This window comes from Acinetobacter sp. Ac_5812, assembly GCF_013072695.1.
Lineage (GTDB): Bacteria > Pseudomonadota > Gammaproteobacteria > Pseudomonadales > Moraxellaceae > Acinetobacter.
The window spans coordinates 112,058-169,728 of the sequence record NZ_LXUK01000025.1 but is presented as its reverse complement, the minus strand read 5'-3'; the positions used below and the strand labels follow the sequence as shown (position 1 = coordinate 169,728).

The window sequence follows — 57,671 nt, the reverse complement described above, 5'->3', positions numbered from 1 at the left end:
ATATTTTTGAAGTTGCTGTTAAGGCTGTCGATGAAAATGGTCAGCCGATTAATGGCCGCAAAATTAATCTTACTCTATCCGATATTGCTAAAAATAATGGGGTACAAATTGTTACAGCACCAGCAAAAGTGACTGAGAATGGTGAGGCGAAATTTACCATTCAGCTCAAAGCCCCAAATACAGATGCAGTCAATGCGTTGGTTGCCGCAGGGGTATTGGTCACGGCAACGGCTCAGCAAAATAGTGGGGCAAGTATTTCTCAAACAGCAAAAGTGATGGTGGTGGCTTCAGCGCAGGGAACAGTTGATGTTGCTTATCTTGCGATTGAGCAACTTGATGCAATTAATGTGGCTAATAATGCAGAAAGAAGCGTAACCGTCAGAGCATATAACAGTAGCGGTAGCGTTATTGCGAATAAGGATATTGGCTTGAGCTTCGCTCAATCTTATCCTGGTATTCGTATTAAGGAAGGTTCGGTTCTGACCACCAATAGTGCAGGTGAGGTGAAGTTTACGGTAGTCTATGATGCTGTAAATACCACAGAAGCAGACAAGAACAAGCTATTAAATGATGGGTTAGAGCTTAGTGCGAGCTATGGCAATATTTTACAAACGATCAAATTGTCTTATTTTGAAGCAGCTAAAAATATTCAGCGTATGGATTTAACCGTTGATGAGCCTGTTCTTGTAGTTGCCCAAAAGGTATTACAGAAGGTTAAGGCAAAGGTTACATTAATAGATGATGCTGGTAAACCAATTGCTGGACGTCAGGTAACTTTAGCCATTAATTCTCAAGAGTTGCAAAATGGTGTTGCTATTGAGGGTGCACTGCCAGAATCAGGGACATTTACCGTATCGACCAATGTAGATGGTCAATATGAATTTACTTTGTTGGTTAATCCTAAGGACAGTTCTGCTGTCTCTGCATTAGTTGCTTCAGGAATTAATATTACGGCTTCTGCTGTTCAAGCGGATGGCTCAAATAAGACTCAAAGTACGAAAGTTAATATTTTATCTCAAGCTGTTGTGAACGAAGTTGGTTATCTCACTGTAAAAAATTCAAATGACATTAAAACAACGGGCGGCGAATCAACGATTGCAGTCAGTGCATTTAATAGTAATGGGGTGGCTTTAAGTGGCAAAACTATTAACCTGGCATTAAAGAATGTCCCAACCGGTTTGGATATTCAGCTTGATGCTGTGGCCCATACGACAGATGCCAAAGGAATTGCAAATTTTGTTATAACGTATAAGGCACCTAAAGTTTTAACCCCTGAACAGATCAAAGGGCTGTTAGCGGGTATTCAGGTTGTTGCGACTTATACAAATAGTGCAGGAGTGGATACAACACAAAACCTGACTCAACAATTTGTTGTTGATCAAGTGAATATCCAACGTATGGACTTAGTCGTTAATCAACCGAGTTTGATCTTAGATACGATCAATCTTAATACGGTATTGACCACGGTTACACTGAAGGATAAAGATGGTCAATTGATTAAAAATCGCCAAGTGACTTTAGCGATTGATAACTGGTCTGTAGACAATAAAATCATTAAAAATAGTGTTAATTTTAAAGGTGTTATTGGTGGTTCTACCGTTGTTAAAACCAATAATCTGGGACAGGCTCAAGTTTCCTTGGAAGTAAAGGCAACGAGTAAAGAAGCGGTCGATGCTTTGGTTGCTTCTGGAATTAGCCTGAGTGCTTCAGCGGTACAAGGTGACGGAACTGGAGTCATTACCCAGAAAACCCAAATTACCATTAGCTCGGCTGCAACTTTAAATGAGATTAGTTATTTAACTGCGGAAAATACGCAAGGTGCCTTAACAACAACAGGTAGTTCCTCAACCAATATTATTGTCAAGGCCTTTAATAATAAGGGGAAAGCCATTGCTGGGAAGCTGATTCAACTGGCTTTAAGCAATGTGCCTGCGGGTTTAAATATCAAAGTGACGCCATCAAGCCAAGTGACGGTAGCCGATGGTTCAGTAAACTTTGCGATTAGTTATACTGCCCCAGCCAATTTAACGGCTGAACAAATCAAAGGCTTATTAGCTGGGATTCAAGCCACTGCAACCTATACATCTGAAGCGGGTACAAATATCACGCAAAGTACCGTATTACAATTTGTGGCTGATGATGCTGAGATTGCAAAAGATGCACAACGTATTGAGTTAGTCACATCAAAAGGGATTGTGTTTGCGGATAATGATACGTTTACCTTTACCACGAAAGTCTTTGACAAAGATGGTAATCCACTCAAGGATAAATTAGTTGGCTTTGGCTTGAATGCAGCAGCTGTTGCCAATGGGGTTACTTTTGTTGGTGCAGCAAGTAAAAAGACCAATGCCAATGGCGAGGTTACTTTTATAGTTAATGTAAAAGCAGCCAATGACCAGATGATTGAAAACTTGGTTGCCAACGGGATTACACTTGCAGCATCTGTAGTGCAAGCTGATGGTTCTAAACTCAGTCAAACAACACAAGTGATGGTAAAAGCACCTGTAGCGAAAGATGTTGAAGCGTTAACAACATCACTTTCTCAGCCATCGATTTCTGTATTAGGTGGCACAACTGTTGTTGCCGTTAAAGCGACTGATGCCAAGGGTGGTGTTTTAGCAAATAAAGAAATTAATTTTGGCCTAGCAGCAGGTTTAAGTTCACGAGTCAAAGTGGATAAGACCAGTGCGACAACCAATGCGAATGGTATCGCTTATTTTACTGTGACGGTAGAGAATGGTGATAACATTGATCAGCTGTTGGTTGAAAAAGGCATTACCTATGCGGTTTCAACCTATAACAATAACAGTACGTCACAACCTGTTGTTACACAGATTGGTAAAGTGAATATCTCTGTGCCAACAGAAGCAATGAACCTCACCATGAATGCATCCAAGGATGATTTATTGGCAACAGGGGATACCGCAGATGTTTTTGCCAAATTGATTGATAACACTGCAACAGGGATCAAGAGTTATCCGGTAACTTTTACTGTGATTGATTCTGCATTAAATGGTGTGACGATCAATGGTCAAGAAACATCCGTTATTACAACTGATACCAGTGGTAATGCAAAAGCGAGTTTGAAACTGACTAAAGTTACAGGTAAACAATACACGGATTTATTGGCAAATGGTGTCACCGTGCGTGCTTCAATTACCTTGCCAAATGGTGTTGTCCGTACCCAAACAGTTCATTTTAATGTGAATGAGGTTTTCAGTAAGTATCATCTAGCTTTTAGCAATGTGAGCAAATCACAAATGGATGTCAATGGAGATAAATCCATTGTGACGGTGGCACTTTTAGATCAAAATAACCAGCCAGTGCGTAATCAAGATGTTACCCTTGCGGCGAACAATTCTGCTGGGCTTATTATCGGAAACCCGGGTAGTAGTGCGCCAAGTAATACAAGCGGTACTCCCCAAACAGTAAAAACAGACTCGAATGGTAATGCTTTCTTCTCTGTTGCGATTGATGGTACAACGGTCGATAAACAATTACTGTTGGCAAGTGGTATTGAGCTGACTGCCAGTCATACAGATGAAAATAGTGCTAAAGCTACACAAGTTTATCGTATTAGCACGGTTGATAATTCAAGTACACCAACCTTACAACCTGCTCGTTATAGCTTACGTTTAGCTTCATCTAAGCCAACCATGAATGTACGTGACGATACCGCTGATGTCACCATCACTTTGGTTGATGCGAATGGCGGCGGTGTTGCAGGCCAATATGTGAGCTTGAGTATTGATGATCTGGCTCGCAATGGCGCCATTATTGTTGGCCCATCAGGACTCACAACAGATGCGAACGGCCAAGCTATCTTTAAACTTAAAGTTGATGAAACAACGCGTCGTAATTATACAGCGGCTGATTTCGTCAATGATGATCTGCATTTGACCGCTCACTTCAATGAAACTGGACGTGTGGAAGCAACGCAGATTTTTGCAATTGATATTGTGCCAGCGGTTGTACAAACTCCGAAAGCCTCGATTGTGATTGGTGTTAACCCAACGGAAGTTGCTTCATCAAGTGATGGTGTGTATTACACCAAAAACTTGTCTGTCAGCGTGGTTGATTTTGATGGTAAGCCATTGGCAAATCAAACAGTGACATTGGATGTAACTCCGTTGACATATATCAAAGGCCGTAATTTATGGGCATTAGCGCCAGTTCCAGGTGCTGCACCAACGAAGAAATGGGTATTTGCAAATGAGCAGTACTTTGATCTCAGTTCTCCAAATATTTATTTGGATGCGACAGGTAAGCCAATGAATAACATGGGTACACCAACTGACTTTACGGATGATATTGCTGCGAGTGCCACCATAAATAATGTACATGCGTGTGTTGCAGATCCAAGTGGGACCGCTGTTGGTGCAAATAATACACCGGTTAAAGTTGTGACATTTATAAGTCAATCTGGCAATACTCAGAATACATTTACCACCGATGCAAATGGTAAGTTTGACTTTGCAATGCGTTATCCAAAAATTTACGCACAATGGCTCAATGTACAGATTGGGGCATCTTCTACAGTGGCATCATTGCCGAATAGAACCACTTACAATTTAGGTTTAGCACCTTTATCGAGTGACTATTCAACGGATGGTACTTATTCTCCAAATGAGCTTAGCCCGTATGGAACCTTATTCACTTGCCCATAAGGTCTAGTGAAAAAAGGAAGCTTTCGAGCTTCCTTTTATACTCCAGCAATTTTTTTGCATGGGAAATAAGAGGCTAAGAAATTTCTTAAGCTCTTAAGCAAGTTTATAAAAAAACAGCACTTCGGTGCTGTTTTTTTATAAACTTGTACCTACACTCACTGTCGCTGTCGGGCGAACTTGGAAAGAACTACAAGCTGAGATAGAGAGAATACATAACAGGACAATGGCGAGTTTTGACATGGTTCTTGATCTATTGAAAAAGAACCATCATCTTATAAATACAAAGGTTTAACTATTTGGATCAGGTAATAAAATGTAATGAATTTAATCGTCCAGTAAATCCATTTGTTTAGCAATCTGATATAAATTATTTGAACGGTTACCAGTACGGCAGAACATTAAAATTGGTTTTGGCAGTTCATTATAATGATTGGCGAATGTACGGACATCGAGTTCAGTGATTTGCCCGGCAACAACGGGTTGATAGACATAGTCTAGACCTGCACTGCGCGCAGATTCTTCGATTTGGGCACTTGTAGGTTGTTCAGGACCACCTTCCAGATCTGGACGGTTATTAATAATCGATTTAAATCCTTTTTCAACCACTTGCTCAACATGCTCAGGGCCAATTTGACCTGCAAAACCAACATTCTCTGTCATCTTGTCACTCCAAAAACAAACAAAACATTTTATGCTCTATCATAGCATTAAGCTCGATCTTGAGTTTAAATGTCTATAGTAAATAAGTGATGATAATTAAAAGATAAGGCAATGGAGCGCGCATGCATACCTATACCGTTGAGCCGTTGTATGTTGCAAGTGGTGATGAAACCATCGCTGCGGATTTCTATCTACCCAAAACTAATATTAAACCTGCCGTGATTATCATGGCGCATGGCTTTGCGGGTTTGCGTCAATTTAAACTGGTTCAATATGCGCAGCGTTTTGCTCAAGCAGGTTATGCGGTGATTTTATTTGATTATCGCTATTGGGGTGGTAGTACAGGGAAACCACGTGAATTGGTTTCACTCAGTGCTCAGCTTGATGACTGGAAAACCATTGTTCAATATGCTTCGAATTGCAAACTGATTGATAGTCGACGGATTATTTTATGGGGAACTTCACTCAGTGGTGGATATGCCTTAAGTCTAGCAACAGACCTGAAAAACATTCAGGCGGTCATGGTGCAAGTCCCCTATGTTGATGGGGCTGAGACGGCCAAGCTTTACCCTCTACAACGTTATCCTGAAGCATTAAAGCGTTCCAGTCAGGATTATATGGGCTCTAAGATGGGCTTGGTACCTAAAACCTTACCTGTCGTCGATCAATATCGGCTGTGTTTCTTACCCACCTCAGACAGTTACTACGGATATCACTCGATTGTAAATCCAGATTATTACTGGAGTGGGGAAGTTCCTGCGCGAGTCTTCTTTAATTTAATGCGTTATCGACCAATCCAGTTTGTACGGAAAATTAATATCCCTGTTTTATTTATTGCAGCAAAGCATGACACGTTGATTCCAATCGCATCGAGTCGGGAAGCTGCGACCAATATTGCGCCATTTGTGAGCTATCATGAGTGGGAAATGAAACATTTTGATGTTTATCATGGTTCTTGGTTTGAAAAAGCAGTCACAACCCAATTAGAATTTTTACATCAACATATTGGAGTGATGTAGATGATTATTGTCTGTGCATCATGTGGTGCAAAAAATCGTGTACCCGAAGAAAAGTTAGCGGTTCATCCAAATTGTGGGCAATGTCATAAAGCGTTATTGCTATTAGAACCGATTGAATTAAATGAACAAAATTTCAGTAACTTCATCAGCAATTCAGATCTGCCGGTACTGATCGATCTATGGGCAGAATGGTGTGGTCCTTGTAAAATGATGGCACCTCACTTTGCTCAGGTCGCTAAGCAAAATCCATATGTGGTTTTTGCCAAAATTGATACCGAAGCCAATCCGCGTTTAAGTGCTGCTTTTAATGTGCGCAGTATTCCGACTTTGGTCTTGATGAATAAGACCACCGAATTGGCGAGAATCAGTGGGGCATTACGTGCACCCGAATTACAGCAATGGTTAGACCAGCAATTACAGCAACACCAAGGACATTAACATGAGCGAACGCCCAACTCATCCAGAAGGGACTTTATCACTACAAAACATTGCCATGCCAGCAGATACCAATTGGAGTGGTGATGTTTTTGGCGGCTGGATTGTCTCTCAGATGGATCTCGCAGGAGCGATTCATGTGGAGCGTTTTAGTAAAGGTCGTTGTGCGACGATTGCGATTAATCAGATGACCTTTCTGGTACCTGTTAAGGTTGGGAATGTGATTAGCTGTTATACCAAAATTTTGAAAGTTGGCAGTAGTTCAGTACAAGTCCAAATTGAGGTATGGAACAGTCATGATGATTCTCGTGAGCCAGTGCGTATTACCGAAGGTGTATTTACCTTTGTTGCGGTGGATGTGAATGGCAAGAAACGTTTGATCTCAGAAGAGATTAAACAGGCATTTGCCGCAACACTATAACTGAGTATCTCTAAGCATGGCAGAAGAATTAGTTTTACAGCAAGGTCATAAAATTGAGCAATATCAAAGTATCCTTCCTCAGATTCAGGCAATTGTTGAAGATGAAAGTGATGTGATTGCCAATCTCGCCAATATCTGCGCGGCGTTAAAACAGCAATTTGGCTGGTTTTGGATTGGTTTTTATCTAGTCAAAGAGAATGAATTGGTGTTAGGCCCATTCCAAGGCCCAATTGCCTGTACCCGTATTGGCAAAGGTCGTGGCGTGTGTGGCGCAGCTTGGCAACAGCAGCAAGTGATCGTGGTACCTGATGTGGATCAGTTTCCAGGGCATATTGCTTGCAGTTCTGCATCAAGATCGGAGATTGTCTTGCCAATCATGAAAAATGGTCAGTGTGTTGGTGTGTTGGATGTCGATAGTGATGAGCTGAATCAGTTTGATCAGATTGATGCGGAATATTTGCAGCAGCTGATGCTGATCATTGAAAAATTTATTTAAGTATTTAAAAAAATAAAGCTCAAATCAGTTTGGGCTTTATTTTTTTGTGTGCTGTTTAAAACATGCTGTTGGAATTCTGGCTCTTTTCAGGGATATTTTGTATGACATCCCAATGCTCTACAATTTTTCCATTTTTTACACGGAATATATCAATAATCGCTCGGCCTCGATCGCTGTCATTCTCTGTAGAATGTACATGTAGGACGACTAAATCTCCTTCAGCTATTGCTTTTTTGATGACATTCTTTGCCTGAGGGTTAGTGCTAAATTTTTGGCTAAAGAAGTTTACAAAAGGTGCCTTACCGTCAGGTACATTTGGATTATGTTGAATATATTGATCCCCAATATAACGATCGGCATATTGTTTTACTTGGTGTTTCAAGAAAACACCTTCATAAAAATCAGTGACAATTTTCTTGTTTTGTTCAGCGAAAGAATTGATCTGTTTTGAGTGCGTTGGAGTTGAAGAATCAGCGGCGAGCACTTGACTAGAATATGTTGCTAGATTGAGTGCGATAAAAAAATGAGAAAGGAAGAGTATTTTTTTCATTTTTATCATCAGAATACAAAGAGTGATCTTTGCATCCTGATGATAATACGGTCACTAGAGTAGCCTAGATCGGTTATTATTTTTTACGTTTTGGTAACCAAGCCCACAGCATTTGGCATTGGATCGGTTCATTACCTGAATCATCAATCACGGTCACTGGCACCAATAATTCACCTTTATCATTATCTGCAATAAACTTTTGTTGATCTGCTGATAATGTTGCAGTTGCTGTTAAACCGCCTTGAGCAACTTTTAAATAGTCAACATGCAATGATTTGATCAACAGAATTCGATCGTCTGGTACATGTAAACCGGTTAAAAAGCCCGTTGCTGTTTCAGACAATAAAGCCATCGCTGCGGCATGAACACCTTTAATATGATTCTGCATATTGCGTTGGTTTTCAATGCGAACAGTGACGTGGTCTTTATCCACTTCTAAATAGCGAATATTTGCTGTTCCAACCATTGGAACCACACGACCAAAAGCTTTGCTCCAGAGCGTGCTACGGATGCCTTTTGGAAATTTAGACGTGGTTTTAACCAGCTTATAAAGGCGGTTATCTTTTGCCATAGTGAACCTATTGCTTAATCTTTGAAATTATTAAATTGCAGTGGCAGACCAAATTGTTGTTCACGTAAAAAGTTCATGACTTGTTGCAAAGTATCGCGCTTTTTATCCGTGACACGGATTTTGTCTCCTTGGATAGAAGATTGCGCTTTGATGCCGCTTTCTTTAATGGCTTTATTAATTTTTTTTGCGGTATCTGAGTCAAGTCCATCTTTTAACTTGATCACTTGCACGACATTTTTACCCGAAGCAGTCGCTTTTTGTGGATCTAAAGCTTGTACATCAATTTTGCGTTTATAGAAGTGATTTTCAAGCATGGTATAAACTTGCTCACATTGGAAATCGCTTTCAGTTGAGATTTTGATTTCTTTATTTTTCTCATTTAACTCAATTGAAACGTCTTGTCCACGAAAGTCAAAACGTGTTGCGATCTCTTTTTCTGTATTTTGTACAGCGTGATTAACTTCAAATAACTCTAATTCAGAAACAATATCAAAAGAAGGCATGGTTAGACCTTTACAAAGGGAAAGAATATTTGAGATGCTAAGGGGGTTTTCTTCATTTGCCAAGTGTTGTTTACATCAAAGGAGTGCACAATGATCCGTAAACAAGAAATTACAACATTTGAGTTCCCAGAAGGCGCTGTCATCTGGGATGTCCGAGATACCAAAGCGTATACAGAGGCTCATGTTAAAGGGGCGGTGAATCGTCCAATTACTGATATCACTGCGGATAGTTTGACTCAAGTTGCAGCGGATCAGCCGATTTATATTTTATGTGGTGGCGGAAGTAAAGCACCGCGTGCAGCAGAGCTGTTAGACGGTATGGATGGTTCTCGTGAATATGTTGTGTTAATGGGTGGCACACGCGCAGCGCGTGATGCAGGCTTGCCTTTAGAACAAGGCGCTTAAAGCACTCAAAAGATTGGCCAAAATACAGCTGTATTTTGGCCAATTCAAAATTTTAGATTTTAGTTATTTTAAAATTAAAAAATATTTAACCAGAATAATACGGTTTCTTTGCCTTAATCTTCTTTTGAAAACGCTGTGGATTGAGTTTATCCAATAATGATTGCGGAATTGGACAAAGTTCTCCGAGTACTAAAGCCGCTAATACTTCGCTACACAAGGGCGCAAACAAGAATCCTTTTGAACCTAAACCTGCAAAAGTATAGATTTGCTGGTGATTTTGCATTTTTCCCAGCAACGGAAAGTAATCCAGACTTTGTGCACGCACAGACGCACGGCCTTGCCATGTTTCAGTGGATGCTAACTGTTGTGCATATTCAGGGAAGACACTGTGGATAAGTTCGTAGTTATGCACATGGTCTTCTGCTAATACTTCAACATCCTCTCGATTGGGATAAAAAGATGCACCTAAGATCAGTTGCGCGGCATCCAGTTGCATACAATAACCGCCATAACTATAGGCTTGATCTAAAGCTAAAGCTTGCTCGCGATTTTCAACCCAACTGACTTGTCCACGAATTGGTTTTAACACGGGGTAGTTTTCAAATAGCTCAGCACTTTGCTTGGCACAACACACAATCACATCATCGACTGTTGCGATGAGTTGTTGTTTTTGCCAAAGCTCAGTTTGCTTGTCTACGTTATTTAAGCGAGAAATTTTTGCCTTTTCGATTTTGATATTCGGATGTAGCAAAATTTCATCACGTAGTTGCTGTGGAGAAACAGCCCCTGCCTGATGTAGCGTCAAGCTTGGATAGCCTGTTTCAGGTGTTACATCCTGCTGATCTTGAGTTGTTAACACCGCGACAGGATACTGATCCGCTAAGCCGAGTAATTCATCCGCATTTTTTAAAGCTATTTGTTGGACTTGAATGGGTCTAAATGCTTTGAATTTAGGATAAAAATTCAATGCATGTTGCCAGCTCAAGGTCATCAAGTGTTCATGTGCTTGTTCAATTGGACACAGCTTCGGATTGAGTAGAGCAAGGGGATTGCCTGATGCGCCTGAGAGAGGCTCATTTTGCTCGTAAACGGTGACTTGATGGCCACGCTGGGCAAATGCCCATGCTGCGCTTAAACCAGCAATTCCCGCGCCAATAATCGCAATCTGGCGTGGTATTGTTTTCAATACAGCTTGCGAGCTTGCATGATTTTGTTCTGAATCAGTTTGGTCAGATGTTGTGGATGACGTATCTAACCAAATGGCTTTCAACATTTCACGTTTATGACCGAAACCTCGTGGGCGGCTAATGTGTACGCCATGTTGTTTCAGCCCACGTTTCAGCACACCAGCAACACTAAAGGACGCAAAGGTCGTTCCAAACTCAGATAAACGCACCATGTGATTGAGTACATTTTCCTGCCACATATCGGGATTACATGAAGGCGCAAAACCATCGAGAAACCACGCATTCACGGCTTGGGTTTTCGGGATACTTGGAAAAATATCCTGTGCATCACCCAACCATAAATCAATGCTAAAGCGTTCTTCTGGAAAACTTAAGCGATGGCAGCCTGCAATAGGCAGGGGATATTGCTGAATCAACTGTTCTGCAAGTGGCTTAAGTTCAGGCCAGACATTCAGTGCACGGATCAGATCGACTTTGCTCAGCGGAAACTTTTCAACACTGATGGCATGTAAGTGGCTGTTATTATCTGGACGAACCTGCTGCCACAGCTGCCACAAGGTTAGAATATTTAAACCTGTGCCAAAGCCAGTTTCGCCGACACAAAAGTATTGAAAATCTTTTAGTTCTGATAGGCGTTCAGTTAGGTCATTACCATTTAAAAACACATGGCGTGTTTCAAGTAAACCGTTATCTTTGGAAAAGTAGACATCGCCAAACTGTTTAGAAATGGGAACTTCGATGCCATCGACCAGTTCCCAGTCTAATTCGGCTGTTTGTAATTTTGCAGATTGAGACATAAATAAAATGTTGGGATTTACCACTGACGACGACGTTTAGTGTGAACATAACTGGCAATTAAGAAGCCGAGAATGACGCCCACAGCAATGGTCATTGCGCCATATAAAAACATTTGCGCACTGCGTTCACTTTGTAACACTTGAACTTGTACAGTCAGGTTGTCATTTTTTAACTGTAATTCTTGGTTCTGTGAAAGTGCTTCTAAATTGGCATGTTCCAGTTGTTTCAAGCGGCTAGCTTGATCTTGAATCATGGCTTTGACTTTTGCATCTTGCTGCTGTTTGGCTTTGGCAATTTGTTCAGCGGTCAACGGTTTGGCTACTGCGGTAGTTGCATTGGCTGGTGCAGTGGTTGTGGCATTGGGTTGCACTGGGGTTGTGTTGGCTGCTGGAGCCGCAGGTGTTGCTGGCTCAACTGCCCATGCAGGAGAACTAAATAAACATAAAGCCAATACGCTTTTTAAGACAACTTGCATGATTTACCCTTTTGGAAAAGCTTTGTTGAAAGGTTTTACCTCAATATTTGAGTAAATCCCTTCTTTTAAAAATGGCTCTTCCTGAATCCAAGCATCTAAGGATTCACGACTATCAAACTCGACAATTATAGTACTGCCAAAAAAACCAGCTTGTGGATCATTTGGATCTTTCGGATGTGCACCTGCCGCAATTAAACGTCCCTCATCATCTAACTTTTGCAGACGTTGAATATGTTGTGGGCGGGTGGCTAAACGTTTTTCCAAAGTACCTTCGCGATCAGTACAAGTCAGCACAAAATATGGCATGGCAGTAGCTCGATGATTTAAAATCTATTCAGTGGTTTTAAAATGCTTTCTTAAGAAAAACAGTATAGCAGCTAGGTAACTGATAGAAACGATAATATCGCCGAAAGCGGTGAATTCGCCCCAATATTTTCCTTGCATGTAGACAAAACCAAAGAAGAAATGCAAAGCTGCAAGCAAAAAGAATTGTCCACACCACGCCCAGTTCAATTTGATCCAACCTCTTGGGCTAAGTTCTAATAACGAGCCTAAAAGTTTTTGGATAATTGGCATACGTTCTTTATTAAATAATGGCGTCACCAAGAAGCCTAATCCAATGCCGATATTGATAATGATGGCTTTCATTTTGATGTAGGTCACATCGCTGAAAATCAGTGTGATTCCACCAAAAACGACCGACATGACGACAATAAACCACTGCATTTTTTCCAATTTAAATTTTTGGAAAAAGAACAGGCAGCCATACACCACAAGCGTCGAGATCAGTAATGCACAAGTTGCAACAAGAATGTGATTTTGATCGAGATTTCCTGAACTACCCACCAACTGTAGCAGAGGATGATGACTATCTTTAGGATCGGTGGTTTTATAAAAATAAAAGAAGATAATAATCGGTAGATAGTCGAGCAACGCTTTCATGTTACAGTACGATGATGAAATAGGTCAGATAGCATAATACAAACCATGTTCGGTGTCGATTTACACACACATACACTCATTTCCGATGGTACCTTCTCTCCAGAGCAACTGGTACAGACGGCTGTCGACTTAAAAATTCATACTCTTGCCATCACAGACCATGACACCATGGATGGCTTGCTGCGAGCACAAGACTATGCACAAGCACATGATATTCAAATTATTTCTGGGGTAGAAGTTTCCAGCCAGTGGTCTCGACCGAATACCAAAAAGAGTTATGGGGTGCATATTGTTGCCTTGAATATGCAAGATGACGCGCCGATCAAAGCCATGCTGGAACAGCAGAAAAAAGTCCGTGCTGAACGGGCAAAAGTGATTTGTCAGCTCTTAGAAAAATGTATTGATTTTGATATTTATCCTGATGTGATTGCCCAAGTCGATGGGGAGGCAGATCGAATCACTCGAACCCATATTGCCAAAGCCTTAGTCGAAAAAAATATTGTCAGTCGCCCGCAACAGGCCTTTGACCGTTTTCTGAAAGAAGGCAAAAAAGCCTTTGTGAAATTTGAAGGTATGGGCCTTAAAGAAACCATTGATGTGATTCATGCCAGTCAGGGTTTCGCCGTGCTTGCCCATCCGACCCGTTATGACCTGTCAGCGACCAATATCCGTTATTTGATTGAGCTCTTTGCTGAATCAGGTGGTGATGCGGTGGAACTACCACCGAGTATCGAACCAGCTTCGACACGTCAAATGGTGGATCGGATGATTCAACAGTTTGATTTAGCTGTTTCGATCGGCAGTGATTTTCATGGCGAGAATATGCCGTGGATTAAATTGGGACAAACCCCACATGTGAAAGAAGGGCAGAAAGGGATTTGGGAACGCTTTAAGTCATCGATGATATGAAAAAATTAGAATTTTGCCTCCTCCTTGTTTTTTTCATTCTACTTGTATGGGGCGTGCAATGGATGTTTCATGGTTTTGCAGGGATGTCGTAATCAATATTGCAAGGTGAAGATTAGCCTGAAGTAATAATTTTATTGTTCACGCTGTTGAAAGTAATCGACTAAATAATCCAAAAAGCGTTGTACTTTAGGCGCGATCAGCTCTCGATGCGGAAATACTGCATAAATTGCCGTTGTTTCTACAGGATAGTCGGGTAGGACTGGTACTAATCTTCCTGAAGCAAGATCCTCAGCCACATGCCAGATCGAATGATTGGAAATACCAAGACCGGCTAAGGCCGCTTGTCGAACACCTTCACCTGAGTTGGTTGCAAAATATCCCTCAACATGAATCTGTTCGACTTGACCTTCTGCATTGATCAAATGCCACTGATCGGTGAGACCATGACCATGCTGCTGCAAGATACAACGATGTAACTTCAGATTGGACAAGGTTTTTGGCACACCATATTGTTGTAAATAGGCTGGAGAAGCACAGAGTAAACGAGGATTGGTACTCAAGCGTTTGGCAATCAAGCTCGAACTTTTTAACTGACCAATCCGAATGGCCAAGTCCATGCCTTGCTGAATAAGATCGATGTTCTGGTCATTCAGATCTAAATGAATTTTCAGTTCAGGATGCAATAGTGCAAACTCGGTAATCACCGACATCAAAATTTTTGTGCCAAAAGTCGCGGAGGTGGTAAGCCGAAGTGTACCTGTGAGCGGCCGATCTTTAAGCTTTAATGATTCTTGCAAGTGAATAAAATCAGCAATCCAATGCCGACCATGTTCAAGCAAAGCACGACCTTCATCGGTTAAGGTCAGTTTCCGCGTGGTGCGATGAAACAAGCGCAATTGTAGGTTTTGTTCTAGGCGCTGCAATTTCTGACTGGCGACGGAAACTGAGATATTTGTATCCTGTGCGGCTTTACTGATTGAACCCAAGTCTGCAACACGAATAAAAAACTGAAAATCTTCTGTATTCATTATCAATAAAATCAGAAAAGTATTTCTTGATTATCGTGGTTTTTCCAACAAATCCCTAGGGGTATTTTTGTATCTAAGCCATCATAGGTTGAAGAGACAGATCATGAAATATCACTTCTTAGGAAACTCGGGTTTAAAAGTGTCAGAGTTGGGATTTTGTGCGGGGACCTTAGGCGGGCAGGGACAAATCTTTGCAGCTTGGGGACAAGCCAGTCAAACTGAAGCCAATCAGATGATTCGCGCTGGTTTAGATGCAGGCATTAATTACTTTGATACAGCAGATGTCTATTCAGATGGAGAATCTGAACGAATGCTCGGCAAGGCACTTGCATCAGAACGGCAGCATACTATTATTTCGACCAAAATCGGTATTCGTAGTTCAGAACATCTCAATGATGCAGGATTTAGTCGGCATTATTTATTGTCCGCAGTTGAACAGTCTTTAAGTCGATTGGGAACGGATTATATTGACGTATTACAGCTGCATCAGTTTGATAGTTTTACTGCATTACCTCAGTTAATGAAAACACTTGATGAACTGGTTCGTAGTGGCAAGGTACGCTACATCGGTGCTTCAAATTTTGCAGGTTGGCAATTGATGAAGGCGCAGGCGATTGCGGAGCAATATGGCTATGAAAAGTTTGTGGTCAATCAGGTCTACTATTCATTGATCGGTCGTGATTATGAATGGGAGCTGATGCCCTTAAATGATGACCAGCAGATTGGGGCGGTGGTATGGAGTCCTTTAGGTTGGGGCAGATTGACGGGGAAATTTGATCGCGAGAATCCCATTCCAGCACAGAGCCGTTTACATGATACAGCGCAATTTGCGCCACCAGTCAACGAAGCACATCTCTATGCTGTGATTGATGTGCTCAAACAGATTGCAGTCGAAACTGGCTATACGATTCCGCAAATTGCCTTAAACTGGTTATTACAGCGACCCACTGTATCGAGTGTATTGATTGGCGCGCGTAATCAAACTCAACTGCAAGATAACCTTGTTGCCAAAGATATTCAGCTGTCGATTGAACAGACTGAACGCTTGAATCAGGTCAGTGCGATTTATCCGCCCTATCCTTATTATCCCTATTGGAATGGACAGTTCACTGAACGCTTTAAGTCCATCGTCCCATCACAATTTATTTAAGTGATGTTAAGCTGAAAAAAATGCCCTCATTGCAGGGCATTGAAATTAGAGTAAGTTATGGTCATGCGCCTGAATTGGCGGCGGGGTTGGGCGACCTAAAGTTCCAAGTAATTCAATTTCAATTGAACGTACCATCGCATCAAGCGGTAAGTCATTGCTTTGTGTGCCGAAAGGTTCTTCTATTTCAGTACTCAAAGCATCCAGACCTAAAAAGGTATAGGCCAAAATACCCACCAGTAACGGTGTCACCAAGCCCAATAACGAGCCAAGACTGAATGGCAGCATAAAGCAGAAGAAGTACACGGTACGATTCAGTAAAACCGAATAGGCGAATGGAATTGGAGTATTCGCGATCCGATCGCAGCCAGTTTGCATTTCACTTAACGCGGCCACATGGCGGTTCATCTGGGTATAAATAATATCCGAGATTTCACCTTCTTTCATGGCCTGCAACAGTTCCCATTGAATCAGGCTCAAGGTGTACTGCGGCGCATTATGCTGTTGATAAAGTTGGGTCAGTGCTTGTTGACTCAGACCACTGGTTTCAGTCAGCTCGGTTGGATTGGCGGTTTGATGACGCAGACGATCACGCAGCACATTGGCAAACACAATCACGTTTTGAATAATACGCTCACGACGTGCCTGGGTCAGGACGCGGCAATCACGGTCAAAATGACGCGCAGTAGCAATTAACACACCCCAGAGTTTACGGGCTTCCCACCAACGGTCATAACATGCAGTATTCTTAAATCCCAAGAAAATGGACAGTACCACACCAATTAAGGTGAACCCGACCAAGGGAATTTCAGGGAAGCGATACAGATTGACGTACTCGACCCCACCAATAATGGCAGAGATCAGCATGACGAAACCAAGAGAGGGCAAAATTTTGGGTAAAATCGTTCCTCGCCATGAGAATAAAACTTTAAAAATACTCGGCTGGTCACGGACAATCATGTTATTTGAATCATTAATTTTATGTCTTGATATTCCTGTTTGATTTAAGCTTTGTCAAGGCGAGATTGCTTGGTTTTAATAGGGTTGAGTAGTTGTTGTTCAGAAAATGAAAAATAGCCTTCAGCTGAAATAATAAAATGATCAATCAAGTGAATTTCCAGAAGTTTGCAGGCTTGTTTGAGTTGTTGGGTCAGATAAATATCTTCAGTTGATGGTTGGGCAGTGCCATAGGGATGATTGTGTGCCACCACAATTTGGCAGGCTTGTTGTTGCAGGGCATAGCGTAAGGTTTGGTTCAATGAAACAGTGCAGGAATGATGTGAACCAAAGAATAGCTTTTTAAAATGTAATTTTCTCAGTTCGGCATCTAAACACAGCACTGCAAAAACTTCCTGTTTTTCACCTTGCAGTTCATAACGTAAATAGTCGAGCACTAAGGTTGAAGTATCCAGACAAAGCCGTTGTTGCTGGAAATGATTATTCAGATAACGCCGTCCGAGTTCCTTCACGGCCATCAGCTGTGCATATTTAGTGGAGGCTATGCCATTAAATTGTGATAAATCTTCAAAATTGGCATCAAATATCAAATTAAGTCCGCCAAAATGTTGAATCAAAATACGCGCCAATTCCACTGCAGAGTGCTGTTTTGAACCTGAACGCAGAAAAATTGCCAGCAGTTCAGCATCGGATAAGCTTTGTGGGCCTTGGGATAAAAGTCGTTCTCTTGGGCGCTCTTGTTCAGGCCAAGTTTTAATAGATTGATTCAATCGTTAATTTTCCTTTGATTTTATTGTGATTATTTTTTTAACGGGCAAAAATAATTGCACGTCTTTTCCTTTTATATTGTGTCATGTCAACACGATTTTCGATTATCGTCAGCGCTGAAATGTTGAGGGTGCTACTTGGGTATCCACTTATTTAATGCTATTGTGAGCGCCACTGCAACAGTAAGGTATCCTGTTTGTGAGCTTCGATCTAAGTGTTATTCCCCATAAAAACATTATTTTAGCGGTTACAGGTGGTATTGCTGCCTATAAAAGTGCCATTTTGGTGCGCCGTTTAAAAGATTTCGGTTTTGATGTCCGTGTGGTCATGACCCATGGCGCACAAGCATTTATTACCCCACTCACTTTTCAAGCACTTTCAGGCAATCCTGTGCATACCGAATTGCTTGATCCTGAAGCTGAAGCAGGCATGGGACATATCGAATTGGCACGTTGGGCTGATTTGGTTCTGGTTGCACCTGCCAGCTGTGACAGCATTGCAAAATTTGCCAATGGCTTGGCGGATGATCTGCTCAGTACACTATATCTGGCCACCAAAGCACCTGTTTGGGTTGCACCAGCAATGAATCAGCAAATGTGGGCAGCAAAAGCCACACAACGCAATTTGCAAACTTTGGTTGAAGATGGCGTGCATGTGATCATGCCAGATGCAGGCGAGCAAGCCTGTGGTGATGTCGGTCTAGGGCGTATGCCTGAACCTGAAGATCTAGCGCGCCAAGTTGCAGCCTACTTCCATAAAGCGCAACGTGCCTTGGCCGAAAAATTCGGTTTGTTAGCTGGAAAGCGCGTCACCATTACCGCTGGCCCGACCCGTGAAGCGATTGACCCTGTACGTTATATTTCCAACCATAGTACTGGCAAAATGGGCTTTGCCTTGGCAGCAGCGTGTTATGCAGCAGGGGCAAAAGTTACGTTGGTGGCAGGCCCTGTCAGTTTGGATACGCCGAATGGTGTGCAACGTATGAATGTGAGTTCTGCCATGCAGATGCTTGATGTCAGCATGAACCAACTGAAAGACGGCTGTGACATCTTTATCGCAACCGCAGCAGTGGCGGATTATCGTGTGGCACAAGTGGCTGAGCACAAGATTAAAAAAGCAGGTGATGAGCTTGCGGTGGCGTTAGTCAAAAATCCAGATATCGTGGCGACCATTGCACAGCAGGAACAACGTCCATTCATGGTTGGCTTTGCTGCTGAAACGCAAAATGTTGAAGAATACGCTGCTGGTAAACTGGTAGCGAAAAAACTGGACATGATTGCCTGTAATGATGTGTCACGTCCAGATATCGGTTTTGCCTCAGATGAAAATGCCATGACCGTGTTCTTTGCCCAGTCTTATCACATGAAAAAGCGTGAGCTGGAAAAGGCATCAAAACAAGAGATTTCGCAGCAGTTGGTTGAGTCGATTGCCGATGCTTTACGCCGTCGCCTATAAAGTCTGAACGCGATCTTTTTTATCAAAATGCAACGATTTCGTTGCATTTTTTATGTATGCTAAATCAGCAATTGCCATTGATGCTCTAAAGTCAAAGCACGATGTTTTGCGCCAAGAAATTAAGCCATAGCCACAGTTTTTGATAGGATATCCTAATGATTAAAAAAACTTTAGCCACCGTTGTGATGTTATCCGCGTTTGCATTGAGCCATACGGCAATGGCTGCGGGTTTAGAAGATGACATGAAAACGCTGGGAAAAAATTATAAAGCGTTTAACCAAGCTGCAACGCCACAGGCTGCAACAGCTGCTTTGGATAATATGCGTGCTGCTGCGACCCATTCAAAACAGTATAAATTAGCGCCGAATACCACTGAAAAAGTGCCAGCATCAACTGCTTTATTTGATCAGATTGTCGTGGAGATTGATAAGACTAAACTGTTGGTGCAAGCAGGCAAGCTGGATGAGGCGAAAAAACAAGGCAAAAAGATTGCTGAATTACGTGACCAAGGACATAAGTATTACACCCATTAATCTATAAAGATTGGTCATCGAAATGAGAGAGCTGTACTTCAAAAAGTACGGCTTTTTTTATTGGGATTTGAGACGATAGCAAGACAAAACGAAGACTGAGCATGATTCAGATTTTCACAGAATGGCAAAGTTGCTACAGTGAAAACATGAATGATGAGAGGTGATGATATGTCCTCACAACAACGTAATTATGAACGCATTGCTCAAGCGATTCAGTATATTCAACAGAATTTTCAGCAACAGCCGCAACTGGATGAAGTCGCTGCACATATTCATTTAAGCCCAGCACATTTTCAGCGTTTATTTACCGAATGGGTCGGCACCAGTCCGAAGAAATTTTTGCAGTATATAAGTGTTGAACATGCCAAGAAGATTTTAAAACAAGAACAGGGCAGCATTTTTGATGCAACCTTTGCCACAGGATTGTCTAGTACCAGTCGATTACATGATCTGTTTGTTCAGATCGAAGGGATGACCCCTGCTGAATATAAACATGGTGGACAGAGCCTGACGATTCACTATCAATTCGCAGAGACCTTGTTTGGTGAAGTGTTGATTGCATCCACACATAAAGGTATTTGTGCACTGAGTTTTGTGGACAATCGGGCTGATGCCTTGCAGCAGTTAACAGCACAATTTCCTCAGGCCGTGATTATTGAACAGATCGATACATTTCAACACAGTGCTTTAGCCTTATTTCAAAAGGATCAACCGCAATTGGCAGAGATTAAACTACATTTAAAAGGCACCGAGTTTCAGCTCAAAGTGTGGCAAAGCCTGCTCAAGATTCCGATGGGGCAGCTCGCTACTTATGGTGAGTTGGCCAAAGCGATTGAGCATCCCAAAGCTGCACGAGCAGTAGGCACCGCTATTGGCAGTAATCCTGTAGCATTCCTGATTCCCTGTCATCGGGTGATTCAGTCTACAGGTGCTTTTGGTGGCTATGAGTGGGGAACATTGCGTAAAACAGCATTGATTGGTTGGGAAGGTGCACACACCCATGCAGCCACCTGAATTGACACAAATCCAAGCGGTGATCGATCAGATTCAAGCTGCTGATTGGGAGGCCATCACTGAGCAAATGCACCAACAAGGCTTTGCCCTGATCGAGCAGGTTCTATCGACCGAGTTATGTGAAATGCTGAAACAGGCATATCCGCAAACAGAACTGTATCGTAAAACCGTAGAGATGCAGCGTTATCGTTTTGGTCGAGGTGAATACAAGTATTTTACTTACCCCTTACCGAATCTGATTGAGCGGATACGGCATGAGATTTATCCATATTTGGTACCGATTGCCAATGCATGGTTTCGGGTGCTGAGATTAGAACGTTCCTTTCCATCCTCCCATGCTGAGTTTTTACAGCAGTGCCATCAACAGGGACAAAGGCTGGCAACGCCATTGATTTTGAAATATGGACAAGGCGGCTTTAATACGCTTCATCAGGATTTATATGGTGAGGTGTATTTCCCGATACAGTTGGTGATTGTATTGAGTCAGCCGAATGTGGATTTTAGTGGTGGCGAGTTGGTCTTCACTCAGCAAAACCCAAGAGCGCAGTCTAAAGCCATGGTGATGCAGCTACAGCAAGGTGATTTGTTGATTTTCACCACCCAATTTAAGCCTGAAAAAGGCAGTCAGGGTTATTATCGGGTCAATATGAAACATGGTGTCAGTCCCATTCATCAAGGGGAGCGTTATAGCCTCGGGATTATTTTCCATGATGCGGTGAGTTAATCTGATGTGGCGGCATCTAGAATTAACACAGACCGAGTTACACCAGAAACTGAAACAGCAACAAATTGTATTTGCAGGCAATGTACAGCTTAAGATTTATGGCAGATTGACCTGTGCTTCAGGGAAGCGCATGCTGAAAAAGAATCGGGTCTTTTTTGTCGATGAGCATGAAGCGATTGCACAGGGCTATCGACCTTGTGGACATTGTATGCGGCAGGCCTATAAGAAGTGGAAAGATGCAACTATTTGATATTGAAGCTGACCCAGAGCAGAATTATTTGCCTTATGATGGCACGGTACAGTACTACGGCAAAGTGGTGCAGACCGCGGCGGCAGATCATTATTTTGATCAACTGATGCAAAGCATTGCATGGGAAAATGATCAGGCGCTGATCTTTGGAAAGTTATTGACGACTAAACGTAAGGTGGCGTGGTATGGAGATCGACGCTTTGAATATACTTATTCCAATATGAATAAATATGCCTTGCCTTGGACACAGGAATTACTGGAGTTAAAACAACTGGCCGAAAGTTTAACGGGGGAGACATTCAACTCTTGTTTGCTTAATCTTTATCATAGTGGTGAAGAAGGGATGGCTTGGCATAGTGATGGTGAAACGGATTTAAAAAAAGATGGTGCGATTGCCTCATTTAGTTTTGGCGCAGAGCGTAAATTCGCATTTAAACATAAGCAGAGCAAAGAAAAAGTCGAACTTTATTTAGAACATGGCAGCTTATTGGTGATGAAAGACACCACGCAGACCTATTGGTTGCATCGCTTACCACCGACCAAAAAAGTCAGTACGGCGCGGGTGAATCTGACCTTTAGAACCATTGTGGAATAAGCCTATTTCAGATTAGACATAGTGATAAAGTTCAACATCAGAAAACGTTGCATTAAATGCTTCTATCAGGTGATTAATCTGTTCAGTTTGGTCGGGAACCAGCATCCAATAAGGATTTTCATTCGAGATCAATAACAAGGCCAAACCATGTTGTTCTGCAACGGCATAGATATTGTCAAATAAAATCGCATAGATATGTTCAGCAAAATCAATTTCATTCTGCTGTTCTGGAGCGCTCTCTGCATATTCAGCAAAGACTTGTTCAACCTCAGTTTCAATACGATTATTCAGTTGTTCAATATCGACTTGAGCTTGTTGTAGTTGATAGCACTTGTCGGTGTCATTGTCATAGTATTCTTTTAACTCAACATATTGAATGTTGGAATGTAAGGTATTGACCCAATTGATAAATTGATGAAAATCGTGTGCATGAGCAGGATAAGGAACCTGTGTCAATTCAGGAAAGACCTGCTGGCATAGCGGATAAAGTGTTGTGGTCATGGTTTATTCTCGTTTTATTCGGATCTTTTTTATTATGATAAAAAAACCACAGCAATTGCTGTGGCTTTTTTGCTTCGCGATTAAAGCTTATGCTTGACCTTGTGCATCTGCATCCGCTTGTAGGCGTTGCATGTTTGCTTCAAATTCAGCATCAAAGTTGATTGGAGTAAGCAGCAATTGTGGGAAGCTACCTTTAGTTACTAAATCATTTACTGCTTCACGTAAGAACGGGAACAAGATATTTGGGCAGTACGCGCCCAAGATGTATGGAAGGCGATCTTCTTCTACACCATCAACCAAGAAAATGCCTGATTGAGTGACATCAACGATGAACGCAGTTTCATTTTCGTTGTTGGCTTGAACCACAACTTTTAAAGACACTTCGTAGTGGGTTGCATCAATTTTTTCTGCAGCAGAAGATAAATTGATGTTCAGTTCAGGTTGCCATTGCTTGGTAAAAACTTGTGCACCTGGAACTTCAAAAGAAATGTCTTTGGTATAAATACGTTCTAACGCGAGTTGTGGTTGAACTTGTTCTTCGCTCATTGTTTTTCCTTAAATCTTGGATTTAGATGTTGTTAAGCTAATAATTGGTCGAGTTTGCCTTCACGCTCTAAAGCATAAAGTTGATCAAAACCGCCAATAAATTGGTCTTTGATAAAAATTTGCGGCACCGTACGGTGATTGGTACGTTGCATTAACTCAAGACGAACTTCTGGTGCTTCATTAGAAAGATTAATTTCTTTATAAGCAACGCCTTTACGCTCAAGTAATTGTTTTGCGCGTACGCAATATGGGCAAGAAAGCGTTGAATAAATGGTGACGTTTTGAGTAGTCATTTTATCTCTCCTTAAGCTTTGGTTTTGCTTTTCACTAAAGGTAAGCCTTGAGCTTTCCAGTTGCTAATACCGCCGTCTAAGCGGTAGCTGTCGGTATGACCAACTTTCTGCAATGCTGAGCCTGCAACCTGACCTAAGTTACAAATGAAGACCAGTGGACGATCACTTGCTTTTAATTCATCGATATGACTTGTAATCTGGCTGTATGGAATGTTACGACTACCACTGATGTGTCCATCACGGAAATCTTTTCCATCACGTAAGTCGATCAAGATGGCATTTTTTGCCTTGACCAAAATACCTAGAGATTGTGGTGAAATTTTACGACCATTGCGTTGCCCTTCTAAAATAAAGAACAACACGATTAACACGCCGAGCGCACCAAATAAGAAGGGGTGATTCCCCATAAACTCTAACCAGCGTTCCACAAGTCACCTAAAGTTAAAATCAAAATTGACCCTGAGTATAACTTATCTCAATGGTGATCAAAATCTTTAGTTCAAGGGCAAGCAGCGAAGAAAATTAACTTTTTTGCTGTGCTTCCTGAATTTCATCCAGTAAACGTAAATAGCTGTCTAAACGGCGCGGCAAAATTTCGCCATCATCAACCGCTTGTTTCAGCGCACAATTTTTCTCATGCGTATGGGTGCAGTTACGGAACTGGCACAGCCCTAAATGCGCTTCAATCTCTGGAAAACCGGTACGAACCTTTTCTAAACTGAGATGCCACAGCCCAAATTCACGAATCCCTGGGGAGTCAATCAACGCACCGTTTGTTCCAAATTTAATCAAACGTGTTGAGGTTGTCGTGTGCTGACCCAGTGCCGAGTTCTCAGAAATGATATTGGTTTTCTGTGCTGCATCAGGAACGATGGTATTAATCAGTGAGCTTTTTCCGACACCTGATTGTCCCACGAAAGCCACGGTTTCATTATCAATGCGGTTTGAAAGCACAGATAAGTCACCTTGTGAATGACAAATCAAGGTTTCATAGCCTAAAGATTCATATTCGCTGAGCAAGGTCAGAATCGGGTCATTTTCAGTGAGCAAGTCGGATTTATTCAACACCAATAACGCGGGAATATTGGCATCGGCACACGCGACCAGATAACGGTCAATCAATGTCGGTGCTGGTTCTGGCAGCGGGGCAAATACAATCACAATTAAACTGATATTGGCTGCGACAGGTTTGACCTTATGGTAACGGTCGGGGCGAGTCAGTAAAGATTGTCTTGGATAAATCGCGGTGATAATGCCCAAGCCCGTAATTGGATCAGCCTGCCATTTAACCCGATCGCCTGTGACCAAAAGTTCTAGGTTGGTACGGGTATGACAACGCCAAACGCTGTCGAGTTCAATTGGTTTCCAGAACGGTTCTGGTTCGCCTTCAGCCACGTGTGGTTTTTCAGGGTGCTGTTCAGGCACAGATAAAGCTTGTACTTCGAGTTGACGACCATAATGCTGAACAACCAGTCCATCCAGATCTTGCGATGTATCAATGTCGTCTTGACGTGATTTATGCTGTTTCTCAATACGACGTTGCTGTTGTTCGGTTAAACGACGCTTACGAATTAAAGCCATTCATATCCCAAAAAATCCACACTTTGAAGACCGCAAAAATAGCACGAAGCCACTATAGAATTACAGCCAAGATGTAATTAATTTGCTACTATTGATGTTTTTAAGCACTTTAGAATCGCCATCCATGAGTAGCACCCCTGATACACGATTAATTTGGATCGATCTGGAAATGACAGGTCTTGATACCGATAATGATAAGATTATTGAAATTGCAACAATTATTACAGATGACCATTTGAATATCTTGGCTGAAGGACCTGTTTTAGCGGTACATCAATCTGATTTGATTCTAAATGCGATGGATGAGTGGAATACTAAGCAACATGGCCAGTCGGGTCTGATTGAGCGAGTACGCCGCAGTAAGTTAAAGGCTCAAGATGCAGAACAGCAAACCCTTGAGTTCTTAAAGAAATGGGTGAGTCCAAAATCATCACCAATGTGTGGTAACTCGATTTGCCAAGATCGCCGTTTCTTGCATCGTTTAATGCCTGAGTTAGAACAATTCTTCCATTATCGTAATTTAGATGTGTCTTCGGTGAAAGAGTTAGCGAAACGCTGGAGACCTGAAATTATGAGTGGTTTAAAGAAAAATGCATCCCACTTGGCGATGGATGATATCCGTGATTCGATTGCAGAATTGAAATACTACCGCGAATACTTTTTTATCATGAATAACGATAAGTAATCAGTTTATGAACAATGTATAAAAAGGAGCGTATGCTCCTTTTTTAATATGTGAAAAAATTTGGGCTTGCTCAAAAAATCGCTTAAACTCGGCTTTTAATTGCAAACTATAAAAAGAGAGCGTACATGCAAAGTACTAACCCCATTTTAACGCGGGTAGAAACTTATCAGGATTTGGCTGAGCCCATGACCATTCAGGGTGCGATCCAAAAATCTGTACTTCTAACCGTGATTGCTGCCGTTCTAGGTATGGCCTTATTTTTCTACTGTGCGATGACAGCCAATCTGTCGATTGCCTATGCTGCAACGATTATTGGTGCAGTGGGTGGATTAATCCTTGCCTTGATTACCACATTTAAATCCAATACTGCACCAGCTTTAGCCATTCCTTATGCTTTATTTGAAGGAGCATTTTTAGGTGGCGTATCGTTTATTTTCCAGTTGAAGTATCCAGGTGTTCCTTTACAAGCATTGCTTGCGACTTTCGTGACCACATTGGTGTTATTTGCCTTATATAAATTTCAGATCATTCGTGCCACTGAAAAGTTTAAAGCAGTTGTGATTTCAGCTTCGATTGCGATTGCCTTGGTGTTTGTCGTACAGATCATTTTACGTTTAGCATTTGGTTCAAGCATTCCTTATATCTTTGAAAGCAATTGGTTGGGTATTGGCTTTGCTGCCTTTGTTGCGGTCATCGCATCATTAAACCTGATCTTAGATTTTGACTTGATTGAAAATGCGGCTGCACAACGCGCACCAAAAGCATTTGAATGGATCTGTGCCATTGCCTTATTGGCAACTTTGGTGTGGATGTATTATTCATTCTTGCGTTTACTCAGTTTGCTTCGTGGCGATGACTAAGCCCAAAGCAAGATAAAATACCAATCGTCTTCTCTTGAAGGCGATTTTTTTATGCAAGATTGTAAAAAAGGTGGATTATGCAATTCCGCAAGCGGCGGAATATTGGCATGATGTGGTGAAAATTTTTCGAGTGAGAATAAGATGTCACAAGGACTTTTAGCTGGTAAACGTTTTTTAATTGCCGGTATTGCAAGTAAATTGTCGATTGCTTTCGGTATTGCTTCTGCCTTACACCGTGAAGGTGCTGAGCTTGCGTTTACTTATCCAAATGAAAAGCTGAAAAAACGTGTCGATGATTTTGCAGCACAGTTTGGTTCAACACTGGTTTTTCCTTGTGATGTTGCTGTTGACGCAGAAATTGACAATGCTTTTGTTGAATTGGCAAAACACTGGGATGGTTTAGACGGTGTGGTGCATTCAATTGGTTTTGCACCTGCGCATACCTTAGATGGTGATTTTACTGACGTGACTGATCGTGATGGTTTTAAAATTGCGCATGATATTAGTGCCTATAGCTTTATCGCGATGGCACGTGCGGCTAAACCATTATTGCAAGCGCGCCAAGGTTGTTTATTGACTTTGACTTACCAAGGTTCTGAGCGTGTGATGCCGAACTATAACGTGATGGGAATGGCGAAAGCATCATTAGAAGCAGGAGTACGTTATTTGGCGTCAAGCTTGGGTACAGATGGTATCCGTGTCAATGCAATTTCTGCGGGCCCAATCCGTACTTTAGCAGCTTCAGGCATCAAGTCTTTCCGTAAAATGTTAGATGCCAATGAAAAAATCTCTCCACTTAAACGTAATGTAACGATTGAAGAAGTGGGCAATGCTGCATTATTCCTTTGCTCGCCGTGGGCTTCGGGTATTACTGGTGAAATCATGTATGTCGATGGTGGATTTAATACCGTAGGTATGAGTCAGTCGATGATGGATGATGAATAATTAGATTGATCTAAATTATTTGATAAAGCCGCTTTTAGAGCGGCTTTGTTTTTTAACAAGGTAAAATTTTAAAGAAATATAACCTATCTTTTGGACTCACTTATTATGTTTTTCTATACCGTTAAACCATTGTTCAGGATCTTTAGCGAATAAATACGCATTTGATTTCTTTAGATGACTGATTACTTCGAATACATTTGGTTCAACTATGCACTTTTGTTCAGGTATAAAAAATACACAAGAAAGCTTTTGTGCAATAGCAACGATTTGTTCAATATCTAAAACAAAATGTCCCTGCATATCTATTCGGAACTGAATATCTTCTAACTTTCCTTCTTTATTCCATACTTGAATATCAGTTCCTTTTTCACAACCAAAACTTAATAAGTCTTCATGCCATGATTCAGATAATGGGTAATATTTTATAATTTCTTCTTTTACTCCATTTGTTGTTGAATTTTTCCAAGTAAAAGAGACATCATAATGACCTTCTGAATTATAAAAGCTCGACACTTCTTTCCCATTGGTATCGAACCAGCTTTTGGGTATTAAGCAGGCTTTAAATTGCCAGGCTGCCATAGGATTTTCTCCTATCTCATTTTTGAGCGAATGCTATGCGTGTCAAATTTTAGTTAAATATTTTATCTTGGTATGTATTTATGACGAAAGTACTTCTCTTACCTTTTTAGAGTCAATTTCTTTCCAGCGAGATACGGGCCTACGGCTAGAGGTAGTCTCAACGATTAATTCAATTCTGTAATCTGAATTATATTTTCTTTTTTTAAAGAGCTCATGTAAGTAGATAGCAAAATCTTCGGCTAATTCTAATGAATCAAGGGAAACACATTTATCAAACGTATTCACCAGATCCAGAATAATCCTGATCTGGTGAAAGAATAACAGCGCAAAACAATAGCGCTAGGGCTATTGTTTTGGTAGTTCTTTTACAGGACTTCCACCCATAGCTTGCATTAATGTCACATAGGCATTGTATTGATTCTGCTTGGTTTCAACCAAACTGAGTCGTGCATTACGTGTGGTTTCCTGCGCATCCAATAAGTTCTTTAATGCAATTGCACCATTGCGATAACGCACTTCGGTTAAACGTTCAGTTTTATCTGCCAGCTCAACATTACGTTGCTGTAACTGCACTTGCTGATTTAGCTGAGTGCGATTTGATAGCGCATTTTCAACATCAGCAAAAGCTTGATACAGCGTCTGACGGTATTGGGTAATGGCTTTTTCATATTCAAGATCACTGATCGCAATGTCTTTCTTCATATCATTATATTGAAGGAAGGGCAGGCTCAAGCTCGCACCCAAAGTTAAAGCCGGATTCTTTATCAGTTGAGTTAAAGAGGTGCTTGAAGAACCAACATTCCCGGTCAAATTAATTGAAGGGTAATAGCTGGCTTTGGTCGCATCTTTATTGGCTAAGGTCTTACGCAAACGTAATTCAGACGCTTGTAGGTCTGGGCGACGCGATAGAATATCAGCAGGAAGTCCAGTAGCGATATTCGGCAGGGCATTGCGAGGTAACTGCGCAGGCTCTTGAATGTTCAGTTGTTGTACGGGTTCATGTAGCAAAACGGCAATCGCGGTACGTGTTTCGACGCGTTGCTGTTCGATCTGGCTAAGGCTGGCTTTTTGGCTTTGCACGGATTGTTCCGCTTGGGTTAAATCCAAACCAGATACCGCACCTGCTTTGTATTGTGATTGCACCAAAGAGTAGGTTTTTTGGGTCGAAGCCAAGTTTTGCTGAATGGTTTGATAGCGTTCATTCAGATAGCCCAACTGCCAATACAGCTTTGCTGTCGTGCCAACCAAACTTTGTGCAGTCGCTTGTAAATCTTGTTCAGTGGCTAAGGCTTCCCATCGGCTTGCTTCCGTTTGATTGGCGAGCTTGCCAAATAAATCGAGTTCATAGCTAACGCCAACGCTAGTCGATAAACCACGATCAGAGCCATCGCCAGAACGCAGATCAATATTATGGCCTGCGGAAACACTAGAACTGGTTCGAATCCCTTGTTTATTTTCAGCGAGACCTGCTTGTAGTCGAGCTTGTTGCAGGGTGATGCCTGCAACAGTTAAATCACTATTTTTAGCCAACACTTGATCGACCAATTGATTTAATTGGGCATCATTAAATAATCTCCACCACTGATCAGTTAAATTGATGCTTTTACTTTTTTGTGCATCGTATTGGAACTGTTGTGGCACTTGGACAGTTGGTGCGTTATAGGGTGTTTTGACGACAGCAGAACAGCCAGCTAATGATGTGCTGAGACAAAGTGCAAGTGCGATTTTATGTTGTTTGAATAACATTGATCGTCATTCCCTTAATAATTTGAAAGAGCATGATTATCGAGACAGTGTCTTATCGAGTTCTCATCCATTTTCAGTTTAAGCCTTCGGCTCGACCTACTTTTCTTTCGGGAAAAGTAGGCAAAACCATCGTCATCCGCAAAACCTGTTCTATTTTTTCATTTATCTAACTTTTCACAGAAACAATATCTTGTTGATACCACGCAGGTTGCGGATGACATTCCCGAGTATCTTATTTCTGAGATCAATTTTTGATGGTTATTCTCTCGCTAAAGCAGCAACTGGATCGAGTTGTGCTGCATTTCGTGCTGGCAAGAAGCCAAATACAATACCAATCATGCTTGAGCAGACAAAGGCTGCAACAATCGAAGTGGTCGAATAACTCATTTCAATGATGCCTTTGGCAAAGTGTCCAATAATTTGTCCAATCCCTAAAGATAGCAGTACACCCAAGATACCGCCCAATAAACAGACCAGAATCGCCTCAATCAGGAATTGCTGCAAAATATCACTTTGACGTGCACCGACCGCCATACGTACCCCGATTTCTTGCGTCCGTTCGGTCACAGAAACCAGCATAATATTCATCACGCCAATACCACCCACCACCAAGGAAATGACCGCAATCGCTGAAATCAGCAAGGTCATGGTTGCAGTGGTTTGCTGGATGGTTTCACGAATACTGTCAGAGTTTTGGGTAAATACATCTTGTGCGCCGTGACGCTGTTCCAGTAAGGTCAGAATCGCATTTTCAGCCGCGCTGCTTGGGTATTCATCTTTGATACGCACGATGATGCTACGTACATTGGATTGACCTAACATACGGCTCATGACAGTCGAGTAGGGCAGATAGACGTTGAGGCTGTCTGAATTTCCCATAAAGCCTTGCTGGGCATCAATCACGCCAATAATTCGACTTGGAACACTACCTAATAGCAGCACTTGACCCACAGGATTGGTACCATCTGCAAAGAAGGTCTTTTCAGTATTGGTATCAATCACCACATCTTGGGCACGTTCAGTCACACTTGCCTTATCAAAAGGTTGCCCTGATTTAAAGGTCATACCACGAACATAGAAGAAATCAGCACTGACACCATTGACAGTTGCTGCGGCTTCGGTATCTTTATAACGTAGGGTTAAACTGGTATTGGCAGAAGGACTCACTCCATCCACATAGGGCTGTTCGGCCAGTGCTTCGGCATCGGCAGGTACTAGTGTTTTGACTTGTGAGGTCCGTGAGTTATCACCAAAGCCACGACCTTGATAGACGGTAATGGTATTGGTGCCCAGACTACTAATATTTTCCAAAATTTGCTTCTGTGAACCATTCCCCAGCGCCACTACCGAAACCACGGATGCGATCCCGATAATAATCCCGAGCATGGTCAAAAAGGTCCGCATGCGGTGCGCGTTCATGGCGAGTAATGCCATGCGGAATGCTTCACCAAGACGGTCAAAGAACGAACGCCAAGCAGAGGTTTTCTTCTGCGGGTTACGTTCAAGGGTTTGATGCTCAAGTTCTGGATCACCATGTTCAGGCTCATTGGCACGGTCTGAAATAATATTTCCGTCACTGATCTCGATAATACGAGTCGCATTTTTAGCAACATTCAGGTCATGGGTGACCAGAATAATGGTATGGCCCTTGGCATTCAGCTCACGCAAAATGCGCATTACTTCGATACCGCTATTCTTATCCAATGCACCTGTGGGTTCATCGGCAAGAATCACATCGCCACCATTCATCAGCGCACGTGCAATCGATACACGTTGTTGCTGACCACCAGAGAGTTGGCTTGGTCGATGATGCAAACGTTCTTCTAGCCCTAGTTCGGATAACAATTCGGCAGAGCGTTCTTGACGAAGATGGCTGTCGACGCCTGCATAAATGGCAGGAACTTCAACGTTACCAGAAGCACTCAAATCGCCGAGTAAGTGATAACGCTGGAAAATAAAACCAAAATATTCACGGCGTAATTGTGCCAGTTCATCTGGTTCTAGTTGGCGTGTTTCTCGACCATTGACCTTGTAACTCCCTGCGCTGGGCTTATCAAGACAACCCAAGATGTTCATCAAGGTGGATTTACCCGAACCTGATTGCCCGACAATCGCAACCAACTCACCTGCATAAATTTTTAAATCAATGCCTTTGAGAATCTGTACGGTTGCTTCACCCGCAGGAAATTCACGGGTGAGCTGACTGACCTCAAGTAGTGGTTGAGATGAATGTGTTTGATTTTGAGTCATATTACATTCTCATTGCACGTTGATTGCTACGTTTGGCTGCTTCATTTGAGCTGTCAGAGGCATCTGCAATCACCACTTGATCGCCTTGTTTTAAGCCTTTCAGCACTTGTGCGGTGACACGGTTATTCAGACCAATCAACACAGGTTGCGGTTGAGCCGTACCATCCGCTTGTAGCACACGCACCATACCTGTTGAAGCTTTACCTTGTGCAACCAGTGCCTTTTCTTCTTCACTTAGCTCTAGGTGTTTTGGACGTTGTGTCTTGTCAGCATCCGGTTTTTTCGCTTGTTCAGCTGATGACGCACCATTGGCTTGGCTACCCTTAGCACGGTTACCACGTTGAGTCTGGATGGCTGCCGCTGGAACCGTTAGTGCATTCTTTGCTTCTGCCAATACAATATAAACCTGTGCGGTCATATCAATACGAAGTTTGCCGTCTTCATTCGGTACATCAAATAAAGCGTTGTAGTACACCGCAGCATTCGATGTTGATGAACTGCTGCTACTGCTGGTTTCGGTATTAATGGAGTTTGGTGCAGGTTCCACTTGGCGCAATTTAGCGTAATGTTTTTTATCGCTATTGCCTAAAGTAGTGAAATACACGGTTTGACCTTGTTCAACTTTCATGACATCGGCTTCAGAAATCTGCGCTTTAATGGTCATGGTGTCGAGTTTAGCCAATTTTACAATCGTTGGCGCAGTTTGATTGGCGTTTACGGTTTGACCTTCTTCCGTCACAATCGCCACAATGGTGCCATCCATCGGTGCAACGATACGGGTATAACCCAAATCTTCTTTGGCAGTTGCAAGTGTTAAGCGAGATTGTTCAATTTGTGCATTGATCGAGGTGATCTGAGCTTGTGCTGTTTTAAAGTTAGCCAATGCTGTTTCAAGTTCAGCACGTGAAGTTGCATCTTGGCTAAACATGGCTTGCTGGCGTTTGTATTCAGCTTCGACCTTAGCAAGATTGGCCTGTTGTACTGCCAGCTGCGCTTGTTGATTTTTAATACTGGCATCGGCTGTTTTGAGTTCGTTTTCTTGGCGAATTGAATCAATTTGTGCGATTAACTGACCTTGTTTGACTTGGTCACCCAATTGCACATACATTTTTTTCACCTGACCCGATACCTGCGCACCAACACTGACCATTTTGGTGGCTTCCAGTACCCCAGTTGCCAATACCGAATCTTCGATATCGCCGCGAGAGACTTCAGCGCTAATATACTGTGGTGCTTGGGCTTTAGGTTTGAAGAACATCCATCCGAGCGCTGCAATGATCAGCACCCCGATAGCGATCATAATGATTTTACGAGGTTGGATTTTTTTTGCGTTTGTTTTTGGCATGGCAGCAGGTCAAAAGTGAAAAACTGGACTTAGTATAAAAGTGAAATAAGGATAAAGCGTGAATATTTTTAATCTAGAATGAGAATTATTTGCTTTTTTGCCGATAAGTTATTCTATAAAAATCTGATAAATACTGCGCACTCCTTGTTCGGCAGTTGTTGCAAGGACGATACCCCCTTGTGCAGGGAGAGTATATTCACGTAGATTAATTCGAATCAGACCTGGCGCAAATTGCTCACTAAAATAACGCACGGTTGGAATGGCTGTACCAGCGCCCATTTCGATCACAACCGGACGCTGATGATCTTTTAGAAAAGCTTTTAAGCGTTTTGCCTGCTGATCATGTTGATGGCTTAACCAATTCATATCATTGAACATTAAGATATTCGGTCGTGCCAGACCGCCACAGTGTGGACATTGTGGTAACTGTCCTCGCCATTGACAGTCTTGATGATCGATTTCTGGCCTTAATTCATCTGCTGGCCAAATGATCGGTGTACACGCGTCCAGACATTGCAGATGGTGAATTGAACCATGACATTCATAGATCAGATCAGAAGCAAAGCCTGCTTTTTGAAATTGGCCATCGACATTCGAGGTAAATACAAAAGTGGGCAGTTCTAATATTTCAGCCAGTTGCTTCAGTTGTTGAAAGCCTGAATGTGGCGTGGTCTGACGATAGAGTGCCAATCGATGCCCATAAAATCCCCAAGCCAAACGTGGATGTCGTTTAAACGCAGCTGGATTGGCAATTTCGGTAAAATCGATGTGCTGTTTGCCAAGTTCAGGGTAGGCTTGCCACATGCCCTGATTACCGCGAAAGTCAGGTAGACCTGAATCGACGCCCATACCTGCACCCGCACTGATGATCAGGCTGTCAGCATGTTGGAATAGACTTTTGATCTGCTTGATTTGGTTGGGGTTTAAATGGAATGACATGCGTTGATCCATTATTCTTATTATCTGATGGAGATGAATGCTTTAAGCAGGTTGAGCAAACAGTGTCGTACCACACAGTTCAGCTAAGGCTTGTAGCATTAGATGTTCTGGATTTTCTTTGGACATACCTTTGATCGCGGCATCAATACGCAACAATAAATCAGACCAAGTTAGGAATTGTCTCGGATTTAAACGACGTAGAGCTTGTTGATATTGTGATACTTTGGTTTTCCAGATTCCGAGTTGAATCGCATTATGTGGCTGTTCAAACAATTGCATCAATAAGCGCATTTCTTTGCTTAGGGTCCATAAAATCAAACTATCAGGCTCACCCGCAGCGATCAGATATTGGTAAATCTTGACGGATTGCGCCAAGTTTCCGGCAAGCAAGGCATCACTTAAATCATAAGTCGTATAACGCGATTGGTCCTGTAAGCAGGAATACAATTGTTCAATCTGGATCTGTTGGATATCGGGGAACGTATCCGCAACACGCATTAAACTGTTTTTAGCAGCCAACAAGTTATGTTCATGATGCTGCATCAACCATTGCCAAGCATCATGATTCAGTTGAATCCCCAGTTTTTCGGCTTCGATGCTTAAGATGCGTTGTCGGTCTTGTGGGTAGGTCGCCGTCAGCGCAACCACAACACCATTGGCTTCGACCACTTGAAAAAAAGCCGATTTTAAACTGCTGCTGTCTTGCTTTGGTAAAACAATCAGTAAGAGGTTATGCTCATTATGTTGAATATAGCTCTTAAGCAGTTTTAAGCCGTTAGCATCGGGCTTGATATTGCCATGCACTTCAATTGCAAGTTGTTGTGAAAATAGCGATAAACTGTTGAGCGCATTAAAGACATTTTTCCAGTCATTGACACTACTAATGTCATAACGTTGCCGTTCAACTTCTTGTTCTTGCCAGCTTTTACGGAAAGTGTCGAGCAGATTTTGTTCAAGCAAAGGCTCTTGTCCATGCATGATCCATGCACCGCGAGCCTCATCAACCCGTTTTAAGGCTTGCACATAATCCAGTTTCATAATGATGAATTAAGGTTGTGCTTTCGGCAAACGATTGGCTGCAATCTGACGCGTGATTTGCTGTGCCATATCATCAATAAGAATGCGATTCAAATATGCTTCTTGTTGATTATCGGTATTCACCGTTGCCACGTCGTATTGATAGGTACGAGAAGCAGTTAAGGTACGCGGTTCAGTAATTTGCTTACCTTGGCGGTCTTCAATCTGGAAAGTCACGGTTAAACGCAATAAGGCCTCAGTCAATTTACCATTCAACAGTTGACGGCGTGGAGTGTAATCCAGCACACGAAGCACATAGGCATCATTGGCATTACTGAGTTGTACGCCCGTTGCACCAAGATAAATGCTGAGCTGGTTTTCAAACTGATCCGTATTGTCAGGTAGGACTAAAGTCAGCTTGTTGTAGACCAAAGGTGCCGCTGTCGGGTTACTTCCCTTTAGATGAAAGCCACAGCCGACCAAGCCTGCACTTAGACCTAAAGTTAAAACGATAGTAGCTAAACGTTGAGCTAAATGCATGCTTTGTCCTTTATGATATTCCATTCAATATGGAAGATTTAATCTTGATAAATTGACCACATTTTAGAATCAAAGCCCGATGAATGACAGCGGGCTTTGATGAGGTTTTGTTTCTACAAATTCCGTCTGCTAGTCGCAGGGGAATTTAAGCAGCACATTAAACCACTAAATTAACAAGTTTATTCGGTACTACAATTTCTTTCTTGGTTGGGCCAGTCAAGAATTGTTGCACTTCTGGTAATGCTTTTGCCAAAGCCAATAACTCATCTTTTGAGATATCGACTGCGACGTCTAACTTAGCACGAAGTTTACCATTCACTTGTACAACAATCGTTTGCGTATTACGGGTTAACGCTGACTCATCCACTTGTGGGAATTCAATCGTTGTTAATTCCAAACCAAACTGAGTTAACAACGTTTGACTCAAATGTGGTGCAAATGGGGCAAGTAGCGTCAATAAGGTGGTGATTGCTTCACGTGCAACAGCAACATCATTGTCATCTTTTGCTTCAAACTTGTTGCTGGCATTGAGCAATTCCATCAATGCTGCAATTGCCGTATTGAACGCATGACGACGTTCGATGTCATCACCCACTTTTTGAATGGTTTCGTGGGTTTTACGACGTAAATCTTGTGCATCTTTCGATAAGTTTGCAGTATCAATTGCCGTTGCTGGGTTGCCTTTTTCCAAGAAGCCAGCAGCCAAACGCCATACACGTTTCAAGAAGCGGTTAGCCCCTTCAACACCGGCATCAGACCATTCGAGTGATTGATCTGGTGGTGCAGCGAACATCATGAAGACACGAGCCGTATCTGCGCCGTATTGATCAATAATCGCTTGCGGATCAATGCCGTTGTTTTTCGACTTCGACATTTTTTCTTGTCCGCCGATTACAACTTCTTGGCCATCGCCTGAATATTTCGCCGAAAGAATACGACCTTTTTCATCACGCTCTAATTCGATGTCAGCAGGGTTGAACCAAGTTTTTTTGCCATTCTCAGCTTCACGATAGAAGGTATCAGCCAACACCATGCCTTGGGTGAGCAAGTTAGTGAAGGGTTCATTACCATGTACCACACCTTCATCACGCATCAATTTATGGAAGAAACGTGCATAAAGTAAGTGCAAGATGGCGTGTTCAACACCACCGATATATTGGTTCACAGGAAGCCAGCTTTGCGCCGCTTCAGGTTTCACCATACCGCCAGTAAAGTCTGGAGATGCGTAACGTGCGTAGTACCAAGAGGATTCTACAAAGGTATCCAAGGTGTCTGTTTCACGACGCGCATCGCCGCCACAGCTTGGGCATTTGGTTTCATAGAATTCAGGCATCTTATTCAATGGGTTACCTGAACCATCTGGAACCACATCGGTCGGTAAAACGACAGGTAATTGATCTTCTGGAACGGTGACTTGACCACAGCTATTACAGTTGATCATTGGAATTGGGCAACCCCAGTAACGTTGACGAGAAACACCCCAGTCACGTAAACGGAATTGAACCTTAGAATTAGCTAAGGCTTGTGGTTCTAATTTTGCAAGGAAGGCATCAAAAGCAGCTTGGAATACAAGACCATCAAACTCGCCAGAATTAACCAGTTTGCCATCTTTAGAACCGTACCATTCTTGCCATTCAGCAGCTGAGTATTCAGCATCTTCAACACCTTTGGCATCAATCACTTGTTTGATTGGCAAGTTGAACTTATTGGCAAATTCAAAATCACGTTCGTCATGTGCAGGAACGGCCATTACAGCGCCTGAACCGTATGACATTAATACATAGTTAGCAATCCAAACTGGGAGGTCTTCACCTGTGACTGGGTGCTTAACAGATAAACCTGTTGCCATACCTTTCTTTTCAGCCGTGGCTAAATCCGCTTCGGCAACTGAACCCATACGGCATTCTTCAATAAATGCAGCAAGTTCAGGATTGTTTTCAGCCGCTTTCAGCGCCATTGGATGTTCTGCTGCAACAGCAACATAAGTCACACCCATCAAGGTATCAGCACGCGTGGTATAAACGGTTAGGCCATCTGCATAGATTGCTGGATTCGCAGAAGGGAAGGTAATTTCCATTCCCGTTGAACGACCAATCCAGTTACGTTGCATGGTCAAGACCTGTTGTGGCCAACCATCTTTTAACGTATCTAAATCGTCTAATAATTCTTGTGCATAGTCGGTAATGCGGAAGTAGTACATTGGAATATCGCGTTTTTCAACCAATGCACCTGAACGCCAACCACGACCATTTTCAACTTGTTCATTCGCAAGTACGGTCTGGTCAACGGGGTCCCAGTTCACGGTTGATAACTTACGATAGATCAAGCCTTTCTTATAAAGTTGTACGAATAACCATTGTTCCCAGTGGTAGTACTCTGGTGTACAGGTTGCAAACTCTCGATCCCAGTCGACAGACAGACCCAATTTTTTTAATTGGTCACGCATGTAGGCAATGTTTTCAAACGTCCATTTTGCGGGTGCAACTTGGTGTGCAATCGCTGCATTTTCAGCCGGCAAACCAAATGCATCCCAACCCATGGGTTGTAATATTGTTTCACCTTTTAAACGATGGAAACGGCTGATCACGTCACCAATGGTGTAGTTACGCACATGCCCCATGTGCAGTTTGCCACTTGGGTACGGGAACATCGACAGGATATAGCGATGTTTGCCCTCTACAGTGTCTGCAACTTTAAAAACTTTGCGATTGTCCCAGTCTTGTTGAACTTGAGGCTCAATGGCACTTGCTTGATATTCGGAGTCAATGTGAGAAGTCGTCATAGGGATATGCGATACAACAAAAAAGTAAAGTTAAGATTGCTGCACAGCATAGCGCAAAATTGTAGGAAATGTCAGTTTTTAGATCGGGATTTTATCTGCAAGGCCGCCGTATTGAAGCTGACCTTGCAGGTTCAGATCGCAATTTAGCCCTCTGATGATGCTGGTGCAGGTGGAGGGCTTTGTGGTTTAACTGAGTTCGCTGGTGTGGATGGCGCTGTCTGCGGTGCTTGCGGTGTTACATTCGGTGTGGCTTCAGGATTCACTGGATGGCTTTGTTGATTCGTTGGATTGGTGCTTTGATGGCTATTGCCATACGTTGAAACTTTGTCCAAACGCTTTGCACCTTTGGGTGGCGGCGTGGTGGTGTAATGAGTAGAACCATTGGCATCGACCCATTTGTAATATTGTTGTGCATAGTTTTGGCTAGAACAAAGCAATAGAGTAGCGGCTGAAATTGTGTATAAGATTGTTTTTAAATAAGATGTCTTCATATTTGATCTCCCCAAGAGAATGCTGAATATATTCGATCAAAGTGTCTAAATAAGCAGTTTACAATGCCTATTTTAAAGCAAAAAGAAAATAGTTTTTTGATAAATGGGCGTTTAACAAGACCAAATTATTCTGTGAAATGTGTTTAAAAAAACGGCAGCTAAAAAATATTCGTTAAAATCCTTTTCTTTGTTCTTGACATTGCTTATGAAAGAAACAAGAATGCTTTCTCAAGTTTTATATGTGTTTATTTGATCACCCTTCGAATAAATGTCATGGCTTGCAATGGACATTCTTTCTAGCCGAGAGAATGATTTTTTGAAATATGCTTATCCCAGCACATTTTGATTCGAGATGTCATCAAGTTTATACGGCTGATGAGTCTCAGAAAATTTTTCCTATTGCAGCAAAAACGAGTAGAATACGCACACTTATAAGAAGTGCAAAAGTTAATGAATGAACACAATTTATGTCTCCCATAAATTGTGCAAAATACTAGGGTGAATCACGTTGGAACTTTTATCTGGTGGTGAAATGCTCGTTCGTGCGCTTGCGGACGAAGGCGTAGAGCATGTTTTTGGGTATCCAGGCGGCGCTGTATTACATATTTATGATGCGCTATTTCAACAAGACAAAATTAACCATTACCTCGTGCGTCATGAGCAAGCTGCTGGTCACATGGCAGATGCATACTCACGCGTAACAGGTAAAACAGGTGTGGTACTGGTCACTTCTGGACCAGGCGCGACGAATACCGTCACTCCAATCGCAACAGCCTACATGGACTCAATCCCAATGGTGATTTTGTCTGGTCAGGTTGCAAGCCATCTTATTGGAGAGGATGCGTTCCAAGAAACAGATATGGTTGGTATTTCTCGTCCAATCGTAAAACACAGTTTCCAAGTGCGTCACGCGAGTGAAATTCCTGCAATTATTAAGAAAGCATTCTATATCGCTTCGTCTGGCCGTCCGGGTCCAGTGGTTGTTGATATTCCGAAAGATGCGACCAACCCTGCAGAAAAATTTGCCTACGAATATCCAGAAAAAGTGAAGATGCGTTCATATCAACCGCCTTCACGTGGTCACTCAGGTCAAATTCGCAAAGCGATTGATGAGTTGATTACGGCTAAACGCCCAATGATCTATACGGGTGGTGGTGTCGTTCAAGGTAATGCATCTGGCTTATTGACAGAACTTGCACATTTATTAGGTTATCCAGTTACCAATACCTTGATGGGTTTAGGTGCTTTCCCGGGTAACGATCCACAATTCGTGGGCATGTTAGGGATGCATGGTACCTATGAAGCTAACATGGCAATGCACAATGCAGATGTGATTTTGGCCATTGGTGCGCGTTTCGATGACCGTGTAACCAATAACCCTGCAAAATTCTGTCTCAATGCCAAAGTGATTCATATTGATGTTGATCCAGCAACCATTTCGAAGACCATTATGGCGCACATCCCGATTGTGGGTGCAGTAGAGCCAGTACTTCAAGAAATGTTGGCACAACTGAAACAAATGAATGTATCTAAGCCAAACCCTGAAGCAATTGCGGCATGGTGGTCTCAGATTAATGAGTGGCGTAAGGTACATGGCTTACGTTATGAAGCAGGTCAAAATGGTGTAATGAAACCTCAGCAAGTGGTTGAAGCATTAGATCGTGTGACCAATGGCGAAGCGATCATTACTTCTGACGTGGGTCAGCATCAAATGTTTGGTGCGAACTACTATAAATACAAACGTCCACGTCAGTGGATCAACTCTGGTGGCTTAGGCACCATGGGTGTTGGTTTACCCTATGCGATGGCTGCAAAGCTTGCATTCCCAGACCAGCAAGTGGTTTGTATTACAGGTGAAGCATCAATTCAGATGTGTATCCAAGAATTATCGACCTGCAAGCAATATGGCTTGAATGTGAAGATCCTTTGCTTAAATAACCAAGCTTTAGGCATGGTAAAGCAATGGCAAGACATGAACTACGAAGGACGTCATTCAAGTTCTTATGTAGATTCATTACCAGACTTTGCCAAGTTAATGGAAGCTTATGGTCATGTTGGTATTCAGATTGATCATGCGGATGAGCTGGAATCTAAGTTAGCTGAAGCGATGGCAATTAATGATAAATGTGTATTCATTAATGTCATGGTAGACCGTACAGAACATGTATATCCAATGCTGATTGCTGGGCAATCAATGCAAGATATGTGGTTAGGCAAAGGAGAGCGTACATAATGAGACATATTATTTCTGTACTCGTTGAAAATGAAGCAGGTGCGCTTTCTCGTTTGGTGGGGTTGTTTTCTCAACGTAATTACAACATTGAGACACTGAATGTTGCGCCAACTGAAGATGAAACCTTATCTCGTTTAACCTTAACGACTTATGGCGATGATCACAAAATTGAACAAATCACCAAGCAACTGAATAAATTGGTTGAAGTGGTAAAAGTGGTTGATTTGTCAGAAGGTTCACATATCGAACGTGAATTGATGTTGATCAAAGTGAAAGCCTTGGGTGCAGCACGTGCGGAAATTAAACGTACAGCTGACATCTTCCGTGCCCAAATTGTTGATGTAACACCAACGACCTATACCATTCAGATTGCAGGTACAACGGACAAGATTGATGGTTTTATTGATGCGCTTGCAGAAAATACCATTCTTGAAGTTGTACGCTCTGGTGTATCAGGCATCGCGCGTGGCGAAAAAGTTTTAACAATTTAAAAACCTCCTCCAGCCCTTCTTTGAAAAGAGGGGGATCACCTTCAAAGGTAATCATGGGGGAGCCTACAAAAGATCTGTCCTTGCAGAACAAGGGAAATGACAAAAATTTTAGCGGAGAAAACAGATGCAAATTTTTTACGATAAAGACTGTGACTTATCAATCATCCAAGGCAAGAAAGTTGCAATCATTGGTTATGGTTCACAAGGTCATGCACATGCACTTAACTTGAAAGATTCTGGCGTAGACGTAACTGTTGGTTTACGTGCTGGTTCTACTTCTTGGAAAAAAGCTGAAAACTCAGGTCTTAAAGTTTCTGAAGTTCCAGCTGCTGTTGCTCAAGCTGACTTAGTCATGATTTTGACTCCAGATGAGTTCCAATCTCAACTTTATCGTGACGTGATTGAACCAAACATCAAAGAAGGTGCAACTTTAGCATTTGCTCATGGTTTCTCTATTCTTTATAACCAAGTTGTTCCACGTAAAGACTTAGACGTAATCATGGTTGCTCCGAAAGCACCTGGTCACACCGTACGTTCTGAATACCAACGTGGTTCAGGTGTTCCTGACTTAATCGCGATCCACCAAGATGCATCTGGTAATGCACGTAACGTTGCACTTTCTTATGCTTCAGGCGTAGGTGGTGGTCGTACAGGTATCATCGAAACTTCTTTCCGTGAAGAAACTGAAACTGACTTATTCGGTGAGCAAGCAGTTCTTTGTGGTGGTGCTGTTGAATTGGTTAAAATGGGCTTCGAAACTTTGGTTGAAGCTGGTTATGCACCAGAAATGGCTTACTTCGAATGCTTACATGAACTTAAGTTAATTGTTGACTTGATGTTTGAAGGCGGTATCGCAGACATGAACTACTCAGTTTCTAACAATGCTGAGTACGGTGAATATGTGACTGGTACTGAAGTCATCAACGAACAGTCTCGTGAAGCAATGCGTAATGCATTGAAACGTATCCAATCTGGTGAATACGCGAAGATGTTCATCCAAGAAGGTGCGTTGAACTATCCATCAATGACTGCTCGTCGTCGTCAAAACGCTGCACACGGCATTGAAGTAACCGGTGGTAAGTTACGCGCGATGATGCCTTGGATCCAAGCAAACAAAATCGTAGACAAAGAGAAGAACTAAGTTTTAGTTTAATCTTTAAAAAGCCCTTGTTTGTACAGGGGCTTTTTTATTGTGTCATGTTGATTCGATGTGCGTTAGCGCAGTATCGCTTCACCTTTGCATTCGGAGCTTACGAAGCGATACTTCTCATCCTTTGTTAATCCTCGTTCATATCTTAGATTCAAGCGGACAAAATCGTAGATAAAGAGAAGGGCTAATCCTTCACCTAGATAATTTATATGCTATAAAACCTTGTGCAAACAGGTTTTTTTATTGGTTGATAAGAATGATTTTATATAAATATGTACGTTTTGATGATGCAATAAGAATATTAGAAGAGCAAACTTTAGCATTCTCACATCTTGAAGATTTTAATGATCCTTTTGAGTGTACCGGATTAGGATTGTATGGGCTCGATGTGCCTTTAAGCGTTGCTACAAATGCATTTAGGAGCAGATTCTCAAGAAAATATATTATCTTGTGTTTAACCAGAACAGCTCTAAATCCATTAATGTGGTCTCATTATGGTGATAGTTATAAAGGTGTTGTAATTGGAATTGATACAAAAAAAGCAGGTTTTGAAAATATTGGGCAATATATAATTCCTGTACAGAAAGGTGAGATTAGATATTTACGTACATGCCCTAAAGATATTAACAAAGCTAATATTGATAATTTAGTATCAGTAGGTGACTCTAATTTATTAAATTGGGAAATTAATGAAGAGCTGTTGAAGCACGCTCTACTTTATAAAATGCAAGAGTGGGCTTATGAAGAAGAGGTTCGGATTGTAAAAAATATCTCTCCTGCGAATATTGGATATCATTATTCTTCTTCGAGAAAAGAGTTTGAGATAGATGGACAAATCTGGAATCGAATACAGCTTCCCACTAGACCAATATATAGTATTAAAATACCTAAAGAAGCATTTGTAGATGTCACTCTAGGTTTAGCTTCTTATAAAGAATTAAAGCGTTTACAAGAAAATGAAACTCAAGACTTTAATTCAATTAAGATCAATAAACTTGAAAAGTTATTTGACTTGGTTAGATGTCTGAAGATGTCAGCCTATAGAATTGATCGAAACGATGACATGTGGTCTTTGGAAAGAAAGAACATTAACTCTATAGTTTATTGATGTTAATTTTAGAAATTACAATAAGCTAAGAAGCTCGAGTCTCACTTTTAGGCTCAAAAACCTTTTTTAATAAACAAGGGCTTTTTTATGGGCTGTGATAACAGAGTTATAACAATGTAGCTTGAAAAATAAGCTTATATTGTTTATGTTTTGATCATGTTGCTGCTCATTTTCAGCACTGATTCAAACTAAAAAGTGTTGCATGCTTTGGGGTGTCTGCACGATTAAAAACAAACAAATTGAAATAACTTAAAAATTAAAATGATTTAGCAAAATAAAATGAGTCTTTTGGTAAAAAAAATGTAATAAAAAAACAAGACTTTTCATTGGTTTGAAATGAAAATGTGCTTTTATTCTATTGATTTATAAAGTGAAAAAGACTTGACCTTATGCTAGATGATGTTATTGTTAAGGAAAGTTTATGAATACCATATTCATGGCTTCTTTGGGTGTAAAACGTCGTTCGGATTTCGGGCATTTTGCTCATCATATAAAAAAAAGTACTGAATAATCATGGAAGTCCTTTATGGTTCACGTTGATTACGATAGCACATTGGTCATCGTTTCCATTTTGGTTGCAGTCGCGACATGTTACGCTGCAGTTTCGATGGAAGAACTCGTTTTTAAAGGTGCTTATAAAAAGTTTGAAAAAAGCATTTTGGTTGCGAGTGGGCTAATCTTAGGGTTAGCGATATGGTCAATGCACTTTGTGGGAATGCTGGCTAGCCATTTGCCGGAAGGCTATCACTTTGATGTTAATTTAACTGTACTTTCTTATTTGATTGGTGCAGCGGCCTCTATTTTTGCTGTTTGGCTGACCTCAAGACCGACTTTGCCGATACCACGCTTAATCCTTGGTGCTGTATTTATGGGACTCGGTATATCGGGGATGCACTATACCGGTATGGCCGCATTGAGCATTGAAAATCATGCCATGCATTATGATCCCTTACTGGTGCTGTGTTCTGTATTGATTGCGATCAGCGGTTCAGGTTTAAGTTTCTTTTTCATTTTTAAATATAAAACCGCAGTGACCTATCGTACTTTACTCAAAGCCGTGGTTGCCGTGTTAATGGCGCTAAGTATTGTTGGCATGCACTATACTGGTATGGCTGCGACTTATTTTGATGAAAGCCTAGCGCAAATCCTAATCTCTGAGCAGACAGAGCAAAGTGTCTTATTATTCACGATTATCTTTATTACCAGTCTGGTGTTGGTTGCAGGCTTTGCGGTTGCCGTACTCGAAGCGCGGTTAGAAGAACGCAATGAGCAACTTACACTCATCAACAAAGAGCTTGCTACCCAGTCCTTACATGATACGCTTACAAAGCTACCGAATCGTTTATACCTGACTGAACATGCCGAAGTGGTGTTTAATCATCATCGCTTAAATGGTCAGAAAGCAGCATTTTTATATATTGATTTAGACCGTTTTAAATCCGTGAATGATGCTTTTGGGCATCATATTGGTGATCAATTACTGATTCAGATGGCAAACCGTTTATACACTAAGCTTGGTGATAATCATAAGCTGTTTCGTATTGGTGGTGATGAGTTTGTTTTAATTTCGGAAGATACCGATTTCAATGAAGCAATGCAGCTTTCAGAAGATATTTTGCATTGCATCCAAGAAACCTATTTGATTGCGGCAAAAGATATTAATATTTCTGCCAGTGTCGGGATTGCCATGTATCCTGAACATGGCACGAATGTTCAAGATTTACTGATTAATGCTGATGTTGCCATGCTGATCTCAAAAGATCAGGGCCGTAATACCTATACCATGTTCCATTCGATGTCAGATCAGCAAGATGTACGTAGTCAGTCTAAACTGATCAATGATCTGTACAAAGCCGTCGATGAGCAACAATTTGTACTGTTCTATCAACCTAAATTTACATGCAATTATGAAGTCTGTGGTGTTGAAGCCCTGATTCGCTGGAAGCATCCAACACTGGGACTGCTGACCCCGCAAATGTTTATTGAAGGGGCAGAGAAAACGGGTTTGATCATTCCAATGGGGTATTGGGCACTGGAACAAGCCTGTCAGCAAATCCAGAAATGGGAACGAAGTAATAGTCCGTTTTATCCAATTGCTGTTAATCTCTCTGCATTACAATTCGAAAATAAAAAGCTATTTAGTGTCCTCGAACAATTATTAGAACAATACCAAATCCAACCGCATCATCTCATTCTTGAAATTACTGAATCCACAGCTATGCATCATATTGATTCCAGTATTCGTACTTTGGAGCGTTTGCGTAAGCTTGGCATCCGCATTGCGATTGATGACTTTGGCACAGGCTATTCAAGCTTCTTATATTTAAAAGATTTACCTGTCGATGAACTTAAAATTGATCGTGGTTTCTTAATTGATCTCAAACCAAATTCAAAAGAAGAAGCGATTCTGGAAAGTATTATCCATTTGGCTGCAAAATTGGGTTTAATTGTTACTGCAGAAGGGGTAGAGACCCAACAGCAAGCAGATATTTTGACCAGTCTCGGCTGTAACCAGTTACAGGGCTATTTGTTGGGCACACCAGTCAATGTCGAAGGTTTGGTACTGCATCGTTATCAGCATTTTGCATAATCAAGCGAGATCGATATTAAAAAAGCTGCCGATGATGGCAGCTTTTTGGTTTTTAGCATGACGTCGCTTAATCAGAACGTGGTGCTAACCATTGTGTGACTACAGGCCAGACCAACTGTGGTGCTTGACTGCCTGAGACCAGACCCATGTGACCACCCGGCACAATTTCAAATTGCTTGTCGCTGCTGCCAATTAAATCCATGAGTGGGCGCACTGCTTCTGCGGTAACGATAATGTCGCTGCTGCCGCCAATTGCAAGTACAGAACAATCAATGTCTTTTAGATTCGCGCTTTGCTCACCAAATTGAACAGAACCTGTCGATAACTCATTATCAATCCAGAAACGCAGAATAATATCGCGCATCACACCACCGGGATAAGCCAGCATATTGTCCACGAATGAGCTTGAGGTGGCATGGTTAATTACAAATTGACGATCATCGAGGTTCTTTAACAACTCCCAATAGTTTTTAAAGTTTCCAATTGGATCGGTGAGTTTAAACCCCAAGGTATTTTGCCAACCATGAATATGAAAGACACGGCTGGGTACTTGGTGAATACGGAATTTGGTATTACTGCGAATCCATTGTGCTGGCACGGTGAGACGCTGATAAAACTTGCCCATATAACCTGATTTATGCGTGTTAATCGGCGAGGCTAAAATCATCAGGTTCTGAATATTTTTATCTTGTGATAAGGCGGTATAGCAAAGCGATAACGCACCACCTAAGCTCCAGCCAAACAGTGATAGTTGTTGTTGACCACTGTGTTCTCGAATCTTTTCGATAAATTCTGGCATAAAAGTTTTAACGTAAGTGCCAAGATTATATTTGGCTTGGCGTAGGCTCGGCGTGCCCCAGTCAATCAGATAAACATCGAAACCTTGCGCTAGAAAATATCGGACTAAGCTGCGATTTGGAAATAAATCGTAGATCAGCATATTGGCTGCCAATGGTGGCACGATCACCAAGGGAATACGATGCTTGACCGTGCTGTCAGTCGCAGCTGTGTAGTGACGTAGGCTGATAATTTCACGTTGGTACACAATATCAAAAGGTGTTTTGCCTGAGAGTGCAAGCTGCTGTCCACGTAAAATACGATCTCGCGCATTAGAGAGGATTTTGCGTGCTTGACGGCTCGCAGGGCTATTCAGCATTTTCTGCGCGGTTTCTGTTTTGAGAAAACTACGTTTAACTTTTGGCGATTGAGTCATGTGAACCTAAAGCTCGAAGGTTACTATTCAGTAGGCGCATATTAGAAGAAAAAGTAAATTTGCTCAGTGACTCATTTGCTTAACTTGTCTTTCAAAATGATCAATTCGGTTAGAACCAGATGACCAGTTTTTTGTTTAAGAATAAAAAAAAGTAAAGCAAGCTTTACATTTTGCGGTTTAATTCATATATTAATGTAAAGTTTACTTTACATGGTGAGTTATGAAAAACTATCGGAATTTATTTGAGCTGATTGCTGCAATTGCGCTGTATATCGTGGTTTTAGTGGGGTCATTAAAGGCATTAAATTTTATTGAGATACAATGGCTTAAAATTATTGTTTCATTAATGCCCATATTGCCTGCATTGATGATTGCATTGATCATTATTCAACAATTCAAACGTTTTGATGAGTTGCAGCAAAAGATACAATTGCAGGCTCTGGCGATTAGCTTTGTAGGAACTTCCTTGATTACGTTTAGTTATGGTTTTCTAGAAAATGTTGGATTTCCAAAATTAACCATGTTTATCATTTGGCCGATGATGGCAATGCTTTGGTCGATTGCCACAGCCGTTGGAACTTGGAAATATAGATGAAAAATAATCTACCTGAATTGAGAAAAGGCAAAGGCTGGTCGCAAAGCGACTTGGGGGATTATGTCAGCGTGTCGAGGCAAACCATTAATGCCATAGAAAAGGATCGCTATGATCCCAGTCTGTCATTAGCCTTTAAAATCGCACATGCATTTGATCGCAGCATCGAACAGATATTTAGCTATGAAGAAGAGTAATTCCCTTGCTCTTGAGGGCTGATCTCTAAATGTAAGAGCGGAAAGGGATTGCCTTGACCATCGAGTTCGGAACGACTCACAGTATGGAATCCCATTTTCTGATAGAAGTTAACCGCTTGTAGATTTTGCTCATTCACATCGACTTTATAGATCTGAAGTTGTTTGACTGCAAAATCGAGCAACGCCTTACCAATCCCTGATCTTCGATACTCAGGTAGAATAAACAACATTTCAATATTGTCATCACTGGTACCTAGAAATCCTACAATCTGTTGATCAATCACGTATTTATTCAGTAGAACATGATGGAAATATTCATTCAAAATTAAAGGTTTTAATTCAGCAATCATGGTTTCAGGTAAAAAATCATGGGTCGCTCGGACTGATTTTTCCCAAACATTTAATAAAGTGAGATGGTCATCCTGAGACGCTTTGATAATCATATCGTGACTACATTTAAAACATTTAGAGCTGTCAATTTTCTACTATTTGATTCGGAATTTCTATACTTCGGTTCCGATAGGGAAATGATATTGAAGCTGGGTGATTTAGATTATTCTAACTCGAGTTGATGATCATCCTTGGTGACTTTAATTTTCAGTTTCTTATATTTACGCTTATTGGGATCAAGGGCTGAGTTTATGACCTCATCGGCAAAACGCTGATCCTGCATCAGTGCGCCATAGGTCTTATAACCTAGAATAATTCGGGTCGGCCGATAGCCATTTCTCGTCACATAATAATTAATGATGAGATCTAATTCTGTTAAAAGACATGTATCGTTCATTGTGAGATATCGCTTTTAAATAGCTTAAGCAGCATAGTCTATACAGGAAAACTTATCTAGCTGATGTTCATTGATTTTTGGTGAAAGTTAGAGCTGTCATAAAAGTGTCATCTAAAAACATTATCGTGATTTATATAATAAAAACTGCAATAACAAAAATTGAGAATGACTTATCCAAAGAACTTTAGATTATTTTAAATAAAGGGGCGGGACTTAGAAAATCGAGGAGTTGTTTATATGCAGAATAAAGTGCCCACAATACGAGACCAAAAACCGCTGAATCATCGTTTGAATGTGTTACTTTCGGCTTATCAGGCTTTCTTAGTTGCTAAAGGTCTGGTCAACAGTGAATTTAGCCGTCTCATCTTTGTTGATAATTATACCCAAGCCTTAAAATTCAAACTTTATGATGATGAACTAAAGAAGCAACTTATTGATGAATTAGAACGATTTAGCTCGTTTTAGGATGTGCTTTAATGCCTTATCCATCTAAAGAGCTCTTTGCCTGATAACAACAATTGAAAATTTATAAAACCTTATCCATATGATTTTAATAATATATTTTTAGATACCATTATTTGATTTAAATATATGGATTTGCATATATATGGTAAATCATATATATTGGTTTTATTCAATTTATCAGATCAACACGTCATGACGGACATCATCATTTATCACAATCCTGCTTGTGGTACTTCCCGCAATACTTTGGCTCTAATTCGAAATACAGGGGTAGAGCCAACCGTGATTGAATACCTTGTGACTCCACCAAGCCATGATGAGTTAGTTCAATTGATTCGGGATGCACAATTAACTGTCAGAGAGGCGATTCGCCAGAATGTTGAGCCTTATCGTGATTTGGCACTTGATCATGAAGATTGGAGCGATGCTCAACTGATTGAGTTTATGCTTGCGCATCCTATCCTCATTAATCGTCCTTTTGTGGTTACTACGTTGGGCACAAGTCTTTGTCGACCGTCGGAACGTGTACTCGACATTTTGCCATTCCCTCAGAAGGGTGCATTTCGCAAAGAAGATGGTGAACCGGTGATTGATGAACATGGTCAACGGATTCAGTAAATAGGTGCCGTGAAATTACAGATTTAAGGGGGAGAGCAATGCAAGCTGTAGATTTTTTTAAATGCTTATCAGATCAAACAAGGCTAAATATTGTCATGTTGGTAGCCCAACATCAGGAGTTGTGCGTCTGTGATCTGACTGAAAAACTACAATTGAGCCAACCGAAAATTTCGCGTCATCTGGCGTTATTACGTGCTTCGGGTGTGTTGCAAGATCGCCGTCAGGGGCAATGGGTGTATTACCGCATCAATCCACAACTGCCCGCTTGGGGGCATGAGATTTTATCGGTTTTAGATACACAAGCTGTGACCCTATTTCCAGAATTGCAGAGCTTAGCGCCCAAAAATTGTTGTGATTAAAATGCCATGAAAACACTTTCTTTTTTAGATCGTAACTTAACGCTCTGGATTTTTATCGCCATGGCTGTAGGCATTGCCATTGGTATTTTTATGCCACAAGCCTCAGTCAGCTTAAACCAGATGAGTGTCGATTCAGTCAATCTCCCGATCGCAATCGGTTTGATTTTGATGATGTATCCACCCTTAGCCAAAGTGGATTACGCCACGCTGCCGCAAGTGTTCAAAGATAAGAAAACCTTAACTTTATCATTGGTGCAGAACTGGATTATTGCGCCTGTACTGATGTTTGCATTAGCCATTATTTTTTTGCATAGCTATCCAGAATATATGACAGGACTGATTCTGATTGGTTTGGCCCGTTGTATCGCGATGGTGTTGGTCTGGAATGGCTTGGCTTGTGGTGATAATCAATATGTCGCAGCCTTGGTTGCTTTCAATAGTATCTTCCAGATTCTATTCTTTAGTACTTATGCTTGGTTATTCCTCACGTTTTTACCGCCGTACTTTGGTATTGCAGGGCAAGTGATCCATATTGATTTTTGGACCATTAGCCATGCGGTATTGGTGTATCTGGGTATTCCATTTTTGCTTGGGTTTCTGACTCGTTTGATCTTGGTACGCGCCAAAGGTTTAGAGTGGTATCAGCATGTGTTTTTGCCCAAGATCAGCCCGCTCAGCTTGTTGGCTTTACTGTTTACCATTGTGGCGATGTTTAGCCTGAAAGGTGGTGAGGTGGTGAGCTTGCCTTTGGATGTGCTTCGTATTGCGATTCCATTAACCATTTACTTTGTCTTGATGTTCTTTATCAGTTTCTTTATGAGTAAGTGGATAGGCAATGACTATGCCAAAACTACAGCCATTTCATTTACCGCAGCAGGTAATAATTTTGAGTTGGCATTGGCGGTTGCAATTGCCACCTTTGGTTTGGCTTCACCCGTGGCATTTACCACGGTGATTGGGCCATTGGTTGAAGTCCCTGTGTTGATTGCGCTGGTTAGTGTGTCTTTGTGGTTAAGAAAAAAATATTTTTCCAATAGATTAGATTCGCACATCATTTAGAAAACTATATTTAAAGTATAAATTGATAAGGCTAAAAAATAAAAAGCCTCAGTTGCCTAATTCGGGGTATCGACAACTGAGGGTAAACTGGGGGCTATATAAAATAGCAAATTTTATTTAATAATAAATAATGCAATTCATTATTAATTTATGTTTTGAATAAAAAGCCTCAGTCGCCTAATTCGGGGTATCAACGACTGAGGTGAAACTCAGTTTTTATAATGTATCTTCATTTTTTAGATAATGGAATAGTTTGGGTGAAAAATGCATATTATGTATAAAATTGTGGTTAATGATGTTGAGTGCTGCTTTGATTAATATTTAAAATTTCTTATTCTTTATATAGTTTCTTGGATTGCTGTATATAAAAATTTTTAATTGAAACTCGTTGTTCCCGAATATAATCACTCGGTTTTTTCCCTGTCCAACTTAAAAATGCTCTAGAAAAGGCACTGATATGGCTATAACCGAGTAAATCGGAAATTTCTTGGATATTACGATTCGAGTCAATCAGCTTTTTTGCAAGTTCAAATTTCTTTGATTGCAGCAGAGCAGAAAAGGTCGTATTGGCAAGAGATAGCTCTCTTTTTAAAGTTCTTTCAGATAATTTTAATTTACCTGCAACATCGGTCAGGCTTGGAAAACCTAAGCCCGGGGTAAATTTTAACTGTTGGTTCACTTTTAAAATAATTTTATTATCCTGATCTTGATAGAAAAGGTATTCCTTATTCACCATTTCCATTGCAAGTTGGTAGGCACTATTCGAACTAAAGGTCAGTGGTAGGTCTAAGCATTTTTGGTCAAACGTAATCTGATTGTAGTCTTGATTAAAATGAAAATTGGGTAAGCGTTTTTCATAGAGTGAATGATAAGCATCTTTATCCCAAGTCACATGAACATTGACACCAGTTAAATTAAAGTTGGTAACCATTTGTAGATTATTAACAATATCAATTAAAGCACTTTCAATAAAAAATTTATTTACAGTATTTTTCTTACTTTCATTCAAATGCGTAGGAAGTTGGTAAAGTGGGTTGAAGCGGATGATAATTTTATTATTCTTATTGAGTACCGATAAATCCATTTTGTGGATACGCATACTATAGTATTTCTGTAAATCTACCAGTACTTTACCAATCGAACTATTGGTAATAATGACAAAACCGAGTGCACCATGCGAGGTGAGTTTACAATTTAAACCAAACTGATAGCCGACTGCTTTGTCTGGTAAAAGTTCTAATAGTCGAATAATAATATCTGTCCATTGGTCAAAGCTTATACGCTCATAGTTATTATTATCAGTCAGTAAAGATAAAGGAATTTGACCATGACGAATAACTTCAGCTTTTGGGACACCAAATGTGGTTGCAGTATCTACCAGTATTTTTAGATAATCATTATGAATATTAAGCATTTGTTTTTTCATATGTTTTGAGAATAAATTCAATAGATTGAGCTAAACATATTTATAACTCAGCTTAAATATACAATCGTAGTTTAGCCTTAAAAAGTCCTATTATGTTAATTATTAAGTCCTATTTTGTTGCTTAGTATGCTTACTGGGAATAATGCGCGTAATTATAGAAAAATGTGAACTAATTGTTAAAAATAATCATAAATTGTTAAGTGTTTGTTGTTTTTGTTTTATTAAATTTATAGGTGTTTAACTTGCTTTAATATAAAGGCACCTAATTATGAATAAAATATATCGCTTAGTCTGGAATAAAAGTCTAAGTCTATGGACAGTCGTTTCTGAAAATGCTCGTGGCGCAACAAAAAAACGTAATGTAGCAGCAAGTATATCAATAAAAACAGAAATAGCCTCTCCTGCTTCAACATATCAACAAACTCTGCTTAAACCTACCTTAATTGCACTTACGATTAGTTCAGTATTCTGGAGCGCAGGGGCTTTTGCTGCTGTGAATACCAGTGGCGGAACTTCAAATAACGGCTCCAGTATGGCCATTTCGCCTTCTTCATCACAATGTGGTACTGGGGTGAATGAAGCCACTATCAATGGCGGTAATGGTACGGCCGTGGGGTGTGGTAATGATATCTCAGGTACTAACGCGTCATATATGCAGGGCATTGTCAATCGTCGTGGTGATGGCAATGTTGAACTTGGCGCTGGAGTTCCTAAAAATAGTACTAATCAAGTAAATAGTACTTCGACAGCCGTCGGACGACAAAATACCATTCGTGGGGTGGGCGGCGCTACCATAGTTGGGGCTGCGAATGTTTCGCAAAGTGGCAGTAATTTTCATAATGTGCTTGTGGGACAGGCAAATAGCGCTGTCGGGACGGGTGGTTACAATATCTTGATGGGGGCTGGTAACCAAGTGGTGGATGCTGCGAATGCAACTTCAGACGGGACTGGTGTAGGGACTAACAGTATTGCGATTGGTATTGCCAATCGTGTCACAGGTCAGACCGCGATTGCTTTTGGTCGCCAGAGTTATGCCGATGCTGATTATGCGATTGCTCAAGGAAATACTGCGACAGTCAATACTGGTGCAACAGGTGGAATTGCACTCGGTTATTCTGCTACAACCAGTGGGGCGCGAGGAATTGCTATTGGAAGTAGTGATTCAACAACCAGAGATTATGATTTGGCTTCATCGCCACATGCTGCGGGTGTTGATTCAATTGCAATGGGAACGCGTGCAACAGGTAAAGCGAATGACTCAGTGGCCATTGGTCGGCAAAGCAATGCAGCCAATAAAGGTGCTATTGCAATTGGTGCTGAAGCATCAACAGCATCTTCAAATACAAAAAATGCTCAAAGCATTGCGATAGGTGAGGTTGCTCAGGCAAGTGGTGATCAATCCGTTGCATTAGGTGCCAATACCCGTGCAGTCGGTGACTCCTCCATTGCTATTGGTGGTGATGATGTTAATCGTTTGACTGAAAACTCAGCACTGAGTGCTGAATATACGCAAGTCACAGGCGGCACTTTGGTGGCAAATGTGTATCCAACCACGGAAGCTCGACAGGGAGCGACTGCGGTTGGGGTGCAAGCGGTTGCAACGGGGAACTTTTCATCAGCCTATGGTTTAACCTCTAAAGCGACAGGTACAGCATCTTCTGCTTTTGGGGTGCAGGCTAACGCAGCTGGGCTGGGTGCCGTTGCTTTTGGTGCCGTTTCACAAGCGATAGGTCATGGCTCTTTAGCGATGGGGGTAAATGCGACTGCGTCAGGCAATGACTCTACTGCAATTGGATCTGGCAATGCCAAAGAGTTGTCTGCACGAGCTACGGCTGATGGTGCAACTGCAGTTGGTCATCGCTCACTGGCTGATGCTTTGAGAGCGACTGCCATTGGACAAGGTGCACAGTCGACAGCAGATGATGCAACGGCAATTGGAACGGATGCACAGGCTCAAAGTAGCAATGATATTGCGATTGGCAGTAATGCGGCTACAGCGGAGGGCACAGAGGGTGACAACATTGCGATGGGGAATGGTGTCACTACGGGTGCAACAGGAAAAAATGTCTCAATTGGTTCAGATGGCACCACAGCCAATTCTGAAACAGCCGAAGGTGGTGCGGTTGCGATTGGACGTGATCAGATTGCCAATGGTGATGGTGCGGTTGCAATTGGCGATCCAAACAGAGCCAGTGGTAGTGGTGCGGTTGCTTTAGGTAAAGACAACACTGCCGCAGGTGATACTGCTGCCTCAACCATGGCGAGTGGTGCGGTTGCGATTGGTAATACCAACCAAGCGATTGGACAGGGTTCAGTCGCTTTAGGTAATACCTCAATAGCAGCAGCGGCAGGTGCAATTGCATTGGGTGATACCGCCAATGCCGCAGCAGGTGAAGCCATTGCGATTGGTAAGCAAAGTGCAGCTGAGAACACACAAGATATTGCACTGGGTCAAGGAGCAACTGCACGAGGTATTACGGAAGATGGCTTGATTCGTACTGCTACTGCAATTGGTCGTGGGGCGAATGCAGATGGACGCAATACATTGGCAGTCGGTGAAGCCAGTACTGCGACAGGTTCAGCGGCAACTGCGATAAGTTCAGGTGCACAAGCAACAGCTGATTTTACAACAGCAGTAGGGAGTCAGGCGCAAGCCACAGCAGATTTTGCAACTGCATTAGGGAATGAAGCTGTTGCTTCGGCGACAGGTGCTACCGTAACAGGCTCAAATGCAATTGCAAGTGGGGAGTTATCTAGTGCCTTTGGTGCAGAGTCAAATGCAGCGGGGGATCAATCTATTGCTATTGGTAATGTAGCCAATGCGCAAGCGACACGTGGTGTGGCACTCGGTTCTGGTGCAACGGCAACCAATGCGGATGATGTTGCGCTTGGTGCAGGGTCAGTCACTTCAGCAGCTAATCCAACTGCCAATGGTACGGTGGGCGGTATCACTTATGGTTATGCGGGCACAACGCCAAGCAGTGTGGTCAGTGTCGGGAGTGAGGGCAATGAACGTCAAGTGACTAATGTGGCAGCAGGTCGTGTCAGTGAAACCAGCACTGATGCGATTAATGGTTCGCAGCTTTATTCAACCCAACAGGCTTTAGGAAACCTTGCAGACTCAACCGCAAATCATTTGGGTGGCGGTTCAACCGTCAATCCAGATGGCACAATCTCAGCACCTAGCTATACCGTCAATGAGACCCCAATTAACAATGTTGGTGATGCAATTGAAGCATTGGATCAAGGTTGGAACTTACAAACGAATGGTGCTGACGCGGATGCGATTAAAGCAGGTGACACAGTTGATATTGGTACTGTTGATGATGAAGAAAACCTCACGGTGACCAAGGCGGGTAATACCATTCAATACGGTTTAAACAAAGACCTGAAAGTAGATAGCGTGACCGCTGGCGGTACCGTTATTAATGATAATGGCGTAACGATTAGCAATGGTCCAAGCATCACTAAGGATGGCATTGATGCCGCAGATAACCGAATTACTAATGTTGCAGATGGTGCAGCCCCAAGTGATGCCGTAAACAAAGGTCAGTTGGATAAAGCAGCAGCGACAGCGAAAACCGAAGTGACCGAAGGCAAGAACATAAGTGTGACCGAGACGATCGGTGATAATGGACAAAGCATTTATGAAGTCGCAACAGCAGATGATGTTTCCTTTGATTCGGTGCAAGTCGGTAATGTGAATATTGATGGCACCACAGGCAAGATCAGCGGTGTGACTGACGGTACGGTTGCTGCAGGTTCAACTGAAGC

Annotated in this window: 58 protein-coding genes (1 of these 58 cut by a window edge); 29 read left to right on the top strand and 29 right to left on the bottom strand. The window is 41.7% G+C overall.

From position 1 onward, the window contains the following. Window positions 1-4,667: the 3' portion of a hypothetical protein gene (locus A7P55_RS19690; protein WP_171553474.1), read on the top strand. It extends 2,350 nt beyond the left edge of the window; 4,667 of the gene's 7,017 nt are visible here — the last part of the coding sequence; its start codon lies off the left edge, out of view; the stop codon is at window positions 4,665-4,667. 324 nt (window positions 4,668-4,991) lie between these two features. On the opposite strand, the gene A7P55_RS19685 is transcribed toward A7P55_RS19690, so the two are convergent. Continuing rightward, window positions 4,992-5,327, bottom strand: a complete 336-nt coding sequence (locus tag A7P55_RS19685; protein ID WP_004804274.1) for a TIGR01244 family sulfur transferase — start codon at window positions 5,325-5,327, stop codon at window positions 4,992-4,994. A 122-nt stretch (window positions 5,328-5,449) separates the two neighbouring features. Between A7P55_RS19685 and A7P55_RS19680 the strand changes: the two genes are divergently transcribed. Genes A7P55_RS19680 through A7P55_RS19665 form a run of 4 tightly spaced genes read left to right on the top strand, consistent with a single transcriptional unit; the run spans window position 5,450 to window position 7,698 of the window. Further along, complete coding sequence (locus A7P55_RS19680) at window positions 5,450-6,346, top strand: alpha/beta hydrolase (RefSeq protein ID WP_171553473.1); 897 nt, start codon at window positions 5,450-5,452, stop codon at window positions 6,344-6,346. After that, window positions 6,347-6,784 carry a thioredoxin TrxC gene (gene trxC / locus A7P55_RS19675; protein WP_171553472.1) on the top strand — a complete coding sequence of 146 codons (438 nt, stop codon included), beginning with the start codon at window positions 6,347-6,349 and terminating at the stop codon, window positions 6,782-6,784. It begins immediately after the preceding gene. Between the two features lies 1 nt (window position 6,785). Continuing rightward, a complete protein-coding gene (locus A7P55_RS19670; protein WP_171548552.1) occupies window positions 6,786-7,202 on the top strand; it encodes an acyl-CoA thioesterase in 417 nt (138 codons plus the stop codon). A 16-nt stretch (window positions 7,203-7,218) separates the two neighbouring features. Then, the gene (locus tag A7P55_RS19665) at window positions 7,219-7,698 is read left to right on the top strand and encodes a GAF domain-containing protein (protein WP_171553471.1); all 480 of its coding nucleotides are present in this window, start codon (window positions 7,219-7,221) and stop codon (window positions 7,696-7,698) included. 55 nt (window positions 7,699-7,753) lie between these two features. On the opposite strand, the gene A7P55_RS19660 is transcribed toward A7P55_RS19665, so the two are convergent. The 3 genes from A7P55_RS19660 to A7P55_RS19650 form a co-directional block, all read right to left on the bottom strand. Next, window positions 7,754-8,257 (bottom strand): ester cyclase, encoded by a 504-nt coding sequence (locus A7P55_RS19660; RefSeq protein WP_171553470.1) that lies wholly within the window; start codon window positions 8,255-8,257, stop codon window positions 7,754-7,756. Window positions 8,258-8,324: 67 nt separating this feature from the next. Next, window positions 8,325-8,819 (bottom strand): DUF4442 domain-containing protein, encoded by a 495-nt coding sequence (locus A7P55_RS19655; protein ID WP_004804285.1) that lies wholly within the window; start codon window positions 8,817-8,819, stop codon window positions 8,325-8,327. Between the two features lie 14 nt (window positions 8,820-8,833). Further along, window positions 8,834-9,322: a YajQ family cyclic di-GMP-binding protein gene (locus A7P55_RS19650; protein WP_004655922.1), complete on the bottom strand. Its 489-nt coding sequence runs from the start codon at window positions 9,320-9,322 to the stop codon at window positions 8,834-8,836. 90 nt (window positions 9,323-9,412) lie between these two features. On the opposite strand from A7P55_RS19650, the gene A7P55_RS19645 reads away from it, so the two are divergent. Continuing rightward, on the top strand, window positions 9,413-9,727 hold the full coding sequence (locus A7P55_RS19645) for a rhodanese-like domain-containing protein (protein ID WP_004804287.1): 315 nt from the start codon (window positions 9,413-9,415) through the stop codon (window positions 9,725-9,727). Between the two features lie 85 nt (window positions 9,728-9,812). Here A7P55_RS19645 and mnmC read toward each other — a convergent pair whose 3' ends face one another. The 4 genes from mnmC to A7P55_RS19625 are packed head-to-tail and all read right to left on the bottom strand — an operon-like array spanning window position 9,813 to window position 13,129. Continuing rightward, the gene (gene mnmC, locus A7P55_RS19640) at window positions 9,813-11,711 is read right to left on the bottom strand and encodes an FAD-dependent 5-carboxymethylaminomethyl-2-thiouridine(34) oxidoreductase MnmC (protein ID WP_171553469.1); all 1,899 of its coding nucleotides are present in this window, start codon (window positions 11,709-11,711) and stop codon (window positions 9,813-9,815) included. Between the two features lie 17 nt (window positions 11,712-11,728). After that, window positions 11,729-12,187 carry a hypothetical protein gene (locus tag A7P55_RS19635; protein WP_171553468.1) on the bottom strand — a complete coding sequence of 153 codons (459 nt, stop codon included), beginning with the start codon at window positions 12,185-12,187 and terminating at the stop codon, window positions 11,729-11,731. A gap of 3 nt (window positions 12,188-12,190) precedes the next feature. After that, on the bottom strand, window positions 12,191-12,493 hold the full coding sequence (locus tag A7P55_RS19630) for a YciI family protein (RefSeq protein ID WP_171553467.1): 303 nt from the start codon (window positions 12,491-12,493) through the stop codon (window positions 12,191-12,193). Window positions 12,494-12,517: 24 nt separating this feature from the next. Beyond that, complete coding sequence (locus tag A7P55_RS19625; protein ID WP_004655913.1) at window positions 12,518-13,129, bottom strand: septation protein IspZ; 612 nt, start codon at window positions 13,127-13,129, stop codon at window positions 12,518-12,520. A gap of 45 nt (window positions 13,130-13,174) precedes the next feature. Between A7P55_RS19625 and A7P55_RS19620 the strand changes: the two genes are divergently transcribed. Next, a complete protein-coding gene (locus tag A7P55_RS19620) occupies window positions 13,175-14,038 on the top strand; it encodes a PHP domain-containing protein (protein ID WP_171553466.1) in 864 nt (287 codons plus the stop codon). Between the two features lie 131 nt (window positions 14,039-14,169). Here the strand turns inward: A7P55_RS19620 and A7P55_RS19615 are convergent, their stop codons facing one another. Beyond that, window positions 14,170-15,066: a LysR family transcriptional regulator gene (locus tag A7P55_RS19615; protein ID WP_171553465.1), complete on the bottom strand. Its 897-nt coding sequence runs from the start codon at window positions 15,064-15,066 to the stop codon at window positions 14,170-14,172. Window positions 15,067-15,169: 103 nt separating this feature from the next. Here A7P55_RS19615 and A7P55_RS19610 point away from each other — a divergent pair, with 103 nt between their 5' ends. Continuing rightward, the gene (locus A7P55_RS19610; RefSeq protein WP_171553464.1) at window positions 15,170-16,216 is read left to right on the top strand and encodes an aldo/keto reductase; all 1,047 of its coding nucleotides are present in this window, start codon (window positions 15,170-15,172) and stop codon (window positions 16,214-16,216) included. Window positions 16,217-16,261: 45 nt separating this feature from the next. Here the strand turns inward: A7P55_RS19610 and A7P55_RS19605 are convergent, their stop codons facing one another. Next, on the bottom strand, window positions 16,262-17,173 hold the full coding sequence (locus A7P55_RS19605) for a bestrophin family protein (RefSeq protein ID WP_004655906.1): 912 nt from the start codon (window positions 17,171-17,173) through the stop codon (window positions 16,262-16,264). Between the two features lie 44 nt (window positions 17,174-17,217). Then, window positions 17,218-17,940: a DNA repair protein RadC gene (gene radC / locus A7P55_RS19600; RefSeq protein ID WP_016543076.1), complete on the bottom strand. Its 723-nt coding sequence runs from the start codon at window positions 17,938-17,940 to the stop codon at window positions 17,218-17,220. 196 nt (window positions 17,941-18,136) lie between these two features. Here radC and coaBC point away from each other — a divergent pair, with 196 nt between their 5' ends. The 6 genes from coaBC to A7P55_RS19570 all read left to right on the top strand — a co-directional run bounded on the left by coaBC (window position 18,137) and on the right by A7P55_RS19570 (window position 22,509). Further along, window positions 18,137-19,393, top strand: a complete 1,257-nt coding sequence (gene coaBC / locus A7P55_RS19595; RefSeq protein WP_005319215.1) for a bifunctional phosphopantothenoylcysteine decarboxylase/phosphopantothenate--cysteine ligase CoaBC — start codon at window positions 18,137-18,139, stop codon at window positions 19,391-19,393. A gap of 155 nt (window positions 19,394-19,548) precedes the next feature. Further along, window positions 19,549-19,926: a cytochrome b562 gene (locus A7P55_RS19590; RefSeq protein WP_171553463.1), complete on the top strand. Its 378-nt coding sequence runs from the start codon at window positions 19,549-19,551 to the stop codon at window positions 19,924-19,926. Window positions 19,927-20,094: 168 nt separating this feature from the next. Then, a complete protein-coding gene (locus A7P55_RS19585) occupies window positions 20,095-20,940 on the top strand; it encodes a methylated-DNA--[protein]-cysteine S-methyltransferase (protein WP_171553462.1) in 846 nt (281 codons plus the stop codon). Continuing rightward, window positions 20,927-21,664: a 2OG-Fe(II) oxygenase gene (locus A7P55_RS19580; protein WP_171553461.1), complete on the top strand. Its 738-nt coding sequence runs from the start codon at window positions 20,927-20,929 to the stop codon at window positions 21,662-21,664. Before A7P55_RS19585 ends, A7P55_RS19580 begins: the two co-directional genes overlap by 14 nt. Window positions 21,665-21,668: 4 nt before the next feature. Continuing rightward, on the top strand, window positions 21,669-21,914 hold the full coding sequence (locus A7P55_RS19575; protein ID WP_171553460.1) for an Ada metal-binding domain-containing protein: 246 nt from the start codon (window positions 21,669-21,671) through the stop codon (window positions 21,912-21,914). Further along, entirely contained in the window at window positions 21,901-22,509 is a 609-nt protein-coding gene (locus A7P55_RS19570) for an alpha-ketoglutarate-dependent dioxygenase AlkB (protein ID WP_171553459.1), read from the top strand. The genes A7P55_RS19575 and A7P55_RS19570 overlap by 14 nt, the downstream gene beginning before the upstream one ends. A gap of 12 nt (window positions 22,510-22,521) precedes the next feature. Here A7P55_RS19570 and A7P55_RS19565 read toward each other — a convergent pair whose 3' ends face one another. The 5 genes from A7P55_RS19565 to rsgA all read right to left on the bottom strand — a co-directional run bounded on the left by A7P55_RS19565 (window position 22,522) and on the right by rsgA (window position 25,430). Then, window positions 22,522-23,010: a hypothetical protein gene (locus A7P55_RS19565; RefSeq protein ID WP_171553458.1), complete on the bottom strand. Its 489-nt coding sequence runs from the start codon at window positions 23,008-23,010 to the stop codon at window positions 22,522-22,524. A gap of 87 nt (window positions 23,011-23,097) precedes the next feature. After that, window positions 23,098-23,556: a protein-export chaperone SecB gene (secB, locus tag A7P55_RS19560; RefSeq protein ID WP_004804306.1), complete on the bottom strand. Its 459-nt coding sequence runs from the start codon at window positions 23,554-23,556 to the stop codon at window positions 23,098-23,100. Between the two features lie 32 nt (window positions 23,557-23,588). After that, window positions 23,589-23,849: a glutaredoxin 3 gene (grxC, locus tag A7P55_RS19555; protein ID WP_004804307.1), complete on the bottom strand. Its 261-nt coding sequence runs from the start codon at window positions 23,847-23,849 to the stop codon at window positions 23,589-23,591. An 11-nt stretch (window positions 23,850-23,860) separates the two neighbouring features. After that, window positions 23,861-24,277, bottom strand: a complete 417-nt coding sequence (locus tag A7P55_RS19550) for a rhodanese-like domain-containing protein (RefSeq protein WP_005319236.1) — start codon at window positions 24,275-24,277, stop codon at window positions 23,861-23,863. Between the two features lie 94 nt (window positions 24,278-24,371). Further along, window positions 24,372-25,430 (bottom strand): ribosome small subunit-dependent GTPase A, encoded by a 1,059-nt coding sequence (gene rsgA, locus A7P55_RS19545; protein ID WP_171553457.1) that lies wholly within the window; start codon window positions 25,428-25,430, stop codon window positions 24,372-24,374. 124 nt (window positions 25,431-25,554) lie between these two features. Between rsgA and orn the strand changes: the two genes are divergently transcribed. The 3 genes from orn to A7P55_RS19530 all read left to right on the top strand — a co-directional run bounded on the left by orn (window position 25,555) and on the right by A7P55_RS19530 (window position 27,920). Next, window positions 25,555-26,115, top strand: a complete 561-nt coding sequence (gene orn / locus A7P55_RS19540) for an oligoribonuclease (protein WP_005184949.1) — start codon at window positions 25,555-25,557, stop codon at window positions 26,113-26,115. A gap of 125 nt (window positions 26,116-26,240) precedes the next feature. Continuing rightward, window positions 26,241-26,975, top strand: a complete 735-nt coding sequence (locus tag A7P55_RS19535) for a Bax inhibitor-1/YccA family protein (protein ID WP_005146880.1) — start codon at window positions 26,241-26,243, stop codon at window positions 26,973-26,975. Between the two features lie 141 nt (window positions 26,976-27,116). Further along, window positions 27,117-27,920 carry an enoyl-ACP reductase gene (locus tag A7P55_RS19530; protein ID WP_171553456.1) on the top strand — a complete coding sequence of 268 codons (804 nt, stop codon included), beginning with the start codon at window positions 27,117-27,119 and terminating at the stop codon, window positions 27,918-27,920. A 96-nt stretch (window positions 27,921-28,016) separates the two neighbouring features. Here A7P55_RS19530 and A7P55_RS19525 read toward each other — a convergent pair whose 3' ends face one another. The 9 genes from A7P55_RS19525 to A7P55_RS19485 all read right to left on the bottom strand — a co-directional run bounded on the left by A7P55_RS19525 (window position 28,017) and on the right by A7P55_RS19485 (window position 39,609). Then, window positions 28,017-28,499, bottom strand: a complete 483-nt coding sequence (locus A7P55_RS19525; protein WP_171553455.1) for a hypothetical protein — start codon at window positions 28,497-28,499, stop codon at window positions 28,017-28,019. Window positions 28,500-28,844: 345 nt separating this feature from the next. Next, a complete protein-coding gene (locus A7P55_RS19520; protein WP_171553454.1) occupies window positions 28,845-30,245 on the bottom strand; it encodes an efflux transporter outer membrane subunit in 1,401 nt (466 codons plus the stop codon). A gap of 258 nt (window positions 30,246-30,503) precedes the next feature. Next, window positions 30,504-32,495 carry a MacB family efflux pump subunit gene (locus A7P55_RS19515; RefSeq protein ID WP_171553453.1) on the bottom strand — a complete coding sequence of 664 codons (1,992 nt, stop codon included), beginning with the start codon at window positions 32,493-32,495 and terminating at the stop codon, window positions 30,504-30,506. A gap of 1 nt (window position 32,496) precedes the next feature. Then, complete coding sequence (locus tag A7P55_RS19510; protein ID WP_171553452.1) at window positions 32,497-33,840, bottom strand: MacA family efflux pump subunit; 1,344 nt, start codon at window positions 33,838-33,840, stop codon at window positions 32,497-32,499. Between the two features lie 108 nt (window positions 33,841-33,948). After that, the gene (locus tag A7P55_RS19505) at window positions 33,949-34,779 is read right to left on the bottom strand and encodes a Sir2 family NAD-dependent protein deacetylase (protein ID WP_171553451.1); all 831 of its coding nucleotides are present in this window, start codon (window positions 34,777-34,779) and stop codon (window positions 33,949-33,951) included. Between the two features lie 42 nt (window positions 34,780-34,821). Beyond that, window positions 34,822-35,817: a DNA polymerase III subunit delta gene (holA, locus tag A7P55_RS19500; protein WP_171553450.1), complete on the bottom strand. Its 996-nt coding sequence runs from the start codon at window positions 35,815-35,817 to the stop codon at window positions 34,822-34,824. Between the two features lie 9 nt (window positions 35,818-35,826). Next, window positions 35,827-36,336, bottom strand: coding sequence for an LPS assembly lipoprotein LptE (gene lptE, locus A7P55_RS19495; protein WP_016543094.1), 510 nt, complete (start codon window positions 36,334-36,336; stop codon window positions 35,827-35,829). A gap of 157 nt (window positions 36,337-36,493) precedes the next feature. Then, window positions 36,494-39,118, bottom strand: a complete 2,625-nt coding sequence (leuS, locus tag A7P55_RS19490; protein ID WP_171553449.1) for a leucine--tRNA ligase — start codon at window positions 39,116-39,118, stop codon at window positions 36,494-36,496. A 143-nt stretch (window positions 39,119-39,261) separates the two neighbouring features. Further along, window positions 39,262-39,609 (bottom strand): DUF4124 domain-containing protein, encoded by a 348-nt coding sequence (locus A7P55_RS19485; RefSeq protein WP_171553448.1) that lies wholly within the window; start codon window positions 39,607-39,609, stop codon window positions 39,262-39,264. Window positions 39,610-40,117: 508 nt separating this feature from the next. Here A7P55_RS19485 and A7P55_RS19480 point away from each other — a divergent pair. The 5 genes from A7P55_RS19480 (at window position 40,118) to A7P55_RS19460 (ending at window position 47,181) form a co-directional block, all read left to right on the top strand. Then, a complete protein-coding gene (locus tag A7P55_RS19480) occupies window positions 40,118-41,842 on the top strand; it encodes an acetolactate synthase 3 large subunit (RefSeq protein WP_004804328.1) in 1,725 nt (574 codons plus the stop codon). Beyond that, window positions 41,842-42,333 carry an acetolactate synthase small subunit gene (gene ilvN / locus A7P55_RS19475; protein WP_004804329.1) on the top strand — a complete coding sequence of 164 codons (492 nt, stop codon included), beginning with the start codon at window positions 41,842-41,844 and terminating at the stop codon, window positions 42,331-42,333. Before A7P55_RS19480 ends, ilvN begins: the two co-directional genes overlap by 1 nt. 124 nt (window positions 42,334-42,457) lie before the next feature. After that, on the top strand, window positions 42,458-43,474 hold the full coding sequence (ilvC, locus tag A7P55_RS19470) for a ketol-acid reductoisomerase (RefSeq protein ID WP_005210468.1): 1,017 nt from the start codon (window positions 42,458-42,460) through the stop codon (window positions 43,472-43,474). Between the two features lie 265 nt (window positions 43,475-43,739). Next, on the top strand, window positions 43,740-44,591 hold the full coding sequence (locus A7P55_RS19465) for a DUF2971 domain-containing protein (protein ID WP_171553447.1): 852 nt from the start codon (window positions 43,740-43,742) through the stop codon (window positions 44,589-44,591). 526 nt (window positions 44,592-45,117) lie between these two features. Then, window positions 45,118-47,181 carry an EAL domain-containing protein gene (locus A7P55_RS19460; RefSeq protein WP_171553446.1) on the top strand — a complete coding sequence of 688 codons (2,064 nt, stop codon included), beginning with the start codon at window positions 45,118-45,120 and terminating at the stop codon, window positions 47,179-47,181. A 67-nt stretch (window positions 47,182-47,248) separates the two neighbouring features. Here A7P55_RS19460 and A7P55_RS19455 read toward each other — a convergent pair whose 3' ends face one another. After that, entirely contained in the window at window positions 47,249-48,394 is a 1,146-nt protein-coding gene (locus A7P55_RS19455; protein ID WP_171553445.1) for an alpha/beta fold hydrolase, read from the bottom strand. Window positions 48,395-48,614: 220 nt separating this feature from the next. Here A7P55_RS19455 and A7P55_RS19450 point away from each other — a divergent pair, with 220 nt between their 5' ends. Next, window positions 48,615-48,989, top strand: coding sequence for a hypothetical protein (locus tag A7P55_RS19450; RefSeq protein WP_171553444.1), 375 nt, complete (start codon window positions 48,615-48,617; stop codon window positions 48,987-48,989). Then, entirely contained in the window at window positions 48,986-49,183 is a 198-nt protein-coding gene (locus A7P55_RS19445) for a helix-turn-helix transcriptional regulator (RefSeq protein WP_171553443.1), read from the top strand. Before A7P55_RS19450 ends, A7P55_RS19445 begins: the two co-directional genes overlap by 4 nt. On the opposite strand, the gene A7P55_RS19440 is transcribed toward A7P55_RS19445, so the two are convergent. Further along, on the bottom strand, window positions 49,168-49,626 hold the full coding sequence (locus A7P55_RS19440) for a GNAT family N-acetyltransferase (RefSeq protein ID WP_171553442.1): 459 nt from the start codon (window positions 49,624-49,626) through the stop codon (window positions 49,168-49,170). The genes A7P55_RS19445 and A7P55_RS19440 overlap by 16 nt on opposite strands. Before the next feature lie 110 nt (window positions 49,627-49,736). Beyond that, window positions 49,737-49,970 (bottom strand): hypothetical protein, encoded by a 234-nt coding sequence (locus A7P55_RS22505; RefSeq protein ID WP_216078116.1) that lies wholly within the window; start codon window positions 49,968-49,970, stop codon window positions 49,737-49,739. Window positions 49,971-50,207: 237 nt separating this feature from the next. On the opposite strand from A7P55_RS22505, the gene A7P55_RS19430 reads away from it, so the two are divergent. The 4 genes from A7P55_RS19430 to arsB all read left to right on the top strand — a co-directional run bounded on the left by A7P55_RS19430 (window position 50,208) and on the right by arsB (window position 52,471). Then, complete coding sequence (locus A7P55_RS19430; protein ID WP_171553441.1) at window positions 50,208-50,435, top strand: hypothetical protein; 228 nt, start codon at window positions 50,208-50,210, stop codon at window positions 50,433-50,435. A gap of 192 nt (window positions 50,436-50,627) precedes the next feature. Next, window positions 50,628-51,053 (top strand): arsenate reductase (glutaredoxin), encoded by a 426-nt coding sequence (gene arsC, locus A7P55_RS19425; protein ID WP_171553479.1) that lies wholly within the window; start codon window positions 50,628-50,630, stop codon window positions 51,051-51,053. 38 nt (window positions 51,054-51,091) lie between these two features. Next, window positions 51,092-51,412, top strand: a complete 321-nt coding sequence (locus A7P55_RS19420; RefSeq protein WP_171553440.1) for a metalloregulator ArsR/SmtB family transcription factor — start codon at window positions 51,092-51,094, stop codon at window positions 51,410-51,412. Window positions 51,413-51,418: 6 nt separating this feature from the next. Beyond that, window positions 51,419-52,471: an ACR3 family arsenite efflux transporter gene (arsB, locus tag A7P55_RS19415; protein WP_171553439.1), complete on the top strand. Its 1,053-nt coding sequence runs from the start codon at window positions 51,419-51,421 to the stop codon at window positions 52,469-52,471. A gap of 331 nt (window positions 52,472-52,802) precedes the next feature. On the opposite strand, the gene A7P55_RS19410 is transcribed toward arsB, so the two are convergent. Continuing rightward, window positions 52,803-53,897, bottom strand: a complete 1,095-nt coding sequence (locus tag A7P55_RS19410) for an AraC family transcriptional regulator (RefSeq protein ID WP_171553438.1) — start codon at window positions 53,895-53,897, stop codon at window positions 52,803-52,805. A 268-nt stretch (window positions 53,898-54,165) separates the two neighbouring features. On the opposite strand from A7P55_RS19410, the gene A7P55_RS19405 reads away from it, so the two are divergent. Continuing rightward, a partial coding sequence (locus tag A7P55_RS19405) for an ESPR-type extended signal peptide-containing protein (protein ID WP_289847056.1) occupies window positions 54,166-57,671 on the top strand: 3,506 nt, incomplete at its 3' end.

Excerpts from the sequence above, each read along its gene's own strand:
- A7P55_RS19685 (WP_004804274.1), bottom strand. The coding sequence starts at position 5,327 with ATGACAGAGAATGTTGGTTTTGCAGGTCAAATTGGCCCTGAGCATGTT.
- A7P55_RS19680 (WP_171553473.1), top strand. The coding sequence starts at position 5,450 with ATGCATACCTATACCGTTGAGCCGTTGTATGTTGCAAGTGGTGATGAA.
- trxC (WP_171553472.1), top strand. The coding sequence starts at position 6,347 with ATGATTATTGTCTGTGCATCATGTGGTGCAAAAAATCGTGTACCCGAA.
- A7P55_RS19670 (WP_171548552.1), top strand. The coding sequence starts at position 6,786 with ATGAGCGAACGCCCAACTCATCCAGAAGGGACTTTATCACTACAAAAC.
- A7P55_RS19665 (WP_171553471.1), top strand. The coding sequence starts at position 7,219 with ATGGCAGAAGAATTAGTTTTACAGCAAGGTCATAAAATTGAGCAATAT.
- A7P55_RS19660 (WP_171553470.1), bottom strand. The coding sequence starts at position 8,257 with ATGATAAAAATGAAAAAAATACTCTTCCTTTCTCATTTTTTTATCGCA.
- A7P55_RS19655 (WP_004804285.1), bottom strand. The coding sequence starts at position 8,819 with ATGGCAAAAGATAACCGCCTTTATAAGCTGGTTAAAACCACGTCTAAA.
- A7P55_RS19650 (WP_004655922.1), bottom strand. The coding sequence starts at position 9,322 with ATGCCTTCTTTTGATATTGTTTCTGAATTAGAGTTATTTGAAGTTAAT.
- A7P55_RS19645 (WP_004804287.1), top strand. The coding sequence starts at position 9,413 with ATGATCCGTAAACAAGAAATTACAACATTTGAGTTCCCAGAAGGCGCT.
- mnmC (WP_171553469.1), bottom strand. The coding sequence starts at position 11,711 with ATGTCTCAATCTGCAAAATTACAAACAGCCGAATTAGACTGGGAACTG.
- A7P55_RS19635 (WP_171553468.1), bottom strand. The coding sequence starts at position 12,187 with ATGCAAGTTGTCTTAAAAAGCGTATTGGCTTTATGTTTATTTAGTTCT.
- A7P55_RS19630 (WP_171553467.1), bottom strand. The coding sequence starts at position 12,493 with ATGCCATATTTTGTGCTGACTTGTACTGATCGCGAAGGTACTTTGGAA.
- A7P55_RS19625 (WP_004655913.1), bottom strand. The coding sequence starts at position 13,129 with ATGAAAGCGTTGCTCGACTATCTACCGATTATTATCTTCTTTTATTTT.
- A7P55_RS19620 (WP_171553466.1), top strand. The coding sequence starts at position 13,175 with ATGTTCGGTGTCGATTTACACACACATACACTCATTTCCGATGGTACC.
- A7P55_RS19615 (WP_171553465.1), bottom strand. The coding sequence starts at position 15,066 with ATGAATACAGAAGATTTTCAGTTTTTTATTCGTGTTGCAGACTTGGGT.
- A7P55_RS19610 (WP_171553464.1), top strand. The coding sequence starts at position 15,170 with ATGAAATATCACTTCTTAGGAAACTCGGGTTTAAAAGTGTCAGAGTTG.
- A7P55_RS19605 (WP_004655906.1), bottom strand. The coding sequence starts at position 17,173 with ATGATTGTCCGTGACCAGCCGAGTATTTTTAAAGTTTTATTCTCATGG.
- A7P55_RS19590 (WP_171553463.1), top strand. The coding sequence starts at position 19,549 with ATGATTAAAAAAACTTTAGCCACCGTTGTGATGTTATCCGCGTTTGCA.
- A7P55_RS19585 (WP_171553462.1), top strand. The coding sequence starts at position 20,095 with ATGTCCTCACAACAACGTAATTATGAACGCATTGCTCAAGCGATTCAG.
- A7P55_RS19580 (WP_171553461.1), top strand. The coding sequence starts at position 20,927 with ATGCAGCCACCTGAATTGACACAAATCCAAGCGGTGATCGATCAGATT.
- A7P55_RS19575 (WP_171553460.1), top strand. The coding sequence starts at position 21,669 with ATGTGGCGGCATCTAGAATTAACACAGACCGAGTTACACCAGAAACTG.
- A7P55_RS19570 (WP_171553459.1), top strand. The coding sequence starts at position 21,901 with ATGCAACTATTTGATATTGAAGCTGACCCAGAGCAGAATTATTTGCCT.
- A7P55_RS19565 (WP_171553458.1), bottom strand. The coding sequence starts at position 23,010 with ATGACCACAACACTTTATCCGCTATGCCAGCAGGTCTTTCCTGAATTG.
- secB (WP_004804306.1), bottom strand. The coding sequence starts at position 23,556 with ATGAGCGAAGAACAAGTTCAACCACAACTCGCGTTAGAACGTATTTAT.
- grxC (WP_004804307.1), bottom strand. The coding sequence starts at position 23,849 with ATGACTACTCAAAACGTCACCATTTATTCAACGCTTTCTTGCCCATAT.
- rsgA (WP_171553457.1), bottom strand. The coding sequence starts at position 25,430 with ATGGCTTTAATTCGTAAGCGTCGTTTAACCGAACAACAGCAACGTCGT.
- orn (WP_005184949.1), top strand. The coding sequence starts at position 25,555 with ATGAGTAGCACCCCTGATACACGATTAATTTGGATCGATCTGGAAATG.
- A7P55_RS19535 (WP_005146880.1), top strand. The coding sequence starts at position 26,241 with ATGCAAAGTACTAACCCCATTTTAACGCGGGTAGAAACTTATCAGGAT.
- A7P55_RS19530 (WP_171553456.1), top strand. The coding sequence starts at position 27,117 with ATGTCACAAGGACTTTTAGCTGGTAAACGTTTTTTAATTGCCGGTATT.
- A7P55_RS19525 (WP_171553455.1), bottom strand. The coding sequence starts at position 28,499 with ATGGCAGCCTGGCAATTTAAAGCCTGCTTAATACCCAAAAGCTGGTTC.
- A7P55_RS19520 (WP_171553454.1), bottom strand. The coding sequence starts at position 30,245 with ATGTTATTCAAACAACATAAAATCGCACTTGCACTTTGTCTCAGCACA.
- A7P55_RS19515 (WP_171553453.1), bottom strand. The coding sequence starts at position 32,495 with ATGACTCAAAATCAAACACATTCATCTCAACCACTACTTGAGGTCAGT.
- A7P55_RS19510 (WP_171553452.1), bottom strand. The coding sequence starts at position 33,840 with ATGCCAAAAACAAACGCAAAAAAAATCCAACCTCGTAAAATCATTATG.
- A7P55_RS19505 (WP_171553451.1), bottom strand. The coding sequence starts at position 34,779 with ATGTCATTCCATTTAAACCCCAACCAAATCAAGCAGATCAAAAGTCTA.
- holA (WP_171553450.1), bottom strand. The coding sequence starts at position 35,817 with ATGAAACTGGATTATGTGCAAGCCTTAAAACGGGTTGATGAGGCTCGC.
- lptE (WP_016543094.1), bottom strand. The coding sequence starts at position 36,336 with ATGCATTTAGCTCAACGTTTAGCTACTATCGTTTTAACTTTAGGTCTA.
- leuS (WP_171553449.1), bottom strand. The coding sequence starts at position 39,118 with ATGACGACTTCTCACATTGACTCCGAATATCAAGCAAGTGCCATTGAG.
- A7P55_RS19485 (WP_171553448.1), bottom strand. The coding sequence starts at position 39,609 with ATGAAGACATCTTATTTAAAAACAATCTTATACACAATTTCAGCCGCT.
- ilvN (WP_004804329.1), top strand. The coding sequence starts at position 41,842 with ATGAGACATATTATTTCTGTACTCGTTGAAAATGAAGCAGGTGCGCTT.
- ilvC (WP_005210468.1), top strand. The coding sequence starts at position 42,458 with ATGCAAATTTTTTACGATAAAGACTGTGACTTATCAATCATCCAAGGC.
- A7P55_RS19465 (WP_171553447.1), top strand. The coding sequence starts at position 43,740 with ATGATTTTATATAAATATGTACGTTTTGATGATGCAATAAGAATATTA.
- A7P55_RS19460 (WP_171553446.1), top strand. The coding sequence starts at position 45,118 with ATGGTTCACGTTGATTACGATAGCACATTGGTCATCGTTTCCATTTTG.
- A7P55_RS19455 (WP_171553445.1), bottom strand. The coding sequence starts at position 48,394 with ATGACTCAATCGCCAAAAGTTAAACGTAGTTTTCTCAAAACAGAAACC.
- A7P55_RS19450 (WP_171553444.1), top strand. The coding sequence starts at position 48,615 with ATGAAAAACTATCGGAATTTATTTGAGCTGATTGCTGCAATTGCGCTG.
- A7P55_RS19445 (WP_171553443.1), top strand. The coding sequence starts at position 48,986 with ATGAAAAATAATCTACCTGAATTGAGAAAAGGCAAAGGCTGGTCGCAA.
- A7P55_RS19440 (WP_171553442.1), bottom strand. The coding sequence starts at position 49,626 with ATGATTATCAAAGCGTCTCAGGATGACCATCTCACTTTATTAAATGTT.
- A7P55_RS22505 (WP_216078116.1), bottom strand. The coding sequence starts at position 49,970 with ATGAACGATACATGTCTTTTAACAGAATTAGATCTCATCATTAATTAT.
- A7P55_RS19430 (WP_171553441.1), top strand. The coding sequence starts at position 50,208 with ATGCAGAATAAAGTGCCCACAATACGAGACCAAAAACCGCTGAATCAT.
- arsC (WP_171553479.1), top strand. The coding sequence starts at position 50,628 with ATGACGGACATCATCATTTATCACAATCCTGCTTGTGGTACTTCCCGC.
- A7P55_RS19420 (WP_171553440.1), top strand. The coding sequence starts at position 51,092 with ATGCAAGCTGTAGATTTTTTTAAATGCTTATCAGATCAAACAAGGCTA.
- arsB (WP_171553439.1), top strand. The coding sequence starts at position 51,419 with ATGAAAACACTTTCTTTTTTAGATCGTAACTTAACGCTCTGGATTTTT.
- A7P55_RS19410 (WP_171553438.1), bottom strand. The coding sequence starts at position 53,897 with ATGAAAAAACAAATGCTTAATATTCATAATGATTATCTAAAAATACTG.